At 70.0% G+C, this 51,882-nt stretch carries 76 protein-coding genes, 3 tRNA genes and 2 other RNA genes (1 of these 81 only partly in view); 29 read left to right on the top strand and 52 right to left on the bottom strand.

Annotation, left to right across the window (positions count from 1 at the left end; translation table 11 throughout):
• The 3 genes from N0B34_RS03570 to N0B34_RS03580 all read right to left on the bottom strand — a co-directional run.
• Positions 1 to 231, bottom strand: a 231-nt coding sequence (locus tag N0B34_RS03570) for a 2-oxoglutarate dehydrogenase E1 subunit family protein (RefSeq protein WP_263729909.1), incomplete at its 3' end; no start/stop codon positions are given.
• Positions 232 to 454: 223 nt separating this feature from the next.
• Positions 455 to 1,546, bottom strand: a complete 1,092-nt coding sequence (locus tag N0B34_RS03575) for an ATP-binding protein (protein WP_263729910.1) — start codon at positions 1,544 to 1,546, stop codon at positions 455 to 457.
• 113 nt (positions 1,547 to 1,659) lie between these two features.
• Positions 1,660 to 2,430 carry a response regulator transcription factor gene (locus N0B34_RS03580; RefSeq protein WP_263729912.1) on the bottom strand — a complete coding sequence of 257 codons (771 nt, stop codon included), beginning with the start codon at positions 2,428 to 2,430 and terminating at the stop codon, positions 1,660 to 1,662.
• 321 nt (positions 2,431 to 2,751) lie between these two features.
• Between N0B34_RS03580 and N0B34_RS03585 the strand changes: the two genes are divergently transcribed.
• Complete coding sequence (locus N0B34_RS03585) at positions 2,752 to 3,591, top strand: M15 family metallopeptidase (protein WP_263729913.1); 840 nt, start codon at positions 2,752 to 2,754, stop codon at positions 3,589 to 3,591.
• Between the two features lie 52 nt (positions 3,592 to 3,643).
• On the opposite strand, the gene N0B34_RS03590 is transcribed toward N0B34_RS03585, so the two are convergent.
• Complete coding sequence (locus N0B34_RS03590; protein ID WP_263729914.1) at positions 3,644 to 4,558, bottom strand: aldose 1-epimerase family protein; 915 nt, start codon at positions 4,556 to 4,558, stop codon at positions 3,644 to 3,646.
• A 271-nt stretch (positions 4,559 to 4,829) separates the two neighbouring features.
• Here N0B34_RS03590 and N0B34_RS03595 point away from each other — a divergent pair, with 271 nt between their 5' ends.
• The gene (locus tag N0B34_RS03595) at positions 4,830 to 6,056 is read left to right on the top strand and encodes a CpaF family protein (protein ID WP_263729915.1); all 1,227 of its coding nucleotides are present in this window, start codon (positions 4,830 to 4,832) and stop codon (positions 6,054 to 6,056) included.
• Between the two features lie 4 nt (positions 6,057 to 6,060).
• Positions 6,061 to 6,918 (top strand): type II secretion system F family protein, encoded by an 858-nt coding sequence (locus N0B34_RS03600; protein ID WP_263729916.1) that lies wholly within the window; start codon positions 6,061 to 6,063, stop codon positions 6,916 to 6,918.
• Between the two features lie 660 nt (positions 6,919 to 7,578).
• Here N0B34_RS03600 and N0B34_RS03605 read toward each other — a convergent pair.
• The 21 genes from N0B34_RS03605 to N0B34_RS03705 all read right to left on the bottom strand — a co-directional run bounded on the left by N0B34_RS03605 (position 7,579) and on the right by N0B34_RS03705 (position 17,689).
• A complete protein-coding gene (locus N0B34_RS03605; RefSeq protein ID WP_263729918.1) occupies positions 7,579 to 8,037 on the bottom strand; it encodes a nucleoside triphosphate pyrophosphohydrolase family protein in 459 nt (152 codons plus the stop codon).
• Positions 8,038 to 8,042: 5 nt separating this feature from the next.
• On the bottom strand, positions 8,043 to 8,285 hold the full coding sequence (locus tag N0B34_RS03610; protein ID WP_318529959.1) for a glutaredoxin family protein: 243 nt from the start codon (positions 8,283 to 8,285) through the stop codon (positions 8,043 to 8,045).
• The gene (locus tag N0B34_RS03615; RefSeq protein WP_263729919.1) at positions 8,282 to 8,479 is read right to left on the bottom strand and encodes a hypothetical protein; all 198 of its coding nucleotides are present in this window, start codon (positions 8,477 to 8,479) and stop codon (positions 8,282 to 8,284) included. The genes N0B34_RS03610 and N0B34_RS03615 overlap by 4 nt, the downstream gene beginning before the upstream one ends.
• Positions 8,463 to 9,203: a hypothetical protein gene (locus tag N0B34_RS03620; protein ID WP_263729920.1), complete on the bottom strand. Its 741-nt coding sequence runs from the start codon at positions 9,201 to 9,203 to the stop codon at positions 8,463 to 8,465. Before N0B34_RS03620 ends, N0B34_RS03615 begins: the two co-directional genes overlap by 17 nt.
• 14 nt (positions 9,204 to 9,217) lie before the next feature.
• On the bottom strand, positions 9,218 to 9,484 hold the full coding sequence (locus N0B34_RS03625) for a hypothetical protein (protein ID WP_263729921.1): 267 nt from the start codon (positions 9,482 to 9,484) through the stop codon (positions 9,218 to 9,220).
• A complete protein-coding gene (locus tag N0B34_RS03630) occupies positions 9,481 to 10,731 on the bottom strand; it encodes a hypothetical protein (protein ID WP_263729922.1) in 1,251 nt (416 codons plus the stop codon). The genes N0B34_RS03625 and N0B34_RS03630 overlap by 4 nt, the downstream gene beginning before the upstream one ends.
• Complete coding sequence (locus tag N0B34_RS03635) at positions 10,728 to 10,913, bottom strand: hypothetical protein (protein WP_263729923.1); 186 nt, start codon at positions 10,911 to 10,913, stop codon at positions 10,728 to 10,730. The genes N0B34_RS03630 and N0B34_RS03635 overlap by 4 nt, the downstream gene beginning before the upstream one ends.
• A gap of 17 nt (positions 10,914 to 10,930) precedes the next feature.
• Complete coding sequence (locus N0B34_RS03640; RefSeq protein ID WP_263729925.1) at positions 10,931 to 11,266, bottom strand: hypothetical protein; 336 nt, start codon at positions 11,264 to 11,266, stop codon at positions 10,931 to 10,933.
• Positions 11,267 to 11,303: 37 nt separating this feature from the next.
• Positions 11,304 to 11,723, bottom strand: coding sequence for a toprim domain-containing protein (locus N0B34_RS03645; RefSeq protein WP_263729927.1), 420 nt, complete (start codon positions 11,721 to 11,723; stop codon positions 11,304 to 11,306).
• Between the two features lie 76 nt (positions 11,724 to 11,799).
• The gene (locus tag N0B34_RS03650; RefSeq protein WP_263729929.1) at positions 11,800 to 12,186 is read right to left on the bottom strand and encodes a CHC2 zinc finger domain-containing protein; all 387 of its coding nucleotides are present in this window, start codon (positions 12,184 to 12,186) and stop codon (positions 11,800 to 11,802) included.
• A complete protein-coding gene (locus N0B34_RS03655; RefSeq protein ID WP_263729930.1) occupies positions 12,179 to 12,346 on the bottom strand; it encodes a cytochrome P450 in 168 nt (55 codons plus the stop codon). Before N0B34_RS03655 ends, N0B34_RS03650 begins: the two co-directional genes overlap by 8 nt.
• Entirely contained in the window at positions 12,343 to 12,729 is a 387-nt protein-coding gene (locus tag N0B34_RS03660) for a hypothetical protein (protein ID WP_263729932.1), read from the bottom strand. Before N0B34_RS03660 ends, N0B34_RS03655 begins: the two co-directional genes overlap by 4 nt.
• A complete protein-coding gene (locus N0B34_RS03665) occupies positions 12,726 to 12,917 on the bottom strand; it encodes a calcium-binding protein (protein ID WP_263729933.1) in 192 nt (63 codons plus the stop codon). The genes N0B34_RS03660 and N0B34_RS03665 overlap by 4 nt, the downstream gene beginning before the upstream one ends.
• A 14-nt stretch (positions 12,918 to 12,931) precedes the next feature.
• On the bottom strand, positions 12,932 to 13,750 hold the full coding sequence (locus tag N0B34_RS03670) for an AAA family ATPase (protein ID WP_263729934.1): 819 nt from the start codon (positions 13,748 to 13,750) through the stop codon (positions 12,932 to 12,934).
• A 78-nt stretch (positions 13,751 to 13,828) separates the two neighbouring features.
• Positions 13,829 to 14,263: a hypothetical protein gene (locus N0B34_RS03675; RefSeq protein ID WP_263729936.1), complete on the bottom strand. Its 435-nt coding sequence runs from the start codon at positions 14,261 to 14,263 to the stop codon at positions 13,829 to 13,831.
• A gap of 154 nt (positions 14,264 to 14,417) precedes the next feature.
• Positions 14,418 to 14,696 carry a hypothetical protein gene (locus tag N0B34_RS03680; RefSeq protein ID WP_263729937.1) on the bottom strand — a complete coding sequence of 93 codons (279 nt, stop codon included), beginning with the start codon at positions 14,694 to 14,696 and terminating at the stop codon, positions 14,418 to 14,420.
• A 17-nt stretch (positions 14,697 to 14,713) separates the two neighbouring features.
• Positions 14,714 to 15,010 carry a hypothetical protein gene (locus tag N0B34_RS03685; RefSeq protein WP_263729938.1) on the bottom strand — a complete coding sequence of 99 codons (297 nt, stop codon included), beginning with the start codon at positions 15,008 to 15,010 and terminating at the stop codon, positions 14,714 to 14,716.
• Complete coding sequence (locus N0B34_RS03690) at positions 15,007 to 15,513, bottom strand: hypothetical protein (RefSeq protein WP_263729939.1); 507 nt, start codon at positions 15,511 to 15,513, stop codon at positions 15,007 to 15,009. The genes N0B34_RS03685 and N0B34_RS03690 overlap by 4 nt, the downstream gene beginning before the upstream one ends.
• Before the next feature lie 66 nt (positions 15,514 to 15,579).
• Entirely contained in the window at positions 15,580 to 16,500 is a 921-nt protein-coding gene (locus tag N0B34_RS03695; protein WP_263729940.1) for a RecB family exonuclease, read from the bottom strand.
• Positions 16,497 to 16,820 (bottom strand): hypothetical protein, encoded by a 324-nt coding sequence (locus tag N0B34_RS03700; protein ID WP_263729942.1) that lies wholly within the window; start codon positions 16,818 to 16,820, stop codon positions 16,497 to 16,499. The genes N0B34_RS03695 and N0B34_RS03700 overlap by 4 nt, the downstream gene beginning before the upstream one ends.
• A gap of 416 nt (positions 16,821 to 17,236) precedes the next feature.
• Positions 17,237 to 17,689 carry a hypothetical protein gene (locus N0B34_RS03705; RefSeq protein ID WP_263729944.1) on the bottom strand — a complete coding sequence of 151 codons (453 nt, stop codon included), beginning with the start codon at positions 17,687 to 17,689 and terminating at the stop codon, positions 17,237 to 17,239.
• Between the two features lie 228 nt (positions 17,690 to 17,917).
• Here N0B34_RS03705 and N0B34_RS03710 point away from each other — a divergent pair, with 228 nt between their 5' ends.
• Positions 17,918 to 18,157 (top strand): hypothetical protein, encoded by a 240-nt coding sequence (locus tag N0B34_RS03710; RefSeq protein ID WP_263729945.1) that lies wholly within the window; start codon positions 17,918 to 17,920, stop codon positions 18,155 to 18,157.
• 62 nt (positions 18,158 to 18,219) lie between these two features.
• On the opposite strand, the gene N0B34_RS03715 is transcribed toward N0B34_RS03710, so the two are convergent.
• From N0B34_RS03715 to N0B34_RS03845, 27 genes are all read right to left on the bottom strand, one after another.
• Entirely contained in the window at positions 18,220 to 18,495 is a 276-nt protein-coding gene (locus N0B34_RS03715) for a hypothetical protein (RefSeq protein WP_263729946.1), read from the bottom strand.
• 15 nt (positions 18,496 to 18,510) lie between these two features.
• Positions 18,511 to 19,386: an N-acetylmuramoyl-L-alanine amidase gene (locus N0B34_RS03720; protein ID WP_263729947.1), complete on the bottom strand. Its 876-nt coding sequence runs from the start codon at positions 19,384 to 19,386 to the stop codon at positions 18,511 to 18,513.
• A 78-nt stretch (positions 19,387 to 19,464) separates the two neighbouring features.
• The gene (locus N0B34_RS03725) at positions 19,465 to 19,824 is read right to left on the bottom strand and encodes a hypothetical protein (RefSeq protein ID WP_263729948.1); all 360 of its coding nucleotides are present in this window, start codon (positions 19,822 to 19,824) and stop codon (positions 19,465 to 19,467) included.
• Positions 19,821 to 20,885 (bottom strand): fibronectin type III domain-containing protein, encoded by a 1,065-nt coding sequence (locus N0B34_RS03730; RefSeq protein WP_263729949.1) that lies wholly within the window; start codon positions 20,883 to 20,885, stop codon positions 19,821 to 19,823. The genes N0B34_RS03725 and N0B34_RS03730 overlap by 4 nt, the downstream gene beginning before the upstream one ends.
• A gap of 1 nt (position 20,886) precedes the next feature.
• Complete coding sequence (locus N0B34_RS03735; RefSeq protein WP_263729950.1) at positions 20,887 to 21,579, bottom strand: hypothetical protein; 693 nt, start codon at positions 21,577 to 21,579, stop codon at positions 20,887 to 20,889.
• An 80-nt stretch (positions 21,580 to 21,659) separates the two neighbouring features.
• Entirely contained in the window at positions 21,660 to 21,839 is a 180-nt protein-coding gene (locus N0B34_RS03740) for a hypothetical protein (RefSeq protein ID WP_263729951.1), read from the bottom strand.
• A 6-nt stretch (positions 21,840 to 21,845) separates the two neighbouring features.
• The gene (locus N0B34_RS03745; protein WP_263729952.1) at positions 21,846 to 24,482 is read right to left on the bottom strand and encodes a Gp37-like protein; all 2,637 of its coding nucleotides are present in this window, start codon (positions 24,480 to 24,482) and stop codon (positions 21,846 to 21,848) included.
• Positions 24,483 to 24,497: 15 nt separating this feature from the next.
• Positions 24,498 to 24,899: a phage tail family protein gene (locus N0B34_RS03750; RefSeq protein WP_263729954.1), complete on the bottom strand. Its 402-nt coding sequence runs from the start codon at positions 24,897 to 24,899 to the stop codon at positions 24,498 to 24,500.
• A gap of 1 nt (position 24,900) precedes the next feature.
• Positions 24,901 to 25,350 carry a phage tail family protein gene (locus N0B34_RS03755; RefSeq protein ID WP_263729955.1) on the bottom strand — a complete coding sequence of 150 codons (450 nt, stop codon included), beginning with the start codon at positions 25,348 to 25,350 and terminating at the stop codon, positions 24,901 to 24,903.
• 8 nt (positions 25,351 to 25,358) lie between these two features.
• Entirely contained in the window at positions 25,359 to 28,394 is a 3,036-nt protein-coding gene (locus N0B34_RS03760; RefSeq protein ID WP_263729956.1) for a hypothetical protein, read from the bottom strand.
• A 2-nt stretch (positions 28,395 to 28,396) separates the two neighbouring features.
• Positions 28,397 to 28,648, bottom strand: coding sequence for a hypothetical protein (locus N0B34_RS03765; protein WP_263729958.1), 252 nt, complete (start codon positions 28,646 to 28,648; stop codon positions 28,397 to 28,399).
• A gap of 110 nt (positions 28,649 to 28,758) precedes the next feature.
• Positions 28,759 to 29,097, bottom strand: coding sequence for a phage tail assembly protein (locus N0B34_RS03770; protein ID WP_263729959.1), 339 nt, complete (start codon positions 29,095 to 29,097; stop codon positions 28,759 to 28,761).
• 122 nt (positions 29,098 to 29,219) lie between these two features.
• The gene (locus tag N0B34_RS03775; protein ID WP_263729960.1) at positions 29,220 to 29,774 is read right to left on the bottom strand and encodes a hypothetical protein; all 555 of its coding nucleotides are present in this window, start codon (positions 29,772 to 29,774) and stop codon (positions 29,220 to 29,222) included.
• Positions 29,775 to 29,858: 84 nt separating this feature from the next.
• Entirely contained in the window at positions 29,859 to 30,341 is a 483-nt protein-coding gene (locus N0B34_RS03780; protein ID WP_263729962.1) for a hypothetical protein, read from the bottom strand.
• A gap of 2 nt (positions 30,342 to 30,343) precedes the next feature.
• A complete protein-coding gene (locus N0B34_RS03785) occupies positions 30,344 to 30,673 on the bottom strand; it encodes a DUF5403 family protein (protein ID WP_263729964.1) in 330 nt (109 codons plus the stop codon).
• A 2-nt stretch (positions 30,674 to 30,675) separates the two neighbouring features.
• On the bottom strand, positions 30,676 to 31,032 hold the full coding sequence (locus tag N0B34_RS03790; RefSeq protein WP_263729965.1) for a hypothetical protein: 357 nt from the start codon (positions 31,030 to 31,032) through the stop codon (positions 30,676 to 30,678).
• Positions 31,029 to 31,481 carry a hypothetical protein gene (locus tag N0B34_RS03795; RefSeq protein ID WP_263729966.1) on the bottom strand — a complete coding sequence of 151 codons (453 nt, stop codon included), beginning with the start codon at positions 31,479 to 31,481 and terminating at the stop codon, positions 31,029 to 31,031. Before N0B34_RS03795 ends, N0B34_RS03790 begins: the two co-directional genes overlap by 4 nt.
• A 64-nt stretch (positions 31,482 to 31,545) precedes the next feature.
• Positions 31,546 to 32,622, bottom strand: coding sequence for a hypothetical protein (locus tag N0B34_RS03800; protein WP_263729967.1), 1,077 nt, complete (start codon positions 32,620 to 32,622; stop codon positions 31,546 to 31,548).
• A 74-nt stretch (positions 32,623 to 32,696) separates the two neighbouring features.
• Positions 32,697 to 33,263: a hypothetical protein gene (locus N0B34_RS03805; protein ID WP_263729968.1), complete on the bottom strand. Its 567-nt coding sequence runs from the start codon at positions 33,261 to 33,263 to the stop codon at positions 32,697 to 32,699.
• Positions 33,260 to 34,282, bottom strand: coding sequence for a hypothetical protein (locus N0B34_RS03810; RefSeq protein ID WP_263729969.1), 1,023 nt, complete (start codon positions 34,280 to 34,282; stop codon positions 33,260 to 33,262). The genes N0B34_RS03805 and N0B34_RS03810 overlap by 4 nt, the downstream gene beginning before the upstream one ends.
• Complete coding sequence (locus tag N0B34_RS03815) at positions 34,279 to 35,688, bottom strand: phage portal protein (protein WP_263729970.1); 1,410 nt, start codon at positions 35,686 to 35,688, stop codon at positions 34,279 to 34,281. Before N0B34_RS03815 ends, N0B34_RS03810 begins: the two co-directional genes overlap by 4 nt.
• Positions 35,689 to 35,697: 9 nt before the next feature.
• A complete protein-coding gene (locus N0B34_RS03820; RefSeq protein ID WP_263729971.1) occupies positions 35,698 to 37,392 on the bottom strand; it encodes a phage terminase family protein in 1,695 nt (564 codons plus the stop codon).
• Positions 37,389 to 37,811, bottom strand: coding sequence for a hypothetical protein (locus N0B34_RS03825; RefSeq protein WP_263729972.1), 423 nt, complete (start codon positions 37,809 to 37,811; stop codon positions 37,389 to 37,391). The genes N0B34_RS03820 and N0B34_RS03825 overlap by 4 nt, the downstream gene beginning before the upstream one ends.
• A gap of 171 nt (positions 37,812 to 37,982) precedes the next feature.
• Positions 37,983 to 38,055, bottom strand: a tRNA-Met gene (locus N0B34_RS03830).
• 38 nt (positions 38,056 to 38,093) lie between these two features.
• Positions 38,094 to 38,168: transfer RNA gene (locus tag N0B34_RS03835), tRNA-Lys, on the bottom strand.
• Between the two features lie 4 nt (positions 38,169 to 38,172).
• Positions 38,173 to 38,248 (bottom strand) — tRNA-Asn (locus tag N0B34_RS03840).
• Between the two features lie 78 nt (positions 38,249 to 38,326).
• Positions 38,327 to 38,674, bottom strand: coding sequence for an HNH endonuclease (locus tag N0B34_RS03845; protein WP_263729974.1), 348 nt, complete (start codon positions 38,672 to 38,674; stop codon positions 38,327 to 38,329).
• 1,862 nt (positions 38,675 to 40,536) lie between these two features.
• Here N0B34_RS03845 and N0B34_RS03850 point away from each other — a divergent pair.
• The 25 genes from N0B34_RS03850 to N0B34_RS03970 all read left to right on the top strand — a co-directional run.
• Positions 40,537 to 40,878, top strand: a complete 342-nt coding sequence (locus N0B34_RS03850; RefSeq protein WP_263729975.1) for a hypothetical protein — start codon at positions 40,537 to 40,539, stop codon at positions 40,876 to 40,878.
• 14 nt (positions 40,879 to 40,892) lie between these two features.
• Positions 40,893 to 40,955, top strand: an RNA gene (locus N0B34_RS03855) — hammerhead ribozyme type II.
• Between the two features lie 117 nt (positions 40,956 to 41,072).
• Positions 41,073 to 41,237, top strand: a complete 165-nt coding sequence (locus N0B34_RS03860) for a hypothetical protein (protein ID WP_263729976.1) — start codon at positions 41,073 to 41,075, stop codon at positions 41,235 to 41,237.
• Positions 41,236 to 41,300, top strand: an RNA gene (locus tag N0B34_RS03865) — hammerhead ribozyme type II. Before N0B34_RS03860 ends, N0B34_RS03865 begins: the two co-directional genes overlap by 2 nt.
• Before the next feature lie 17 nt (positions 41,301 to 41,317).
• Positions 41,318 to 41,671, top strand: a complete 354-nt coding sequence (locus N0B34_RS03870; RefSeq protein ID WP_263729978.1) for a hypothetical protein — start codon at positions 41,318 to 41,320, stop codon at positions 41,669 to 41,671.
• A 31-nt stretch (positions 41,672 to 41,702) separates the two neighbouring features.
• A complete protein-coding gene (locus N0B34_RS03875) occupies positions 41,703 to 42,092 on the top strand; it encodes a hypothetical protein (protein ID WP_263729979.1) in 390 nt (129 codons plus the stop codon).
• Positions 42,093 to 42,202: 110 nt separating this feature from the next.
• A complete protein-coding gene (locus tag N0B34_RS03880) occupies positions 42,203 to 42,562 on the top strand; it encodes a hypothetical protein (protein ID WP_263729981.1) in 360 nt (119 codons plus the stop codon).
• 83 nt (positions 42,563 to 42,645) lie between these two features.
• Complete coding sequence (locus N0B34_RS03885) at positions 42,646 to 42,960, top strand: hypothetical protein (RefSeq protein ID WP_263729982.1); 315 nt, start codon at positions 42,646 to 42,648, stop codon at positions 42,958 to 42,960.
• 89 nt (positions 42,961 to 43,049) lie between these two features.
• Entirely contained in the window at positions 43,050 to 44,069 is a 1,020-nt protein-coding gene (locus N0B34_RS03890; RefSeq protein WP_263729983.1) for a DUF932 domain-containing protein, read from the top strand.
• Positions 44,070 to 44,158: 89 nt separating this feature from the next.
• Entirely contained in the window at positions 44,159 to 44,671 is a 513-nt protein-coding gene (locus N0B34_RS03895; protein WP_263729984.1) for a hypothetical protein, read from the top strand.
• Positions 44,672 to 44,752: 81 nt separating this feature from the next.
• Complete coding sequence (locus N0B34_RS03900; protein ID WP_263729985.1) at positions 44,753 to 45,388, top strand: hypothetical protein; 636 nt, start codon at positions 44,753 to 44,755, stop codon at positions 45,386 to 45,388.
• A 219-nt stretch (positions 45,389 to 45,607) separates the two neighbouring features.
• Complete coding sequence (locus N0B34_RS03905; protein WP_263729986.1) at positions 45,608 to 45,895, top strand: hypothetical protein; 288 nt, start codon at positions 45,608 to 45,610, stop codon at positions 45,893 to 45,895.
• The gene (locus N0B34_RS03910) at positions 45,892 to 46,068 is read left to right on the top strand and encodes a hypothetical protein (protein ID WP_263729987.1); all 177 of its coding nucleotides are present in this window, start codon (positions 45,892 to 45,894) and stop codon (positions 46,066 to 46,068) included. Before N0B34_RS03905 ends, N0B34_RS03910 begins: the two co-directional genes overlap by 4 nt.
• Positions 46,069 to 46,088: 20 nt before the next feature.
• Positions 46,089 to 46,715, top strand: coding sequence for a hypothetical protein (locus tag N0B34_RS03915; protein ID WP_263729988.1), 627 nt, complete (start codon positions 46,089 to 46,091; stop codon positions 46,713 to 46,715).
• A gap of 15 nt (positions 46,716 to 46,730) precedes the next feature.
• Positions 46,731 to 47,222, top strand: a complete 492-nt coding sequence (locus N0B34_RS03920; RefSeq protein ID WP_263729989.1) for a hypothetical protein — start codon at positions 46,731 to 46,733, stop codon at positions 47,220 to 47,222.
• Between the two features lie 14 nt (positions 47,223 to 47,236).
• Positions 47,237 to 47,476 carry a hypothetical protein gene (locus N0B34_RS03925; RefSeq protein WP_263729990.1) on the top strand — a complete coding sequence of 80 codons (240 nt, stop codon included), beginning with the start codon at positions 47,237 to 47,239 and terminating at the stop codon, positions 47,474 to 47,476.
• A complete protein-coding gene (locus tag N0B34_RS03930) occupies positions 47,473 to 47,781 on the top strand; it encodes a hypothetical protein (protein WP_263729991.1) in 309 nt (102 codons plus the stop codon). Before N0B34_RS03925 ends, N0B34_RS03930 begins: the two co-directional genes overlap by 4 nt.
• A complete protein-coding gene (locus tag N0B34_RS03935; RefSeq protein WP_263729992.1) occupies positions 47,778 to 47,903 on the top strand; it encodes a hypothetical protein in 126 nt (41 codons plus the stop codon). Before N0B34_RS03930 ends, N0B34_RS03935 begins: the two co-directional genes overlap by 4 nt.
• Before the next feature lie 15 nt (positions 47,904 to 47,918).
• Positions 47,919 to 48,152, top strand: coding sequence for a hypothetical protein (locus tag N0B34_RS03940; protein ID WP_263729993.1), 234 nt, complete (start codon positions 47,919 to 47,921; stop codon positions 48,150 to 48,152).
• Positions 48,149 to 48,865 (top strand): RNA ligase family protein, encoded by a 717-nt coding sequence (locus tag N0B34_RS03945; protein ID WP_263729994.1) that lies wholly within the window; start codon positions 48,149 to 48,151, stop codon positions 48,863 to 48,865. The genes N0B34_RS03940 and N0B34_RS03945 overlap by 4 nt, the downstream gene beginning before the upstream one ends.
• Positions 48,862 to 49,332 carry a hypothetical protein gene (locus N0B34_RS03950; protein ID WP_263729996.1) on the top strand — a complete coding sequence of 157 codons (471 nt, stop codon included), beginning with the start codon at positions 48,862 to 48,864 and terminating at the stop codon, positions 49,330 to 49,332. Before N0B34_RS03945 ends, N0B34_RS03950 begins: the two co-directional genes overlap by 4 nt.
• An 87-nt stretch (positions 49,333 to 49,419) precedes the next feature.
• Positions 49,420 to 50,355, top strand: a complete 936-nt coding sequence (locus tag N0B34_RS03955; RefSeq protein ID WP_263729997.1) for an SPFH domain-containing protein — start codon at positions 49,420 to 49,422, stop codon at positions 50,353 to 50,355.
• A complete protein-coding gene (locus N0B34_RS03960) occupies positions 50,352 to 50,591 on the top strand; it encodes a hypothetical protein (RefSeq protein ID WP_263729998.1) in 240 nt (79 codons plus the stop codon). The genes N0B34_RS03955 and N0B34_RS03960 overlap by 4 nt, the downstream gene beginning before the upstream one ends.
• A gap of 84 nt (positions 50,592 to 50,675) precedes the next feature.
• Positions 50,676 to 50,876: a hypothetical protein gene (locus tag N0B34_RS03965; RefSeq protein ID WP_263729999.1), complete on the top strand. Its 201-nt coding sequence runs from the start codon at positions 50,676 to 50,678 to the stop codon at positions 50,874 to 50,876.
• Positions 50,877 to 50,881: 5 nt separating this feature from the next.
• Positions 50,882 to 51,882 carry the 5' portion of an RtcB family protein gene (locus N0B34_RS03970; RefSeq protein ID WP_263730483.1) on the top strand. It continues 196 nt past the right edge of the window, so only the first 1,001 of its 1,197 coding nucleotides appear in the window; its start codon is at positions 50,882 to 50,884; its stop codon lies off the right edge, out of view.

Raw genomic sequence — 51,882 nt, forward strand, 5'->3', positions numbered from 1 at the left:
CGGCGCGGTGGCCAGGGGCGCGCCGTCCGGCGCGGGTGCGGGGGCGGCCGGCTCGGCGCCGCCCGTGGCCTCGGACCCCGGGGCGAGCGGCCGGTACCCCTCGAAGAAGTCCCACCAGGCGGGGTCGACCGTGCTGGGGTCGCGGAGGTACTGCTCGTACAGCTCGTCCACGAGCCATTCGTTGGCGCCGAAGTCGGCGCGCCTCGAATCGATCTCGGCCTTCTGCGCCACGCGAAACTCGCCCACTTCCGCTGCGGCCAGTCGACCGCGTCGTTGACTGATCTGTTGATGACAACACTACGGCCTGAGGGTCTTAGGTCCCGCCTCAGGGGCAGGTCCAGGCGCCGATCCGCACACCGTCTTCACCCGCTCCGACCGACGTGCTGCCCGAACGTGAATGAGCAGGTCAAGACCGGGCAAGCGGTCGGTTCGCAGCCCCTCAACGGCCGGTGCGCTACGGCTCCGGGACGCGCGGCACGGCACCGGTGCCCGGGGCCGGGCGTCCCGGCAGGGTGACGCGCATCGTGCAGCCCGAGGGCGTGTCCGCCACCTCGATCGCGCCGCCGTGCAGCTGCACCGCCCACCGCACGATCGCCAGCCCGAGGCCGGTCCCTCCCGTCGAGCCCTGGCCGGTGACGGCGGGGGAGTTGCCGCGCACGAACCGCTCGAACACGTGGGCCCGCTGGTCGATCGCGATCCCGGGACCGTTGTCCACCACGTCGATCTGGACGTCGCGCCCGGACCTCCGTCCCACCAGCCGCACCACGTCGCCGGTGGGGGACGCCCGCACCGCGTTGTGCAGCAGGTTGGCGACCACCTGGTGCAGTCGCTCCGGGTCGGCGGGGACGGTGAGCCCCGCAGGTGTCACGGAGACCTCGAACCGGACCTGGCGCGCGGCGGCGACGAGGGCGGACCCGTCGGCGGCCTCCTGGAGGAAGTCCGCGAGCCGCACCTCCTCGAGGTCGAGGGCCGCGTCCCCGGCCTCGAGGCGAGACAGGTCGAGCAGGTAGGTGACCAGCCTGCCGAGGCGTTCGGTCTGGGACAGCGCGGCGGCCAGCGTCGCCTCGTCCGGCTCGCTGATCCCGTCCACCATGTTCTCCAGCTGCGCACGCAGCGCCGCCACCGGTGTGCGCAGCTCGTGCGAGACGTTGGCCACCAGCTCCCTGCGGAAGGTGTCCGACTGCTCGAGGTCGTCCGCCATCGTGTTGAAGGCCGCGGCGAGCTGACCGACCTCGTCGTGGCTCGAGGCGTGCACGCGCTGCGTGTAGTCGCCGGCCGCCATCGCCTGCGCCGCCGCGGTCATCTCGCGCAGCGGAGACGTCATCCCGCGCGCCAGGAGCTGGGTCAGCACCAGGGACAGCACGATCGCCAGCGGCAGCGTGCGGGTCGGTCCCAGGTGCCGGTACAGCCCGATCCAGGTGATGAACGCGGCCAGCGTGACGGTCGCCGCCACCAGCACGCCCAGCTTGATCTTGATCGAGGTGACCCGGTCCAGCGGGCGGATGTCGGGCAGCCGGTCACCGATGGGCCGCCGGTGCCGCGCCACCGGACCTGCGTCCCGGACGTCGCTCGGGTCCCCGGCGTGGACGGAGTCCCACCACGGCGCGCGCGTCGGCTGCCCACCCGGGGCGGGGCCCGGGCCGGTGGTGCGGTCCGCCGTCACGTGCCTGCCGGCGCGGCGTGCTCGGCCGGGGGCGTGGGCTCGGCGGGCTCGAAGGCGTAGCCGACGCCGTGCACGGTGCGGACCAGGTCGGGGCCGAGCTTGCGGCGCAGCGCCTTGATGTGGGAGTCGACGGTGCGCGTCCCGCTGGCGTCCACCCAGTCCCACACCTCGGCGAGCAGACGCTCGCGGCTCAGCACGGTGCGCGGCCGGGTGGCCAGCGCGACGAGCAGGTCGAACTCGGTCGGTGTCAGGTGCACCTCCTCGGCGCCCCGCAGCACGCGGCGCTGCGCGCGGTCGACCGTCACGTCGCCCACGACCAGCGGCGGCTCCGGCTGGTGCACGCTGCTCAGCTCGGCCGCCTGCGACGCCCGCTGCTGCCGGCGCAGCAGCGCCTTGGTCCGTGCGACCAGCTCGCGCATCGAGAAGGGCTTGGTCATGTAGTCGTCCGCCCCGACGCCGAGCCCGACGAGCATGTCGGTCTCGTCGTCGCGCGCCGTCAGCATCAGCACCGGGACGGGCCGCTCCGCCTGAATCCGCCGGCACACCTCCAGACCGTCGATGCCCGGCAGCATCACGTCCAGCAGCACCACGTCCGGGTGCAGGCGCGCGGCGGTGTCGACCGCGAGGAGCCCGTCGCCGACGGCATGCACCTGCCATCCCTCGGCCGAGAGCCGGTGCACGATCGCCTGCGCGATGGCCGGTTCGTCCTCCACGACGAGGACGGTCGTCGACCCGCCCGACCCGGCGAGTCCTTGCGAGAGCGCCATGGGGTCAGCGTGGCACAGGCGCCTGTCGACGGCCGGTGCACGCGCAGGGACCTCGCATGGGCACGCCGCGGCGAGCGCGCGGCGTGGACGGGCGGCCCGCACCCGCGCGGCCTGGGCCGCCCGGGTGTGACCTTCGTCCCACCGCACGTGCGTGCCGTGCTGGCCGACGGTGGTTCGCGCACCCTCTCGACGTCGGACGTCCGTCCAGGGGGCTTGGAACCGTGGGGGCCACCCCGTTATGGTTTCGTGACCGCGACGCCCGGGCCGGAAGGCCGGACCCTCCGCGGTCTCGTCCCGGGTCGTGCCAGAGCAGGAGGTGTCGTGGGTTCGCACCGTGCAGCGCCGGCGACCCGGACGCTGCCTCGTGCCGCACGTGTGCACCACGGTGCGACCGGTCGCGACCACGCCGTCCCGGCAGCGGTGAGCGGCGGCGGCGCCTCCGGACGACGGCGCCGTGGAGCGACCCGAGCCTTCGGGCGCGTCGGCGTGCTCGGCGCCCTCGTCGCTGTGACCGTCGTCGTGCCCGTCACCCAGGGCGCGCTCGCCGATGCCGGCTCGGGCTACGCGACCGTGTCCGACGCCGCTCTGCCGTCGACCGTGCAGGCACTGACCTCGACGCCCGCCACGCAGCTGCCGCCCGCTTCCCTGGTCACGGCCGATGCCGCCCTCTCGCTGCGTTCGGCCGCAGCGGTGTCCCGGTCCGCCGACCGCAGCCCGCTGCCGAACTGCGACGGCCAGCCGCATCCGGGAGGCCAGAACGGCGCCATCCCCGACGCCTGGCTGTGCACGTTGTTCGACGGGCACACCCGGCTGCGTGCCGACGCGGCAGTCGCCCTGGCCCAGATGAACGAGGCGTTCGTCCAGCGGTTCGGCGCCGACCTGTGCCTGGCGTCGGGCTACCGGTCCTTGGCGGAGCAGCGGGCCGTGAAGGCCACCCGCGGCAGCCTGGCCGCGGACCCGGGACGCAGCAACCACGGCTGGGGCCTCGCGGTCGACTTCTGCTCCGAGGAGACCTCCGGGGCACGCTGGACCTGGCTGCAGAAGAACGCCGCCATCTACGGCTTCGGCAACCCGGCGTGGGCCCAGCCCGGCGGCAGCGGACCGTACGAGCGGTGGCACTGGGAGCTGACCAAGGCGGTCGCGGAGTCGGGCTTCAACTGACGGGACCACGGCCTGGTCCGGCGCCGGTGAGGGCGCCGGACCGCCTCCGTCGTCAGCGCAGCTGGAGTCCCCAGCGCAGCACGTGCTCCTGGCCCGCCTCGAGCCGGACCAGGTCGTCGCCGGTCCGGAACGCGTCCGCGACGCAGCTCATCGGCTCGACGGCGACGGCGGTGCGCCCGATCCTCTCCACCTGGTCGCCGGTGCACACCTGCCACGCGGTCGTCGCCGCGTCGCCCCACATGGCGACGGTGCTGCCGTCGGGCCGGCCCAGGGTGGCCCACGTCCGCTCGTCCTCGTCGCGCAGCACGTCCACCCACGCGTCGTCGAGCGCCAGCCCGGCGAGCGACCGCGACTGGCGCAGGTCGAACTGGTTGGCCACCGGCTCGGTGCCCGTCGGGAGGAGGCGGTTGTCGACGGTGACGTGCCGGGCGGCGCCCACGCTCAGCGAGCAGTCGTCGACGGCCGCTCCGCCGGTCGACAGCCACGGGTGCACCCCGACCCCGTAGGGGGCTGTGCTCGAACCCTGGTTGAGCGCGGTGACGGTGCACTCGAGGCCGGCGTCGGAGAGGGTGAACGTCACGGTGATCAGCAGGGGCCACGGGTAGCCACCGGTGGGGACGAGGTCGTGCTGCAGCGTGACCGAGGTCTCGTCGTCCCGCGGGCCGGCCGCCGTGAAGCGCTCGTGGCCGACGAGCCCGTGCAGCGCGGTCATCCGGTCGACCTCGGTGACCGGCACCTGGTAGACGGAGCCCTCGAAGCCGTAGCGCCCGTCCGCCAGGCGGTTGGGCCACGGCGCCAGCAGCGCGCCCGAGAACGCCGGCGTGAGGACGTCCTCGTCGTAGGGCCGGACGACGTCGCGGCCGCCGACGCGGTACAGCCGCAGGCTCGCGCCGACCTCGGCGACCACCGCCTCCTGGTCGCCGTGGTGCAGGTGGTGCTGGGTGCCGGAGGGCAGCGGTGTGATCACCCGCACACGCTAGCGGGCGTCGCCCGAGGCCCGCCGCGCGGAGCCGCGGAGCGGGCAGCTGCCCGAGCGGCGTCTCGTCCGTCGACGACGTGCAGCGGATGGGCGGCCTGGGACCGAAGGCCCACCCATGGCCGGCGGACGCTGTCACGGCGGGCACGCGACGCAGTGCGGGACACCGTGACTTGTGCGGAACCGCCTCCGGCCCGCCGCCGGGTGCCCTAGCGTCGCGCTGCCGAAGATCCGGACACTTCGGGCAGAACGGAGAAATGCCGTGGACGGCGTCGCGATCGTCGAGCGCGAGGTGCGCGAGCTGATCCGGCGCCGTGGCGTCGACCCCGTGCGGGACCGAGCCGGGGTGGACGCCCTCGTGGCGGCGGCCATCGCCGACTACGACGAGCGCTCGGTGCTCGGCGCGCTGCCTCCGCTGGCGGATCCCGGTGCCGTCCACAAGCAGGTGGTCGACTCGGTGGCCGGGCTCGGGCCCCTGCAGCGGTACCTCGACGACGACGCCGTGGAGGAGATCTGGATCAACTCCCCGCACCAGGTGTTCGTCGCGCGCGGCGGGGAGCCCGAGCTGACCACCACGATCCTCACCGACAGCCAGGTGCGGGACCTCGTCGAGCAGATGCTCAAGGTCTCCGGCCGGCGGCTCGACCTCAGCAGCCCCTTCGTCGACGCGTCGCTGCCCGGTGGTGAGCGGCTCCATGCGGTGATCCCGGACGTCACGCGTCGCCACTGGTCCGTGAACATCCGCAAGTACGTCGTGCGTGCCGCCGGTCTGGACGACCTCGTGACCCTGGGCAGCGTCCCACCGACCGTCGCCACGTTCCTGCACGCCGCGGTCCGCGTGGGTCTCAACGTGGTCGTGTCGGGCTCCACCCAGAGCGGGAAGACGACCATGCTGAACGCCCTCTGCGGGTCGATCCCGCCACGGGAACGGGTGATCAGCTGCGAGGAGGTGTTCGAGCTGCGCCTGGCGGTGCGCGACTGGGTGGCGATGCAGTGCCGGCAGCCCAACCTCGAGGGTGCAGGCGAGATCCCGCTGCGGCGGCTGGTCAAGGAGGCGCTGCGGATGCGTCCGAGCCGCCTGGTGGTCGGTGAGGTGCGCGAGGCCGAGGCGCTCGACCTGCTGATCGCTCTCAACGCCGGCGTGCCGGCGATGTGCACCCTCCACGCCAACTCGGCGAGGGAGGCGCTGACCAAGCTGTGCACGCTGCCTCTGCTGGCCGGTGAGAACGTCTCCGACCGGTTCGTCGTGCCGACCGTCGCCTCCGCCGTCGACCTGGTCGTCCACCTCGACCTGGACCCGTCGGGCCGGCGGTCGGTGCGCGAGGTGCTGGCCGTCCCCGGCCGCGTGGAGGCCGGCGTGGTGGAGACGGCGGAGCTGTTCGTCACGCGTGACCGGCGGCTCGTCCGCGCGGACGGCTTCCCGCCGCACACCGAGCGGTTCTCGCGTGCGGGCGTCGACCTCGCGGCCCTGCTGCGTGGGCGGGACTGACGCCGTGGGCGTTCTGCTCGGGCTGCTGCTGGGTGGCGGGTTCGCCTGCATCTGGTGGTCGTGCTGGCCTTCCTCGACCGTTCCGCGGCGGCGTTCCCGGTGGACCGAGACCATGCGGGACACCCTGGTCCAGGCCGGTGTCAGCGGTGTGGAGCCCGCGGCCGTGGTGGGCGTGAGCGCCCTGGCCGGTCTCGTGGTGGCGGTCGTCGCGTGCGCCGCGGTGCCGGTCGCGCCGATCGTCGTGGCGTTCACCTGCTTCGGCGCCGGCGCGCCCTGGCTGCTCCTCCGTGGCCGGGCACGGCGGCGCGTCGGTCGCCTGCGGCAGCTGTGGCCCGACGTGGTGGACCACCTCGCCTCGGGCGTCCGTGCGGGTCTGTCCCTGCCGGAGGCGCTCTCGCAGCTCGCCGACCGCGGCCCTGCGGAGCTTCGGGAGCCGTTCGCGGCGTTCGCTGCGGACTACCGGGCGTCCGGTCGGTTCGGCGAGAGCCTGGACGCGCTGAAGGACCGTCTGGCTGACCCCGTGGCGGACCGGATCGTCGAGGCGCTCCGGCTGACGCGGGACGTGGGTGGGACGGATCTCGGCCGTCTGCTGCGCACGCTGTCCGCCTTCCTCCGTGACGACCTGCGGACCCGAGGAGAGCTCGAGGCCCGCCAGAGCTGGACCGTCAACTCGGCACGCCTCGCCGCCGCGGCGCCGTGGATCGTGCTGGCGACCCTGGCCTCGCGTCACGAGGCGGTGCAGGCCTTCGGCACGCCGGCCGGCGCGCTGGTCCTGCTGCTCGGCGCCGGGTGCACGGTCGGTGCGTACCTGCTGATGCTGCGAGCGGCGCGCCTGCCCGACGACCCCCGGGTGCTGCGATGACCGCGGTGACGCTCGGCGGCGCCGTCGGCCTCCTCGGCGGCGTGGGGCTGCTCCTCGTCACGCTCCGGTGGCCCACGCGCCGGCCGTCCCTCGACTCGCGGCTCGCGCCGTACCTGCGCGGGCGTCGCACCGAGTCCGCACTGCTCCGCACGCCCGTGGCGACGTCGCCCTTCGGCGTGGCGGAGCGGCTGGCGGCACCGTTCATGGCGGACGCGACACGTCTGGTCGCCCGGCTCGGCTCACCGGCTCGCGAGCTGCGGCGCAGGCTCGCCCGCGCCGGCCGGACGGAGTCGGTGGAGCAGTTCCGCGCCGGCACGCAGGGACACTTAAGTCGACGGAAGGTCGCACCGTCCACGTGCGTTTGTGCAGGTCAGCGACCTAGCGGTCGTTCACCAGCATCACGGTCATTTCGTCGACCAGCTCCAGCCGCATCCCGGGGCGGCGCAGGCCGTGGGCCACGGCGATAGCCACCGGGTGCACGCGCATCGTGGTCACCGGCTCGACGCGCTTGCCAGCGTCGTCGCTCTGCCTAGCTCCAGCTGGCCGGCTCTCGCCTCGTGCATCCGTCACCCTCACCCGGGATCTCCTCTCAGCTCGAACACAGAAAAGCCCCCGCCCCAGTCCATCACAGGACCGGAGCGGGGGCTTCGTGTGTTGCGGCTACGCGGCGGCGTAGTCCGACCAGAGCTTGCGCTCTGCGGGGTGGGGCTCGTCGGGCAGGACGATCGGGCGCAGGTTCGGCCGGCTGTAGCCGGGGCCCTTCAGCACCTTGCCGTCCTCGCGGTAGATCGGCTTGCCGTCCGCCCCGAGCTTGCTCATGTTCGAGCGGTGGATCTCGGCGACGACGGCCTCCAGGTCGATGCCGAACGCGAGGGCCGCGCCGATCACGACGTAGGTGATGTCGCCCAGGGCGTCGGCCATCTCGACGAGATCGGGCTCGGTCACCGTGGCGCTGTCGCAGGCGCACGCACCCGCGTCGCCCAGCGCCTCAAAGAGCTCGTCCAGCTCCTCGGAGATCAGGTCGAAGCGCAGCTCGCGCAGCGCCTTGTCGCCCACGGTCGGGGCGCTGGCGACCGGGTGGCCGAACGTCTCGTGGAACTGCCGGACCTGCTCGATCATCGTGTTCACTGCTGGGCCTCCCGGGCGTACTCGCGGATGCGATCCGGGCGGTAGCCGGACCAGTGGTTGTCGGTGTCGATGAAGACGACGGGCGTCTCCTGGTAGCCGAGTGCCAGGGCGAAGTCGCGGGCTGCTGGGTCCTCGCTGACGTCGATCACGACGTGCTCGATGTCGAGCTTGTCGAGCAGGCGCTTGGTGGCGTTGCAGGGCTGGCAGTGGGGCGCGGAGTAGACGGTCACCACGCTCACGCCGGCAGCTCCGTCAGCAGCTCGTCGAGCATCGCCGCGGTGTCCCGGAGGAAGTTGGCGCCCTCGATCAGCTCGTCGAGCCGCCGCTGCGTGCGGGCCCGGAGGGCCACCTCCTCCTGGGCCTCGGCGATGTTGGTCAGGTCCGCGACGCGGGCCGTGGCTCGCTCGCGCAGGGTGTCAGTGCTCGGTGCCACTGAGGGGCACCTCCCTTCCGTTGAGGTGGGCCGTGAGCTTCTCCAGCCCACGGATCAGGCGGTGCGAGATCGCCTGCTGGGTGCAGCCCTCGTGGCTGCCGATCTCCTGCTCCGTCAGCCCGATCGAGAGCTTCAGGAACAGGGCCCGGCGCTCGGCCAGGGCCAGGGGCGCATCGCGCCACGCGCGCCGCAGGTCGGCGACGTGGGCCATGTGCGTGCCGCTGTGCGACGGGTCGCTGGACGCCTTCGGCATGTCCGGGGACGGGCCCCGCTCGCCCTGCACTCCGGCGAGCATCGACTCGTCCCAGATGGCCGGCAGCGCCGTCTCCACCACGGCCGGCGTGTAGGCCATGCCCTCGAAGCCCGGGGGAGTGGGGCGGTTGCTCCACCGCGTCAGGTCGACGCGCTCCTCCTGCTTCACCGCGGCGTCCAGCTCCCGAGCTCGGGTGTCGATCTGGGTCTGGGCCCAGGCGCGCATCCGCAGCGTCAGCAGGTAGGCCACGGCCTTGCGGGCGCCGGTCTCGCCGCCCCGGATCCCGGGGAGCGAGTTGCCGTAGTCCGCCTGCTTGGTCATCTCCTCCACGTGCGTGGCGAGGTAGATGACCGCCTCCTGGAACACGTCGTCCTCCTCCACGCTGGAGTAGCCCGACGCCACCGCCTTGGCCGCGCGCTCGGCAGCCCAGAAGCCCCGCTCGCCGATCGAGTCCCAGTCGACCCGCGTCACTTGCACGTCCTGCGTCACTCGATCACCCGCTTCCATCTCGGCTGCGCCCCCGACGTCCAGGCGACGACTTCCAACATCCGGTCGATCTCGCCGGCATCGACGCGGCGGTCGAAGCTCGGCAGGTGCACCACGAGGTCGTCCGGCGAGAACCTCACGCCCTGCAGCGTGCGGGTCGAGGCGACGAAGACCGTGCCCTTGCCGTTGACCCGCACGCCGTTCTCCCGGCACCACTCGCGCGCTGCGTCCTCGTTGCCGGCGAGGATGAACGTGCGCTCGCTCAACGGATCACCTCCACCGGTCCGGTCCGGCCGTCCTTGGTGACCGCGATGACGATGCCGGGCACGCCGCGCACGCCCTTGCGGTGCCGGTACCACGTGCTCTCCGACTCCAGCGCCGGCACCTGAATGAAGGTGCGCGGGCGCAGCCGCTTGCGGATCCCCAGCCGCTCGCCGATCTTGCGGGCCAGCGTCTTCAGGACGCCCTGCTCCTCGTGCAGGAAGTGGTGCAGGTGCCCGGCCAGGAGCAGCTCGGCGTCGGTCAGCGGGGAGCCGCCGAACGCCTGCCCCTCCCACCAGCTGAAGTGCTTGCCGGGCGTGAACTGCTGCCCGTGCACGTGGCCCGTGACCGTGCCAGCCAGGTCCAGCGTCACCGTCATCTCGTCGAGCTCGGGCGTGTAGAACTCGACGTGCCCGTAGCGCGCCGGGTCCATCGCAGCCGCCTCGCTGACGGCGATCAGGGCCTCGGTGTCGTGGCTGTCGTCGTAGCGCGTCACGCCCTTGCCGGCGAACCGCTGGGGGTCGCCGTGGTTGCCCGGGACGGCAACCATCGTCACCCGCTCGGCCAGCGGCGCGAACGTCACCAGCGCGTGCATCATGACCCGGCGCACGAGGCGCGTCTGCTCGCTGAGGGTCAGCGGCGTGCGCCACGTGTTCGCCCCGCCCTGGGACACGAAGCCCTCGATGTGGTCCCCGAGCCAGGCGATGTGGATGTGCCCGATGTCGAACCGCTTGCGGTACCACGCCAGGGCGTCCGCGGCCTTGTTGATGTACTCGATCGCCCGGCGCAGCGTGCCCTCCACGCCGTCGCCGTCGATCTTGCCGAACTGCATGTCGCCCAGGGCCACGATGAAGGCGTGCTCGCCGGTCTGGCGCACCGTGATCGGGCTGGCGCGGTGCAGCTCGATCAGCGCGAACAGCTCGTCCAGGTCCGGTGCCGCGGGCGCGGCCTCGGTCCCGACCCGGCCGTAGCTGAAGCGGGCGGAGACGCCCTCCTCGCCGTTCGCCATCGTCCAGCGCGAGGTGCGGAAGCCGGTGACCTCCCACTCGGACGGGGCGAGCCCGTACTGCTCCAGCAGCTCGCGGGCCTGACCCTCCAGCTCGGCGCGCGGGGCCACCGCGGTGTTGATCGTCGCCTCGGCGACGTTGCCCCGTACGTCCAGCGAGCGGGTCATGGCGCCGCCCGCGCGGCTGGGGATCGGCGGGGCTGCCGGCAGCGCGAGCAGGCTGTCGGCGAGGCTGGTCTTCGTCACTCGGTCTTGTCTCCGTTCGGGCGCATGAGGCGCCGGTAGGTGCGAATCGTTGAGGGGGAGATCGCGAAGCCGTAGTCCCACAGCACCTGCGCCACGGCCTCGGCCGGCGCGGAGCCCAGGAGCTTGCGCTTGACCTCGGCCCGCTGTTCGAGCGGGACTGTGGACAGGACGTTCTCGATCACCCGGAAGCGCTGCCCGGTCACATCGGACCGGACCAGGCCCGCAGCCCGTAGGTGTAGGGCCAGGCGTCGAAGTCGAGGTCGTCGTGGCGCTCGACCGGGATCGGCTGGGGCCTTGTGCGCTCCGCTACCAGCTCGTCGTGGATCGGCGTGCCGGCCCCGGTCGTGTCCAGCTCCACCAGGGGGCTCATGACCGTGCGGTGCCGGGTCAGCGGGCCGGTGCCAGGGCCGGTCGCGATCGTGGTCACGACCAGCTCCATCTCGGCGCCGTGGATCGTCTCGATCCGGTCGGACGCCGGCACGCCGTACAGCCCCATGACCCACTCGATGTCAGCGAGCAGCGAGCGGGCCCTCATCCGCGGACCCCGGCGATGTGCTCCTGCGTCACTTGCATCACTCCCCACGCTTGCGGGCGCGCAGCGCTGCCACGCCGCCCTTCAGGTACAGCTCCGTCACGTCCCCGTCCGCCTTCAGCAGCCGGACGCCGACCGCGTTGCGCACGGCGCGCGTGACCTTGCCGATGAACTCCGACCCCGCCTCGTCCGGGTCGCCCCAGACGTAGACCTTCGAGAAGCCGGCGACCATGCGCCGATGGTGCGAGGACCAGCCCTGGGCGCCCGGGATCGCGATGGCCGGCATCCCCACCTTGTTGAGGATCATCGAGTCGAACTCGCCCTCGGCGATGTGCAGCTCGTCGTCGGCTCGGTGGATCGCGCCGATGTTGAAGACCCGCGCCGGCTCGTCCTTCAGGCTCATGTACTTGCCGTGGCCGAAGTCGCGGTGCACGTGCTCCTGCAGGCACCGGAACCGCATCGACAGCGGGTGGCCGGTGTGGTCCAGGTAGGGGATCGAGAGGAAGCCCCGGAACTTCTCGTGACCCGGGAAGGGGTCAGCGACGACGCCAAGACGGAACCCAGTCGCTTCCGCTCGCTCGATCCCCCGAGCCTTCAGAATCGCTACCGCCTCCGGCGTAACGGCTGCCTGATACGCGACGGTTGCCGCCTCCAGCTCGGCCATTCGCGAGGCCGAGACCGGCTGCAAAGGTTCGCGCTCCGACAAAGTTGATGTCCTCCTTCTGCATGATGAGCGAGTAGCTGTCGCCGGCCCGGCCGCAGGACTTGCAGTTCCACAGCCCGCGGTCGAGCCGGATCGACAGGGATGGCGTGCGGTCTTCGTGGAACGGGCACGAGACCATCTCGATCTGCCGGCTGGAGCTGTGGCGCACGCCGTAGTGGTCGAGCACCGCGGCCAGGTCCGGCTTGGGGTCGTCAGACATCGAGACCCGCCTCGATCACCGCCAGCGTCACGATGTCGTCGTTGGTCAGCTCGGGGTCCGAGAGGAAGTCCTCCAGGGCGTCGAACTCCTCGTCGTCGTAGACCCCGGCCTCGTCCTGCGTCTCCGCGAACATGCGGTCCATCGCCTCGTCGAGCGTCATGCCGCGATGTCCGGGAACCGCTGGGAGAAGCGCTCGATGACGTAGGCGTCCTCGATGCCCTTGCCCCGGGCCTTCACGACGGCGATGCGCTGGACGTCCGTGCGCTCCACGCCTGGCCGGTGGTCGGCGAAGTTGTCGCCCTCCACCTGGGCCTCGCGCAGGTAGCCCGGGATGTCGATGCGGGCCTCGTTCTTGGCCTCGATCACGATGTACTTCCCGCCGCCGAGCCGAACCACGAGGTCGCCCTCGTCCTCCTTGCCGGACAGCTCCAGGATCTCGACGTCGTAGCGGCCGGCGCGCAGCGCGTTGCGGATGTCGGACTGCCAGCTGGCGCCCTTGCGCTTGTTCGCTCGGGCCCGCTTGGTCGCCTCGGGAGTCGTCACTCGCCCACCACCTCGTACTTGGCCGTCAGGCCGGAGGCGCTGATGTGGTAGGTCCGCTTGGTGGCTTCGTTCTCCACGAGGTACCACTTCTCGCCGCGGAACTCGGGGTCGATGCCCAGGACACGGACCGTGCGCACCTTGCCGCGCGCGTTCTTGGTCACGAGCCGGGTGCCCAGCTTGATCTCCATGCTGATGTCGCTCCTCAGATGGCCGTGAGGCCGTGTTCGTAGGGCAGGAACCGGGTCCGCGCGGGGTCGGCGCGCAGCGTGGCGAAGGTCTGGGCGGAGGGGTCCGATGGCCCCATGCGCTGCTTCAGGCACGCGATCCGGTAGATGTAGCTGGTCGGGTCCAGCGCGACGGACAGGGACAGCTCGGGCTTCTCGCTCATGCCGCCCTTGACCTGATCCCGGCTCGGCGGCTTCCACGGATCCGACTTGGCTTCCCAGCTCTTGTCGCTCGCGTGGTGCAGGACGAGCACCGTCGAGCCGGTAGCCCGGCTCAGGTCGGCGATGTTCTGCATCGCCTCCATCTGGGCCGTGTAGTCGGCGCTGGCGCCCTCGATGTCCATGAGGTTGTCGATGACGATGACCGCCGGGTAGGCGTTCCAGAGCTCGACGAACGCCGTCAGCTCGTCGTCGACCGCGTGCCAGGTGATCGGCGAGCCGAAGCTGAACGTGATCGGCACGCTGTCGACGGCGTGACGGATGGCCGGCGCGATCGCCTCATCCGCCATGCCGAGCTCGACCTGCTCGGTGGTCTTGTTCGTCGCCGAGCAGGCGATGCGGACCGACGCCTGGAACGGCGTCATGTCGGCGCTGAAGTAGAGCGTGGGCAGGCCCATGTTGAGCACCCACCACAGGGCGAAGCCCGACTTCTGCGTGCCCGAGCGGCCGGCGATCATGATGATCTCGCCCTGCCTCGGACGGACGCCCATGCGGTACAGGTCGTCCAGCGCCGCGACCCTCGGCAGCTCGGGGCTGGACTGCGAGCTCAGCGAGAGCGCGCGCGATGCGGTCAGCACCCTGACCACCTCCTCTCAACGAGAGGGCCGGCGCCCCGCGTCACTTGCACGCAGGGCGCCAGCCAAGCGGTCGGGGTGTCAGGCGGCGAAGTCGGGCATCTCCTCGATCGCCGCCGCAGCCGCCGCCTCCCGGCGCTCGGCGAAGGCGATGACCTTGCCGCGCACGTCCGCGTCGACCGCACGCCACACCCAGGCGCCGTTGGGCAGCTGGGACGACGGGGGCAGCTTCACCACGGTCACGACCGTCGCCGAGCCGACGAGGTGGGCCAGCTTCTTCACGAGGTCGATCTGCTGGATCTTGATGCCGGTGGTCAGCGTGCCGCCGTCCGCGTCGATCTCCGCCACGGTGCCGAACGCGGTGATGTCCGCCGTCAGGGTGTCCTTGGGGCCGAACTTCGTCGGGACCTGCGGGTCGATGTGCTTGGGCTCGATCAGCAGCGCGACGGCCGAGGCGAAGTCGTCGCCCTTGAAGTAGGAACCACCGGAGGCGATGTCACCGAACTTGAGTGCCATTGGTTTGTTGTGCTCCTTCGATACTGCGGATGGGAAAGGGGTCGTGCTCAGAAGCTGCGGAGGAAGTGGCGGGCGACCATCGCCCACGTGATGAGGACTGCCAGCCCGAACAGCACGAGCGCCCCCGCGGCGATCGCGATGCCGGCGCCGAGCGTCACGCGAACAGGCCGCGGATCTTGTCGGCCTTGGCGCGGTTGCCGTCCGCCGCGTCCTGCAGCTCCACGGCGGTGTGCTCCAGCGTCGTGGCGAAGGACCGGCTCAGCTCGGCCGCGTCGAGCGCCTCCGCGCTGAGCTTGTCCTGCACCTGGGCGGCGCCGTCGAGCAGGTCAGCGGCCTGGTCGAACAGGGCGGTCGCGGCCTTGGCGTTGGCGGACGCGAGGTCGGCCTCGTCGACCTTGCCCAGGGACTGCTTGATCTTGTCGATGATCGACATGCGGTGTGTGTGCTCCCTCAGTGCTCGTGGTTGTGGTTGGTGATGTCGCCGAGCAGGATCTGCACCAGCAGCTCGGCCGGCAGCGGGCTCTTGACCCGGACGCCCTCGCAGGTGACGAAGACCCCGGAGCCGTCCAGGTCCATCTCCACCGCGGCGGCGTGCGCCAGGCTGAAAAAGAAGCCCCGGGTCGGCACGAACAGGAACCCGTCGACCAGCTGGTGCTCGGGCGTCGAGCCGCGCAGGTCAGCGACCAGCGCCTCGAACACCGACTCGTCGAAGTCGTCGCCGGGACGCTCCGGCATGTCGACGCTCACGCGGCGAGCCGCTTCTGGGCGATCGCTGCCTCGGCCTTGATCTCCGGCTCGGCGAAGCGCGCGGTGTTCGCCTTCCACAGCAGGGCGAACTCGGCCTTGGTCGCCACGGTGCGGATCCGCGAGATCAGCGGGTCGACGTTCGGCTCGAACGGCGGGTCGTCCTTGCCGGCGCCAGCGCTCTCGGCCGCGTCCCAGGCAGCCTCGCCCGTGGGGGAGGTGGCCGTCATCGGGTTGGTCGCGGGGATCGGCTGGCGGTTGTCCTCGATGCCGATGATCTGACCGCCGAGCTTCGAGCTGGCCGTCCAGAGGTTGCGAGCCACGCGGGACGCCTCGACGATGACCTCCGCCGTCGTCAGCCCTGCGTCACTTGCACCGTCGAGCCCGAAGGCATCGATCAGCTCGGCCTTGATCTCCTCCGGGCTGCCGTACGCGACATACCACGGGGCGTCGTAGCCCTTGTCGAACTTGATGGTCGCGGTGCTCGCGACCTGCTTCTCACTCACTAGAGGTGGTGCTCCCTTCTCCGGTACCCCGTACGTTACACGTGCTGCGTCACTTGCACAAGTCGATCAGGCTGCAGCGGGCGTGTCCTGCGTCACATTCACCCGCTGTGGGTCCTGCAAGGGCGCGGTGCGCGGGCGCAGCACGTCCTTGACGGGGATCGACAGCGACTTCGAGCCGGCGAACGCCCGGCAGTAGTCGCGCACCCCGCAGCCCTTGCACATGTTCGTGATGTTCGGCAGGAAGACCCCCGCCTCGATCCCACGCCAGGCCATCTCGAACTGGTGGTCGACGTACTCCTCGGAGAACGCCGTCAGGTCGAAGGGGCCCACGATCTCGCCCGTGCCGGCCATCCAGTACATGCCCAGGTCGGCCACGATCCCGTAGAGCCGCTCCAGGGCGATGGCGTACACCGCCAGCTGCAGGCGCCCGGAGGGCTCCTTGCCGCTCTTGATGTCGACGATCGCGATGCGGCCGTCCGGCAGGATGAACACCCGGTCGATGAACCCGAGCTGGTCCCTGCCGCCGAACGGGACCTCGATGCGGACCTCGATGCCGACCGTGCCGTCAGGCAGAGCGGGGATCGTCCACTTGGTCAGCTTGCGCCAGTCGACGTAGCTCTGGAAGTAGATCGGGCCCCAGTGCGACCACCACTCGCGGTCCTTCTTGTTCGGCCCGCCGTCCTTGGTGATCGACTGCCGCTTGTAGCCGGACGCCTTGATCTCCCGGCCCTTGCTGCGCTCGACCGCGACGGCGATGTCCAGCGCCGTCTCGAAGTCGGGCACCTGCACGTCCTCGCCGAGCTGCTGGCGGTCCCACGCCTCGGTCATCGAGTGCAGCGCGGTGCCGGCGACCGTGGCCCACCACGTGCTCTTGTCGAGGTGGTAGCCGCGCTCCAGGCGCCAGCGCTCACCGCACTCGGCGTAGGAGGACAGGGCCGAGTAGGACAGCCGGCCCGGCAGGGTGATGACGCCCTGAGCCGCCGTCACGCGAACATCACCGTCACGACCGGGGTCAGGTACCACGTGGCCGAGCCGTCCGCGCCGTAGACGGGCGGGCACTCGTCGTCGTCCATGAGCTCGAAGCCCAGCGACTCGGCGATGCGCAGCAGGGCGGTCAGCTCGTCGGTGTCCGCGGACTCGTAGTCCTCGACGCGCAGGTGGAAGTCGAACGCAGTCTGGTTCAGCTGGAGGCTCGCGCGGCCAGAGGCGGAGGTGAAGGCGCCGAGGCTGACGCCGGGGGGAAGGCCGTCCTGGGCCTCGACGTCGGTGGTGACGTCGGCCTGGTCGAGCAGGTCGTGAAGGTTCACGGTGTGGAGTGCTCCCATCGTCCGAACAGCAGTGATGGGCATTCCTACCATGAAAGCGGCGCGACGTGCAAGTGACGCGAGGGACCGGTAGTTGACGACGACGTGGGCGAGAAGGTGCAGGCCAGGGTGGCTCATGGGTCTTTGGTCCCTACGTGGTAGCGCCTGTGTCGGGCCCTACCAGCCGGACATCGCGAGCGACCGCGGACACCCCCTGGGCTCGCGGCACATGCACGCTAACTGACACATGGGTAACTCCCAGGGTCGGATAGGCGAACCTTAGAGATCGTTACCAATCCGTTACAGGTCTGCCCGTATCTGAACAAGCGTCCAAGACGATGCAGGTGTATACGCGGACACAAGAAGGCCCCCACCGGACGAGCCTGCTCGGTGGGGGCCTTCAGCTTGTGGAGGGTACGTCAGTCCGCAGCTCGCCGCTGCGTGGTCTTGCGCTCGGGCTCGCGTATGACGTCGAGATCCACGCCCTTGCGGCGAGGGACATAGAAGAAGCCCTCCTCGGTGTCGGGGTCGTAGTGGAGCACGAGGTCGCCCTCGGCGAGGCGCTGGTGCCACAGCTCCAGCCGGCGCTCGTCGTCCGGAGACAGCGTGGCGCCGGCCCGCTTCCGGGCCTCCATGCGCAGCACGGCCAGGTCGTAGGACCAGCGGTGCTTCTCCAGCACGTGCCACGGGATCAGGTTGTCGTCCCGCACGATCCGGCGAGTGAGTCCCTTGCGGCGCCGGAAGTTGCCCCACATCGAGGGCACGGTCTGGATGTTGTACTTGCGCTCGTACTCCTGGCTCATCCAGGCATACGTTCGCCCCTCGTTGAACCAGCGAATGACCTCGCCCTCGTCAACGATCTTGCTAGTCATGGCCCCTCCCTTCCCGATTGCGCCGTGCGTCGAACGCCCCCTGCGCGGTCTTGCATCTGAGTGCTGCTTGTCAACGTGTGCCCAACACTAGCGGCAACACGTTGCCCGCGTGCAAGTTTCAGCGCCACATTCACTCGGATGGCTCGGCTCTTAGCGAACTCCTGGCGCCGCCACTTACACCTCGCTACAGTCGGGGCATCCACAACCGCATAGAGAAGGGAGAGGAGCATGGCGAAGCTTCAGGTAGTGGTCTGTGACGAGTGCAAGTCGCTCGACAGGCCGACCAAGCGCTACACGCTGACAGGACCGCAGGGGCGGGCCGTCGTTGACCTGTGCGACCAGCATGCTCGCGCGCTAGAGGCGATCCTCGACAAGTACGCGACCAAGGTCAGCCGCACGCCGTTCGAGGCGAAGGTCACGACGGTCGAGGAGATCGAGCAGCGCAAGAAGAAGCCGGCGACGAACTAGCGCCGGCACGACGAAAAGGCCCCCCACCCAGAACATCGGGTAGGGGGCCTTCGTCATGTGCATCACGCCGCGGCGGGTGCGTCCTCGCTCGCCGTGATGGCCGGCGTCACCTTCATGCGGACGAGGTAGCTCGCCACCGAGGTGATGGCCGAGCGGGCTACCAGGAGCCCGAGGCCAGTCCACGCGGCGGGGCTGGACAGGTCGGCGTCCACGATCCACGTGGACAGGACCACGCCCACGGCGACGGCGAGGTCGACACCGAGGGAGGTCCACAGGGTGCGCAGCGCGCGCTCACGCGCGTCGGCACGGACGGTCGAGCTGGTGGTCGTGCTGGTCATGACGTGGGACATCCGTCAGAACCGCCCTTCGTTCAGGCGCCCCTGCAGAGCGCGGATCATCGTGGAGGGCCGGGAGATGAAGCCGTCCACGGGGGTGCCGAGGTACTTCTGCAGCGCCCGGATGGTGTCGGCGCCCATCACGCCGTCCGCGCCGAAGCGGCCCACGCCGATGCCGCAGGCGATGAGCTTGTTCTGCACCGCCCGGATCAGCGTCGAGCTCGGGCTGGAGATCACGCCGTCGACCGGCGTGCCCATGACCTGCTGCCAGCGGCTGATGGTCTTCGGGCCGAGGTAGCCGTCCACGTCCAGCGCCGCGGGAGCGGCCGGAGCTGCAGGGGCCACCGGGTTGGACGCCGGCACGACAGAGCCACCAGCGATCGCGGCCACGCGCGCCAGGAAGGCGTCCCACGGGAAGGAGGCGCCCGGGTCGGTGTGCGAGCTCTGGCGGTAGGCCAGCGTCACGTCGTAGTGGCCGACGATGCCCTTGGCGCCGGCCTTCAGCTCGGCGACGGACAGGTGCCGGATCGGGATGTCGTACGCCTGGCACCACTGGGCCACCCGCTGCGCAGCGCGCTCCAGGATCGCTTGGGAGGCGGCGTCCTGCCAGTCGCCCGAGGTCTGCCCGGCGCGGCCGGCGAGCTCGATCTGCAGGCCGTCAGCGTTGGCGCCCGGGGCAGCCCAGGCGGTGTCGGCGTCCGGGACGTAGCGGCACTCGGAGTCGGTGTCGACGCCCACGTGCGCGGACGCCTGGCGGGCCGGGTTAGCGAAGGCGTTGCCCACGGCCTCGGCGACGTTGGCGTCGTTCTCGTCGACCTCCATCGTGTGCACCACCACGACGCGGATCGGCTTGATGCGGCCGGCGTACTTGTTCGGGGACAGGATCTCGCTCATAGGGCTTTCGCCCTCCCTTCTTGGCGCACGAGAAAGGGCCCCCGGCTCAGTGCCGAGGGCCCTTCTGCGTGCGGTGGATCAGTCGTGCGGCCGGGCCGCTATGAAGTCGTCGAGACGCTTGCCGAGCAGGATTCGCTCCTGCCGCTCGAAGCGGGCGTCGTCTCGGATGCCGCCGAGGGAGAGGGAGTGCTGGCGCAGGATCTCGTCCGTGCGCTTCTGCCCCTCGACGAGCTGGTCGATCCCCGCGATGGCGCGGTCAACGTCGTCGCGCAGGTTCGTGGTGTGGTCGTTCGCCACGTGGTACTTGGTGGCTGCCATGTCCTTGCGCAGCGCCTTGGTGTCAGAGCGCATTCGCTGGAACCAGTAGCCGAGGAGGGTGACGATTCCCGTCACGATGGCGACCTGAACGGTCGGGTGCAGCGTGGTGAAGACGCTCACAGCTTCCACGCTCCGTTCGCCTTCTTGTAGACCTTGCCGGGCACCCAGGCGCCGTTCACCTTGATCCACACCTTCGCGTTCACCCAGGAGCCGTTGACCTTGACCTTGCCGCCCGAGAGCGTGGTGAAGCTGACGGTCGAGGACCAGGCGCCCCAGCCCATCGCGTTGCCCGCGCGCACGCGCACGTACTGGACGGTGCCGGGGATCAGGCCGCTCAGGGCGCCCGTGGTGAAGGTCTGCACGTTGGTGGTGAAGGCTGCGTCGGTGGCGACCTGGACGTTGTAGTTGGTCAGGGTGGAGCCGCCGTCATACGGGGCCGTCCAGCTGACCAGGGCGGTGTCCGGCTGGATCGAGCCGACGCTCACGTTGGTCGGGGCATCGGGGACGGTCGCCAGGGTGGTGAACACCCCCATCGCGGCCCAGCCGGACCAGCCGGCCGCGTTGTGCGCGTGCGCCGTGTAGTAGTACGTCGTGGCCCGCTGCAGCCCGTAGGCGTTGAAGGACCCGCCAGCTGCCGAGGCGACGACGTTGCCGCCCTGGCCGGGCCAGGCGTTGTTCGTCATCACGTACGCCTCGTAGGCGTCGACCCCGGCGCCGTGGACGTCGCCCGGCTGGTAGACGTAGATCGACGCGCTGTTCGAGCTCACGTTGCCGTGGCCGATGCCGGGCGGGTCGGGCGGCGACGGGGGGCGCGCCGGCAGCGTGAAGCCCACCGACACGCTCGGGCGGGCACCGTCGTACAGCGGGCCGGTGCTGGCCGCGAAGGTCCAGCTGGGGCCACCGCTGTAGCTGGTGCCCTGGACGCCGATGTCGTACGTGCCGATGAACGTCGTGACCGAGCCGCCGCTCGGGGAGTAGAAGTGGTACCCCCACGAGCCGCCGAGCGATCCGCCGAAGCTCAGCGTGTAGTCGCCGTTGTAGCCCCAGCCGTTCGTGCCGTAGTAGAAGTCGGCGTAGACGTGGGACTGGGTGGTGCCAGCCCCGATGTCCTCCCAGCGGACGTTGACGCCGATCCGGGCCTTGGAGCTCCATCCGCCCCACTGGATTCCGGTCTCGGCCATGTCAGATCCCGAACCAGAGGTCGCCGTTGGCGCCGTCAGCCGCGGTCGGAGCGGAAGCGCTCACGAAGATCGTGCGGCCGTCGATGGTGCTCTTGGTCGGGCGCCCGCTGATCGAGCCCCACGACAGGAGCGGCGTCCAGGCGCTGCCGGTCCAGAACTCCCAGAGCCCGGCCTCCTCGTTGTAGCCCAGCTGCCACTTGCGCGGGCTCGCCGGCCGAGTGGCGTTGGTCCAGGGGCGCAGGCGCATCCCGGAGCGGGGCCGGCGCAGCGTCACGGCGCTGGCCGGGATGGTGACGGCGTTGGCTGCGACGGCGACGTCGGCCAGCGGCAGGTCGTACTTGTCGGTGTCGGTCTGCGTCAGGGCCGGCGCCGCGGGGGATGTGGCGGCGGTGCCCCTCAGCACGAGCAGCGCGATGGTGTTTGCCACCGGGTCCAGCCGCACGACCACGGTGTCGATGCGCGGGTTGGACTCGCCCGTGGCGATCGCGAGGGTCTCGACCGCGGTGCTGCGGTAGGCGAAGCCGCGGACGAACGCCTGGCCCGCGGCCACCTTGACGTTCAGGCCGGAGCCGTCAGCGGTGACCGTCAGGTCACTGTCGCCCACGACGCCGGTGTCCTGCAGCTCGCGGAACATGTAGGAGAAGTCGGACTCGGAGGTGTCCAGTCCGTCGAACGGGTAGCCGATCTGCGCCATGCGCTACGGCCTCCTTTCTGGGCGCGCCGAGAAGGCCCCCGCGCTATGCACGAGGGCCTTCCGGCGAGGCGGGGGCTAGGTCAGACGGTCGGGTTCGGGATGTCGGCGACGATGGCGCCGGGGATCGACACGACCAGCGCCTTGGCCGGGAAGCCCCTGATGGGGTCGGGGCTCGACTCGGTGAGGCTGATGAACGTCAGCGAGACGTTGCCGGTCGCCTCGTCGTACTCGACCGAGCTCGGGCTGTTCGAGAAGATCATTAGGGGTTACCCCTCCGCGAATCCGTAGATGTTGTTCAGCGACCACCAGACGTTCACTCCCGCAATGGGACCGAGAGCGGTGGCACCGAAGTCGGTGCGCCCGACCCTTTCCTGTGCGTTCATTGTGTGAACCGTGGTCCCGGCCATAGAGCCCCGGTAGTTGGTCGGCACTGCGCAGATGTCTGGCTGCCCGCCGCCAACGCCGCCATTCCTGATGAGGCCGCGCCAGTGCACGATGCCGTCCGCCGCGACGTAGCACGACGCGCCCGGGAACGTTGCCGGGTCGTAGTTGACCCAGGAGCCCCCAAGAGGAACGCCGTACCACGAGGAGTCCGGCGCGAGCGCGCTCGGCACGAGGCACGTGTTGCTCACGGAGAAATAGACGAAGGAGCCGTTGAGGCCCCCGCCGTACTTCCACACGTACTGCGAGGCGTTGTTGATGTGCTGGGAGCAGAAGGCTCCTGCGTTGCCCATTCCGTTCACGTGGATCTGCTGCCGTGGCGCGGCAGCGCCAGGGAGCTGGGCGAAGGGTGTATCCGCGCCGGGGCTGCTCGCGCGGCCGACAAGGCCACGGAACCAATAGCGCCCGAGGGAGTCGACCCAATACCCAGCCGTGACGTTGTTCCAGTTGTACTGCGTGAAGCCGTTCAGGTAGGTGAACGGCGTCCATGCCGAGTCGGGCGCCACGTCCGAGGCGGGGAACACGATGTCCGAGAGGTTGACCCACTCGCACCAGTTGCCCGACGCTCCTCCGACGAAGTAGACCGAGCCGTCCGGGTAGACGTCCACGCGGGCTGCCTGCGTGACCAGGGCCGAGTCCGAGGACGTCGAGCCGAAGATCGTGTGCGAGGTCGGGCGGTACCCCACGGGCAGCGTCATGATGAGGCTGCTCGCCTCGTTGGCGCCGGGCTTCCTCACGAGCCCCTGGAGCATGACGATTCCGGCGCTGGTCTTGATGTACCGGGCAGAGGCGAAGCCCCCCGTGTAGTTCTGCCAGCCGTTGACGAGGGTCGCGTTCTGCCAGCTCGGGCTGCCGGCGAAGGTGCCCGTCGCGGGGATGTACCAGGACACGCCATCGGTGGTGGCGCGCTGCAGCGGGGGCCGGTACTGCGCCAGCGTCACCGTCAGCGGGGTGGCGGGCGTCGGCTTCATCTTGGACGCGACGTCGAGCCACATGGCTGTGCTGTCGACCGTCACGTCGCCCTCGGCGTGCCACGGGCCCCACGCCTTCGAGGCCACGACACCGCGGCGGTGGTACGTCTCGACGACGGCCAGGCCGTTGACGGCACGGGCGCTGGTGAAGCTCTGGATCGCGACCGTCCCGCTCTCGGCAGCGGCCACCGAGAAGTTGCCGTACTTGGTGGGCGGGAGGTTGGCGATGCTCGTCGCGTTGGCCGTGGGGACCGTGTAGTCCCCGGGCGTGATGTAGTCGTTCATGTTCGCGCCGCTGGGCACGACGACCGGGGGCTTGTCGAGCGGGATCTCGACGTTGCGCTCCAGGTAGTCCACGCGCTGATCGATCCGCGAGGGCTGGGTGGCGGTGAAGTCGGTCGCCATGCCCGTCTGGGACAGGCCGACCTGCAGCCGCAGGCCCTGGTCGTCGACCACGATCACGACGGCCTGGGCGATGGCGGTGATCTCCCGCCCCTCGATGACCGCGGTGACGCGATCGCCGAGGTACCAGTCCTTGCCGTAGGCCATCGTGGAGTCGTCCATCGGGACGAACTTGACGACCTTCTGGGCGACGCCCTCCTGGGCCAGCACCTCGTCGCCGGCCTGCTGCAGCTCGGTGACGACCCCGGTGTTGCGGCGGTCGAGGAACTTCTCGATGCGCCGCCCCCAGAGAGCTTCCTGGGCCAGGGACTCGGTGGTGGTGCGCTCCAGGAACTGCCGGTCGGTGCCCTCGTCCTGACCGGCCACGATCGCGCGGGTGGTGATCGGGCCCGACTCGCGCACGTCGTAGGACGCGAGCGTGTTGTTCCAGATGTCCATGCGGATCTCGCGACTGCGGTCGACGACCTTGAACGTCTCGAAGACCAGCTGGGAGCCGCGCTGCACGACGCGGAAGCCGAGGTCCGTCGTGGCCGCGATCTCGTTGAGCCACGAGCCCAGGACGGGGAAGCGGGCGTTCTTGGTGATGGTCGGCCCGCGGCCCTGGTTGGTGCCCATGACGAGCTTCGCCACGCGACGCGACGCGGGGGCGCCCGGGCCGATGTTGGCGTTGACGTAGGCGTGCAGCAGCGTCTCGACTGGACCCGTGCGGGTGTCGTGCGCCGAGGCTGCCTGGCCGGCCATCGTGTCCGAGGTCGGCACCGGCCACGCCAGCGCGTCGGACAGGCGCACGTCGTCGGTGACGCCCGAGACCGTGACCATGCCCTCCGGAGCACTGGAGGATGCGGTCGAGGCCGACTCGTCGGCGAGACCGGAGAGCAGGAGCATCCCGCCAGGGCCCGTGACGATGAGGCCGGCGCCGGGCTTGCGCAGCTCGGCCGTCATCGGGTGTTCGAGCGGGAGCGTGATGCTCCACTCGCCGACGTTGCAGTAGACGACCTTCAGCGTGAACGTCGCATCGGTGGGCAGGATGACGCCCACGCGCCCGAGGTTCTTGTTGCGCACCTCCAGGGTGATGTCGCTGATGTCCATGCGGGATCACCCCTCTCAGATGGCGAGCCAGCGCCGCGGGCGCCACGAGACGGCGATGCGGGACTTGCCGGCAGTGGTGTCGAGGAACTGGACGGCGGCGCGCGTCACGCCCGGGGGGATGGCCCACATCCGGGGGGCGGTCGCCAGCTCGCTGTAGCGGTTGGCGCCGGTCTGGTCGACGCAGGTGCCCAGCTCGGTGTTGATCGTGATGGTCTGGCCCTCCAGCAGAGAGCCGGTCCACTCCAGGGTGTCGCCGGAGGGCGCCACGGCCTTGAAGTGGTTGCCCGGCCCTCGCACCTCCCAGACCGGGTAGGCGTCGGCGTCGCCGCTGTTCTCCAGGTCCAGCGAGCCGACCATCTGGGAGGCGGAGACCTTCAGGCGGGACAGGTCGGGCAGAAGTCCGCGGTTGGTTGCCAAGTCAGCCGATCACCTTCTGCTGCGCCTGCTCGGCCACCCAGAACGGGTTCGGAGCTCGCAGCGTGATAACAGTTCGGATCTCCCGCTCGCCGTCCGTGTCGGCGCCGTAGGTGTAGGTGCCGCCGCCCACTCGGTAGACGTTGCACCACCACGACGAGCCGTCGTCCTCGATCATGCGCAACTTGCACTTGCCGTCGAGCATGAGGGCCAGGCGCGACCACAGGGACCGGAGATCCTTGCGGTCGCGCCCGAGGATGAGCAGGGGAAGGTCGATGTCGCGGGGCAGCACTCGCCGGCCGCGGAATGTGGCGCCGTCGCCGGCACCTTCGAGCCATCGCACCTCGACGGGGGGCAGGCCCAGCCCGGTCACACCGGACAGAACCTGCACCCCCCGTCCGTACTTCAGCACGTAGTCGAGGTCGAGGGAGTCGTTGTCGGATTCCAGCGCCATGCTCGGCATTAGAAGCCCACCATCCTTCCTCGGTCTGCAGCTGCAAACAGGTCCTCCTCGGCAGAGAGGGAGTTGTTCTGCGCCGCGTAGTAGGTGAGGTTGTTCTGACGAATGAGCAGCGAGGAGCTCTCGGCGCCGCTAAGCGCCGCGTGCGTTTCCTCGGCCATCTGGCGAGCGGCCTGCACCGCGTTGTTCGCGCGGGCCTGAATGCCGTCTGCCATCGCGTCCGCGATCGACATTCCCGAGTACAGGACCCAGCCCTTGCCCGAGAACGGGCCCTCCTTGGCGGGGCTGAACGGGAACAGCTTCCGGATGTCCGACAGGACGCCGGAGACCATCGCCTTGGCAGAAGCCGCGCGGTCGCGGATGCCCTGTGTGAAGCCGTCGATCAGCGAGCGACCGGAGTTGGTCAGCCAGCTGCCGACGTCGCGGAAGATGACATCGACGACGTTCCGGAAGCCTTCGAGCACGTTCGAGGCGCTGGAGATCGCGCCGCCGATGTCCTCGCCGAAGCGACGGAAGCCGGCGCCGGCCTCCTGAGCCTTCTGGTAGACGTTCTCGATCACCTTGGCGCCAGCTGCCAGCATCGGGATGAGCTGGGAGTTGAGCGCCTGCGACACGAAGACGATCACCGGGAGCATCACGCTCATCGCCTGGGTCAGGAGCGGCACGAGCTTCATCGCCAGGGGCGTGAGCTGCGTCGCGAGCTCCAGGCCCGCCTTGGCGTTCTCCAGCAGGAGCGGGATCTGCGGGGTCAGCTGGTCGATCAGGTCCGAGAACTGCTGCGTCAGCTGCGGCAGGATCGGGTACAGGCTCTCCAGGAACATCGTCGCCAGGTCGGCGACCATCGGCAGAACCTGGACCAGTACGCCGGCCCACAGCCCGAGCGCGTCGGCCAGCATCGGCGCGAGCGACTGAGCCACGGGGGCCAGCGCCACGGCGATGTCAGCGATCGCGGTCGCGAGCACCGGCAGGATCTGGGCGATGGGCCCGGCGATCGCTGCCAGGAGCGTCGTGGTCGCGTCGACCAGCGGCCCAAGCGCGGGCGCCAGGGCGGCGATCGCGTTGGTCAGGCCAACGGACAGGATGTCCACGACGGGCATGAGGCCGTTGAGCAGCCCCACCAGTGCCGGCGAGACGGCCTGCAGCAGGGTCGTGACCAGCGGGGCGAACGCCTCAGCGAGGTGCCCCACGACGACGGCGACCGCGCCGATGATGTCGGCCAGCGGCTGCCACGCCGGGGTGAGCAGGTCGACCGCCGTCAGCAGGGAGTCGAACAGGCTCACGAGCCCGTCCTGCAGCGCGGCGGACGCCAGGGCGTTCGCGATGTCGCGCAGCAGCGTGCCGATCGCCGGACCGGCGCTGTTCATGATCTTGTCGAAGGTGTCCGTCAGGGCGACGAACAGCTTCTCGATCGCAGGGCCGGAGATGTGCCCGATGGCGTACATCGCCTCGTGCGCGGCCTGCAGCGCCTTGGTCATCCCGGTCTGGAAGGCCGGGGTGTCGACCGCCGCGTGGATCCGCTCCAGCGTGTCGGCGACCATCGAGATCGTGGAGCCGCCTGCGGCCTCCGCTGCCCGGCCGAGGCCGGCGAGGATGCCACCCGCCTGGCCGATGAGCCGGCCGAGCTCGGTGAAGTTGAAGATCGCGACGTCGAGCCAGCTCTGCAGCCGGCCGTCCTCCTGCGCCTTCGTCAGGAAGGCGTCGAAGCGGTCGGTGATCGAGACGAACCACGTCGCCAGGCGCGGCAGGTAGCCGGCGCCGACCTTGCCGAGGGTCGCGATGATGCCGGTGAGGCTCGCGGTGCCCTTCTCGGCGATGACGATGGAGTCGCTGAGGTCCTTGAACATGCCGGCGAGCTCGCCGTTGAGCGCGCCCTTCAGTCCCTTGGCGAGACCGCCGAACCACGTGCCGAGGCTCGTGGAGATGTCCTTCATGCCCGCGGCCACCTGCGGGAACAGGGAGTTGATGAGCTCCTTGATCGGAGCTGCGGCCTTGGCCCAGAAGTTCGCGGACATCGAGTCCTGCAGCTGCTTCCAGGCTGCCCCGGCCTTGGTCGCGCGGCCCAGGCCGATCGCGAAGTCGGGGACGTACTTGTTGAAGTCCTTCAGGGCGACGGCCGAGGCGATGACGCCGATAGCCATTCCGCCGAAAATGCCGGGGAGGGCGAGGGCTGCCGGTCCGATCTGCGCCAGCGAGGACGACAGGGCGAACAGGTTGCTCGACGCGGAAAGGCCCCAGCCGGCGACGCCGGCAATGCCCAGCGCCACGGCGCCGAGCTTGGGGACGGCCTTGTCCAGGTTCGACAGCCAGTCGCCCCAGTCCTTCACCATGTCGCCGATCATTCGGCTGCCGGAGAGAGCGGCCAGCGCGGTGGCGACCTTGGCGGCGGACTTCTTGTTCAGGTTGACGACGATCTCGGTGTAGCGGCGCCGGTTCAGCAGCGCGAGCTCGGCGCGAGCCTTGGCTGCGTCGACCGCGGCCTGGAACTCCAGCTTCTTGCCGTCGTAGTCATCGACGATGTTGTCGAGCTCGTGCTTCATCCGCTCCATGTCGAAGCGGTTCATCTTCACGGGCACGTCGACTGCGGCGAGATCCGCCAGCTCCTTGCCCAGGCGCTTGGACGCCGCGCGCACGGACTCGATGTCGTTGAAGTCGACCTTCAGGTCCATCGTGGTGTTCTTGCGCAGCTCCTCCAGCTGCGCCTTCGTCGCCTGCAGGTCGGCCTTGTTGAGGGCGACGTGAACGTCCACCTCGTCGATCTTCTGCAGCTGACGGTCGATGTCGGCGATCGCGTTCTGCACCGAGGCGAAGGAGTCCTGGTTCACCTTGATGGTGATGGACTTGGCGGTGCGCTCGGCCTCGTCGATCGCGGCGTTCAGCTTCGTGCGAAGGCCCGTGTCGTCGAGGTCGAGACCGACCCGAATGCGCTGGACCGACTTCTCGATCTTGCGCAGGTCGTTGCGCAGGTCGCTGGCAAAGTCCGCGGTGTCGGGGACCACCTTGACGGAGACCTTGCCGACGACGACGCTGTTCTTTGCCATGCCTACCTCCGGTGCATCTTTGCGAACAGACCGGCAACGGTCTGAGGAGTCTTCTTCTCGGCCTTGTCAGCCGGCCGGGGGAATGGCTTGAACTTGGGCGCCTTGCCCTTTTCCCACATTCCCGTGGCCTTGGTGTTCGTGTTGATCGCGTCGTAGACGCTGGCAAGCAGGTGGCGGTCGATGCCCCACCCGAGGTTCTCGGCGCCGCCCTGCGCCAAGGCGGTGGTCATGCTGTCGTCGGGCAGCCTCTGCACGAGCGAGACGAGAAGGCGCGGGGCCGGTCCGCGACCGTCGATCACTTCTGCTAGGTCGATGCCGTAGTAGAAGCGGAGGTCGGCGTAGAGCCCCGCGCCGTACTTGTCGATCAGCTCGCAGAGGCCGAGGCTTCCCCCACCTGGACCTGCTGGGAGTAGCCCTCGAACAGGACCGCCAGCATCGCCAGGTCGCCGCCGATGGACTTCACGAGGGCCTTGCCGGCGCTCGGGTTCTCCGCCACGGCGACGATCAGCTCACCCAGGAGCTCCTCCTGGTCGCTGCCCTCGTCGTTGAGCTTGCTCTGCAGGTCGAGGACGGCCTTGCGCTTGGCCTTGGTCATGCGCAGCGGGTTGACGAGGCGGACGGTCGAGCCGTCCAGCTCCACGTCGAAGGAGCCGTACTTGGCCTCAGCGGCGGCGCGGATGTCGTCGAGCGTCATGGTGGACATGGGGTTGCGGACCTCCAGGTGTGGGTGAACAGGGGGAGCGGACCTACGTGCTCGCCAGGGGTGGCGACTCCCCCCGCGCCGGGTCCGCATCACAGCGCGGGGGGAGTGGTGCTAGGCGCCCGTCAGGGCGCGATCGTGCCGAGCGGGGTGACCGCGTAGGCGAAGGAGTTGGTGCCGTGCACCAGCGGGGTGATCGAGAGCGGCAGGCCGGCCAGCGACTCCGTGTCGGAGAACGCGATGGTGTCCGAGCCGAGGATCTCCGCCTTCGGGACGTAGATCGCGAAGACGTTGGTGCCGTCCACGAACACGGCCAGGAACGCCTTGACGGTCGGGACCGGGTTCTGCGGCACGCCGAGGGTGCCGTCCGCGTTCTCCACGGCGTTCGAGCCGTAGTAGAGCTTCAGGGTCGGCTTGTCGAACTGCTGGACGGTGACCGTGAAGGTGTCGACCTTCGTGGTGCGCGAGGTGCGCAGCGTCTTGTTCTGCAGCGTGCCGAGCACCGTCACGTCGCCACCGGAGGTGTCCTGGGAGAACACGTCCTGCAGCGAGGTGTGGCCGATGCTCTCCCACGTGCCGGTCGGGATCGCCGTCAGGTCGGTCGGGAGCACGGTGCCGGGCTCCGCGGTGAAGTAGTTGCCGGTGTTGATGACCAGCGTCGCGTTGTCGTTCAGCGCCATCGCCGGGGCCTCCTAGGTTCGTCGGGGCATGAAGAAGCCCCGCGGCGCAGGGAGCGCGGCGGGGCTGCGGGTGGGGGCTGGAGCTCAGCGCTCCTTGCGGATCGAGACGAGGTAGTGCGTCTCGTAGCGCCAGACGCCGGACGGCAGGTCGGCGAACTGGACGGGGCCCGAGGACGTGGCCCAGTCGGTGACGCGGCTGGGCTCCTCGGTCATCGTGATCTCGATGACGGAACCGCGGCCGGGGATGACCCGGTGCGAGAGCCAGGCGTCACGCAGAGCGACGCGGACGGCCTCGGAGATCAGGGCTGCGGCCTCGTCGCCGTCAGGGTCCTGGGCGAACACCTGCAGCTCCACCAGGGCTGCGTCGGTGAAGCGGGGGTCGCCGTTCCAGCCGCCCATGCGGTGACCGCGGCGCACCACGATGAACGGGAACGTCGGGGTCTTGGGGATCAGCGAGTAGATCGGGATGTCGGGGAAGTCCTCGCGCAGGAGCGCGAGCATGAAGTCCTCGATCGGGCTGAGCTCTAGCCGGCTCAGGACGGATGCGGGCAGGTTCGGGGTCGCCATCGTCAGCCCTCCGCCCATCCGAATGCCTTGCCGAGTGCACGCACCGGCTTGGAGTGGCGGATGTTGCCGTGCTTGTCGATGTAGTCGGCGCCGAACTCGATCGAGCGCGCGGCGCCGTAGCCGCGGTCGTCGCTGAGGATGACGTAGCGGTCGATCGTGCCCTTCTCGACCAGGATCTCGGAGTGGCCCTGGTCGACGTGGGCAGCCAGCACGGAGCGCGCGATCGCGGCCCGCTCATTCGCCACTCGGGTGAGCTCGCTCTGCACGACGTCGAGACGGGCGATCAGCCGCTCGATCTTCTGGCCGTTGACGACCTTGTAGACGAGAGCCACCGTCACACCCCCTCGCCGGCCGCGTTCGGCCGCTCTCGGATGTCGACGGACTGGTGCCGCGTGCGGCGCGTGCCGTAGCGGATCGCGGGCGGCGCCACGACGTCCCACTCCCGGCCGTTCCACAGCACCCGGTTCCAGACGTAGACGTCGGGGATGTTGGGGTCGACGAGCATCCGGTAGACGTCGATGGTCTGCTGGCCGGGCACCTCCGCCTTCGAGGAGCGCTGCGGGATGAACGCCGCGCGCACCTCGATGGGGCGAGTCTCGTCGACCTTCAGCACCACGTTGCCGCGGTTGTCGGTGATCTTGGCGAGGGCGTAGACGATGGCCTTCTGCCCCCGCCGCCGCTGCAGGCTCACCAGGGGCCCACCGGATCAGCGAAGTACGGGAAGGGCGTCGCGTCCGTAGGGACCATGCCCACGGTCGGCAGCGTCTTGGTCGGGCCGTACGCCACGACGACGGCGGACGTGAGCGCGTTGGGCCGGACCAGCCGCGTGAGCAGCTTGATCTCGGCGGCGGTCAGGTAGACGGTGCCGGCGTTCTCGCCCTGCTGGTCCCAGGCCAGCGTCTCGTCGCCAGCTCGCGACTGGGTGTAGCCGTCCGGGTTCGCCATGTAGCGCTTGGCCGCGGACAGGGTGATGGTCTTGGCGATGTGCGGCGCCTCGGCCGCGGTGGGCCAGCTCTTGCCGTGGGCTCGCACCAGCATCGAGGCGTCGTCGAGCGCGCCCTCGGCCTGGTCCAGCTCCTCGGGGGAGAGCTCCCAATCGAGGCGCTTGGCGAGCTCTGCGACGGTCGCGAAGGGCTCCATGCGGTCCTCCTCTCATGGGGCGAGCCGGGGGCCAGGCTCAGTGCCCAGCCCCCGGCTCATGGGGTCACGCGGTCGGCGCGTCCGGGATCGTCGGGGCCTTGACCCCGGTGATCGTCGCGAGCTCGGTGGCCCGCTTCTCCGCCTCGGTGGTGCCGGCCGTCACCTTCGGGACGACCGTCGCTGCCGTCGCGGACGCCTTGTCGGGCGTCAGCTCCAGCTTGATCGCGCGCACGAAGTGGTCGAAGTCGCCCACGAACGCCTGCTTCGTGTTCGGGTCGCGGCCGACCAGGACGTCCCGCACGTTGCGGAAGCCGCGGTAGGTGTTGAACACCGACCGGTCGCGCATCTTCTCGGTCTCGTAGTCGCGCAGCCACCGCAGCGCCACGCCCTCGTAGGACGAGGTGGCGCCGAAGGGCACGGACTGCGGGACGCTCGGGGCGCCGTTGGCGAAGATGAACGCCGAGTCGACCAGCGCGAAGGCGTCGGTCGGGTCGATCTCCTGGGCCACCACGATGTCGAAGCCGTAGCGCCGACCCAGGCTCGCGTCGCGCAGGGCACTGACGGCCTCGGACTCACCGACGTTCTGGGCGAGGTTGAGCTTCTCGTCCTCCAGGAGCGTGGACTCCCAGTCGGTGCCGACCAGCAGGGTCCGGCGCGTGCCCGGCGCCTGCAGGCGGTTGAGCATGGCGCGGGCGCGGATCAGGGCCCAGCGCATCGCGTACTCCGGCACGCCGAGCACGACGTCGTACTGCGCCTTGGACAGGTAGTCCGCCGCCTCGAAGTTCAGGCCCTTGGCGAGCGCCTCGGTCTGCTTGCGCGCGAGCTTCGTCCAGCCCTTCAGGTCGAAGTCGTTCTGCTCGTCGGTCAGGCGGACGGCGTTGTAGGCGTCGCCACCGAAGGTGACGGGCACCTTCCGCTCCTTGTACTCGTCGAAGACGATCGAGCTGGAGCGGTCGTTGCGCCACCCGTAGGTCCGGAAGGGCAGGACGCCCTCGACGGTGACGTTGATGGTGTCGTCCTCGGCACCCTTGTACTGGTCGATGCCCTCGCGCTGGAACACGGCCGGGACCGTGAGGGACTGCTCCAGGAGCACCGCGGCGGTGGCGGCGATCTTCTCGGGCTTGACGATCTGGTGGACCATGCTTCATGCCTCCAGGGGCTAGTGGCGCGACTGCCGCGTCACTTGCACGCAGCCGCATGGGGGAAAGGTGTGGATCAGTACCGCGAGGTGCGCGCCTTGCGCGCTGTCGCCACCGGGTCGAAGGCGTCGTCGTCGTCGCTCGGGTCCAGCCCGCCGCGGAGCTTGGCCGGGTCGGTCTCGACGGCCGGCGCGGCGATGAGCTTGGCGAGCGCCTTGGCGTCCGCGACCAGCTCCTCCTCGGTCGTGCCGACCAGGCGAGCGGCGAGCTCGGCGGGCAGCTTGTGTGCCGTCGCGACGCGCTCCCTCACGAGGGCCGTCTCGCTGGCGGCGAGCTTGTCGGACAGCTCCTTGACCGCGGCCTCGTACTCCTCGGGGCTCTTGGCCTTCGAGAGGGCGTCCTGCGCGGCGCGGAGCTGGGTGCGGTAGTTGGCGCTCTCGCGCCGCACGCGGTTCAGCTCGGTGGTGAGCCAGGCGGCGTCCTTGCCGCTCTCCTCGCCCTCGGCCGGCTCCTGCTCGGTGCCGGTCTCCTCGGCGGACGTCTCGGTCGCCTCAGCGGCCGGCGCCTCCTCGGTCGAGCCGCCGCCTTCACCGTCGTCGGTGGCGATGAAGCGGAGTCGGGGGTTGGCGAGTGTGCGGATCATGCGGACGCCTCCTGGGCGGTCTTGGTGTCACCGCTCCTGGCGGTGCGCTTGGTCAGTGCGAGGTAACGGCGCCACTGGGAGTAGATGTCTCCATTTCCCAGGTCGCCGTCGTACTTCTGGAAGTCCTTCCACACCTGCGCGTAGTGGCGGTTCTCGGCGAATGCCTCACCGTTGTCGTCGCCCTTGTTGAAGATCGGGACGACGGTGCAGCCGCAGTTGTTGTGGTACTTGTCCCCGTCGCCGTAGATGGCGAACTTGGCGGACTTCTCGGACTTGTAGACCGCGCCGCGCGAAATGAGCATCGCGCAGAAGTGGCACGGGTTTCCGTCGCTCACGCGCGCCCAGCCGATCGCCTTGGGGTCCTTGGCGATCGCCTCGAAGACGGCGTTGCGTCCGCCGTCCCGCACGATGCGGTCGGCGGTGGCAGCCACCTCGGCCCCGGTGACGTCGCGCGCATCCTGGCGCGCCTTGTCCACGGTGTCCGCGGGCTGTGTGGTGTCGAGCTCGTCGAGCTTCTTGGTCAGCCGGTCAGGGCCGGTCGCCGCCAGGGTGACCGCCGCTTCCCGCTGTGCCTGGCGCTCGATCGCGTCGGTCAGCTCCAGCAGCTGCGTGAGCTTCTGGTCGATCCGCACCACGGCCTTGTCCAGGCCGGGCGCTTGCTTGCCGGGTGCCGGCGCGCCAGTCGCTTCGACCAGCAGCCGGAACTCGCGGCGCAGCTCGTCGAACGTCGCCTCTGCGGCGCCGGCCGCGCCGGGCTTGGGCACCGTCTCGTCCAGGCGCAGGGCCCGCGCCAGCCGGTAGTAGGCGACGGCGAGGTCGTGCGTGGCCGAGCGTCGCGCCATGACGAGGTTGACCACCTGGGCCAGCCACGCCGTGCGCTCTCGGGCCTGGGCGTTGGACGCCAGCGACTGCCACAGCACGAGCACCTTGATGGCGGTCTGCGTGCCGGTCTTGGCGAGCGCGGCCTGGAAGCTCAGTGCGGCAGCGTCGGCCTCAGCCGCCCGCGCCGCGGTGGTCACGCCGCCGCCAGCGTCGGGCCGGTGTCAGCGCCGAGCCCCCCGAAGCCGGCCTTGGAGATCGCTGCAGCGAGCGAGCCCTGCGAGTCGTCCTCGGTGTGCATCGCGTTCCAGTCGTCGAGCTCGACCTGGGTGACGCCCGGCACGCGCGGCCACAGGCCGCGCTTGGGGATGCCGAGCTGGTCGGCGAGCTTGCCCAGGGCGTCCGCGGACTGAGCGAGCGAACGCTGCTCCATGTCGCGCCAGACGACCTCGCCGGAGAAGTTCTCGGCGTTGGTCTCGTCGCCGTTCAGGCGCGCCGCGAGGCGGAAGACCCGCTCCCACGACTCGCCGAAGCCCTTGCGGAACTCCTCCACCTTGCGGCTGAGCGCGGTCTCGGCTGCGGCCAGTGCCTCAGCGGAGATGTTCGCGATCTGCCCGAGCAGGTGGTGCGGCGGGGTCTGGGAGACCGAGGCCAGGTGTCGGATGCTCATGTCGATCGAGGCGATGTAGCCGTCGAGCGGCGTCTCGTCGAGGGAGCCGAACTTGACGCCCTCGTCCTCGGCGAACAGGAACCGGCGCGCGTTGTGGTCGATCGGCAGCGGCTTGGGGTTGCCGGCCGCGTCGAGCACCGGGTCGCCGTTCTCGTCGCGCTCGATCGGGGGCGCCATGCCCGTGACGTAGCGGACCTTGAAGGAGCCGTACGTCTGGGCCACCAGCAGGTCGAAGACCGTCTGGTTGATCCGGTCCTGCAGCGGGATCATCGGCTCGATGACGCCGACCGTGCGACCCTCCAGGTCCACCGAGGCGGAGAAGCGGGTCACGGGGCAGGTGTCAGCGCCGTGCCGGACGCCGGCCTTGACCTTGGGGCCAGCTGGCGTCAGGGCCACCGCGTACTTGTAGGTGTCGTCCCACAGGTAGGCCAGGCCCTCGGTCTCGCCGACGAGCGGGAACTCCACCGTCAGCGCGGCGTACGGGTCCTCGTCGTTGGCCGGGTCCACGAACAGGGCCGCGGTGCGCAGGGCGCTCAGGCCGCGGAAGTTGACGTGGCCGTTGCGCTTCTCGGTCAGCACGAAGGAGTGCCCGTAGCTGATCGCACCGCGGTAGACCGCGGCCTGGCGGGCGTCCATGCGCGAGCGCTGCCAGTAGCCCCACTCGGGGGAGTCGCCGGACTGACGGGAGTCGCCACCGGCCGCGTGGCCTCGGCGGAACCCGTCCACGTACATCGCCTGTGCCGGCGTGGCGACCAGGAGCGGCATCCAGTTGGACACGGCCCGGCGCGCCAGGAGCCGGTACTCGGCGTCGGCGTTGAGCGGGATGTAGGGGTCCGCGTGCTTGCCGTGCAGGTAGTCGTCGATGCGCTTCAGACGCGCTTCGTCGCGATCGAGGATCGCGAGCAGGCGCTCTGCCAGCTTCTGCGGGCTCGCCATTCACACCCCCTAGAGGAAGTAGCCACGGCCCGTCTTCTTCTTGACGGTCTTGCCGCGGGCGTTGAGGTCGTGGAGGCACTCGAAGGCGAGGAGCATCGCGGCGTAGGCGTCGACCTTGCGGGGCGACTCGCGCGATTCCTTGCCGAAGGAGATGCCGTAGTTGTTCGACCGGCGCCGCGCATTGAGCACGTGCCGGCGAAGGGTCTTGTTCCCGTTGTGGGAGAGCTTCTGGTCGAAGATCGTCCGCATGAGCCGCTCGTGGGCGAAGGTGATCTTCTTCAGCGACTGACGCATGTCCCAGCCGATTGCGGAGAAGCCCGCGGACTTGACGGCCAGGCCGTCGCCGTACGCCTTCTCCCATTCGGAGATGTAGGACTCCCACAGCGCGACGTCGGCGTAGAAGCCCTTGACGTCGTAGAGGCGGAACGTCTCGTGGACCACCGAGTCGACCATCTCGCGGTCGATCTCCCAGCCGTCGCCCTGGGGGCCGTCCGGCTTCTCCCAGATCCCGAGCGGGAACACGCAGGTGTCGCGCACGCGGATGGCGACCAGCGCCGTGGCGTCGTCGCTCTTGCCACCGTCGAAGCCGAGGACGATCTCGTCGCCAGCGGCGAGCTCCGACTCGGGCTGCTCCAGCGGATCCCACTGGGCCTGCGAGTAGAGCGCGTCCTCCTCGGCGACGATCTGGTTCAGCCACATGCGCCGGGAGCGCGAAACGGCGATCGTCGCGTTGAGGATCGACTTCATGATCGACTCGATCTTCAGCCACTTCGAGTCGCCTCGAACCATGTCGAGAATGACGGGAAGGACCTTCGGATCCATCGGCGCGTGAGCCGGTGCTTCGAGCGAGTCGTACATCATGCCGACGTCGACCAGCTTGCCCTCGACGGTCTTGTCGTACGCCTCACGCCAACGCTCTGCGACGGAATCCTCGCCGGGCAGGTAGGCGTTCGTGATCGCCAGGTAGCGGCCGTCCATCTTGGTCGCGTTGTTGACGATCGTGTCGTACATCTGGGTGCCGTTGTTGCCGGCGACCCAGTGGTGCGTCTCGTTGAGGAGGATGAAGCTGGACCGGCCACCTTCGAGCGCGCGGAAGGAGCTGGTGACCGCTTCGAGGCGGACACGCGAGCCCATCGCGTAGGTGATCTCGGCGCCGGACCGCACGTCGTACGTGGCCTTGAAGTGGTCCGACATGATCGAGGGGAACAGGGTCGCGGTGTTCCGCGTCTGGCTCTGGTTGACGGCTGCGATCTGGACCCAGGCAGCGGGGTTCCGCTTGCCGACCGGGCGCTTGGCGCCGGTCTTCTTGTCCAGCTCCCAGTGGTCGAAGCGGCTCGGGCCCACCAGCTCGACGAGGCACAGCACCGCGGCGAGCGGGTCCTTGCCGTGCCCCTTCAGGCGCTGCATGACGCCGGAGCTGTAGATGAACTCGCCTCGCTCGTTGAGGGCGTACCACCACAGGACGAACCGCAGCTGCTCGGGCGTGAACTGCCAGCGCCCCTGTCCGTCAGGGCCGTGGAGGAACTCGGCGCACCAGCCGGCGATCTCCCACCCGAGGGTGTACTCGGGCAGATCCCACGAGCCGTCCGGCTTCTTGCGCCACGTCGGCCCGATGCACACCGGGGCGTACTTCTGGCGCAGCTGCTCCTCGGAGAGCTCGTCGTCGGGGATGTCGTAGAAGGGGATCGCGCTGGGCGCGCTCACGCCACCCCGAGGGCAGCGCGGTACTGGTCGATCGCGACGACCGCGGCGGAGGTCTCCTCCTGCGGCGGCGTGACCAGCTCGATGCGGGCCTTGCGCCGGTCGGACTCGGTGAGCATGAGCCGGCCGAGGCCGTCGAGGATCGTCTGCAGCATCTGCGAGGACCGGCGCGTGTTGCTCGCGTAGGCGGTCACCTCGTCCATGAGGAAGACCGCGAAGGCCCAGTCGCTGTCCTGGAAGAAGTCGGCCTGGCCGGAGGTCTTCAGCGCGTTGAAGATCCGCTTGGCGCGCGGGTGCCAGCCCGGGTCGACGCGGGGGATGGTCACCTCGCGCAGCACGCCCTTGGTCACGGGCGCCACCTCGCCACCACGCCGATCGCGGGGACGCTGCAGCTCGGACTCTCGCTTGCGGGGAGTGGGCACGGCGCTCACCTCCGGATGGGCGGGGCGCGCGGAGCGCGCCTTGGGCGGGTTGGGGTTGTTCTCGCTGAACGTCGCCGTTGCGTGTCGAGCCGTTCGCGGATTTTTCGGGAAAGACGAAAACCCCAGCATTTCGGCGCATTCATTTGCGTGAAAGAGGCTGGGGTGTTTATGTAGCGGGGGTGGGACTCGAACCCACGACTTCCGGCTTATGAGGCCGGCGAGCTACCAGCTGCTCTACCCCGCCGCGATGGGCGCCGCCATCTCCTGTAGCTGCACGCCCCGTGCCCTCCGAGGGACTCGAACCCTCGACCCCCCGATTAAGAGTCGGGTGCTCTAGTCCAGCTGAGCTAGAAGGGCTTGATGGCTGGCCCGGCAGGACTCGAACCTGCGACGCGGTGGTTAACAGCCACCCGCTCTACCAGCTGAGCTACGAGCCATCGACGTTCACGACGCGGGGCGGAGCCGGGAGCACAGCTCGACGCCCCGCGTCGGGGCGGGCGCGTTCGCGCCCTCTCCTAGAGGAGCCCGGGGTGCGGCTCGACTCTGGAGAACTGTCGCTCGTAGCGCCTGCGAGCGAGCGCCCTTGCTCGCCCGCCCTCGCCCGAGGACTTCCTTCGGTGGTGCCAGCCGCACAGCGAACGCAGGTTCGACATGCGGTGATCGTCGCCAGGCCGGATGTGGTCGACGTCCGTTGCCGGCTCGGGGCAGCGCAGCCCTTCGCCGTCGTCGCGGATGGCTGTGCACTGGTACCCGTCACGCCGCAGCACCCGGCGCCTGAGCTCTGCCCAGTCGGCCGGCAGGCGTTCCTTGCGGTCGCTGCCTTCCCAGTTCGGCATCATCGCCCCCTGGGAGGTGTTGCCCACCGCGGGCCGCTACGGAGCTGCTTCAGCATCGCGTGGCCTCCTGCGCCCGGGTGGAAAAGGCCCCGGTGACGTATGCGGCAGTGCCGCGTCAACCCGGGGGAGTCATTGTTCGGCGCCAGCTACAGCGTCTTGGCTCTACTCCTAGGAGCAAGCCGCTGTGCAGCGACGTTGCGCTCTGCGGACCCCCGCAAGGGGGTCTACGCCAGGACCCTTTCGCCCTGCTCTTGCGCTCTACACTTAGTAATACGGAGCCCGAGCAGGTTCCACAAACGACTGCTTGTGTGTCGTGCGTCACATGCACGTGATGGTGCAGCGGCGGCACGATGAGCCGACAGCCCAGGCTCTAGGGCGACGGCGGACGGCTGGCGACCAGGGTCGAGGCGCAGGCTTGGGGGCCCCGGAGGGGCCCAGCTCAGGCGCAGGGGCCCCGCGGCAGCGTGCTGTGGGCCCCGCAGGGGCCCCAGCTCGAAAGGCCCGTTAGCCCCCGATCCAGCGGCAGGGGACTAGGAGCCGGCGCAGGGCGCAGAACAGTGGGCTGAGCTGCACTGACGTCCGCCGCCGCACCCAGCCCAGCGCCCCGCGCGCCGCTGCCTGATCGACCCCTTGATCGTGGCGGCTGCTCGGCTGCTAAGACGCAGCGGGCGCCGTCGCCTCTCGGATCGGGTCATACCCCCAGGGGCAGGGCGTACCTCGCAGCACGGGGCACACGGCGCACAGCGCGCAACGCGCCACACAACGGACACAGCGCCCATCGCGCTGCACAACGGCACGCAACGGCACGAACGGCGGCAACCCTCACGAGCCGCGCGCAACGGACGCGCGCCGAACCCTCGCGGCATGGGCGCGGCTGGCCTGTAGGCAGGCGCACAGCGCGACCCATAGGCAGGCGCACAGCAGGGCCCAGCACGGCCCGCACAGCGCCACACAGCAGGGCCCACGGCAGGGCCCAGCGCGCGGCACAGCAGGGCCCAGGACCAGGCGCACAGCAGGGCCCAGCACAGCGCCACGGCGTGCCGTAGTGGGGGCCCGCTACAGGTGCCAGCAGGGCCCACCTAGGGCCCACCACTGGGCACAGCGCGCGGCAGGAACGGGGGCCCAGCGCTGCAGGACAAGCCGCTGACCAGCGCAAACGCACCGAACGGGTGAAAGTGGCGCGTGCAAGTTGCGCGAGAGTGCCGCGGGCCCGTACTGTCTTCCATGTCGGGCCGAACGGATCGCCTCTAGGGGCGGTTCGGGAGGCCGGGCGGAAAGCCCCCGCGAGGGATGTCGCTACCGCCCGATGGACGTGGGTTGCGCCTAAGCCGCCCGCGAAACCGGCCGCGTGGGAATGCCTCACGCGGAACAGGTCGCGGGGACGGGCTGGGGGTCGCATTGGCCGCGCTACTTCCGATCACCTGCTCACGAGCACGGCGGCGCCTAGCGCGTCGCAAATGTACGGGGGCGGTGCAGCGAACGATCGGCGTCGAGGCGCGAGGGCATTCCTCGTGGGCGTGGACAATCGGACGGGCTGCATCGGTGATCGACGACGAAAAAGCCCAGTCGAAAGCGCGTAGCGCGAACGGCTGGCAGTGAGTCACGGCGCCCGACAAGCGCTGTGCATCGTGATTCTTAGGGTCGCCATACCGGCCCGGTCGCAAGCGCGAAACGGCACTAGGTCACCTACCGGAATGCTCCGGAACAGGCACCGAGTGACTGGGCGCGCGGTCGGACCGGACACAGCGACCCACACGCTTGGTCGGCGCGATAGCCGATCGGTGCGCGTCCACTAACCGACCTTGAATGGTCGGTAACGGGTGGCTACCGGAACGGATCCGGCGCGCACCACGTAACCAACCACCCTCTACCGAATGGCAGGAACCGCAATGATCGCAGTCACGGTAACGCTGGGACGGAACGTCGGAACGGTCCCGATGGCAGCGGAGGAATGGGACGACTTTCAGACGGACGCGGAAGCGATCCTGGAGGGCTGCACGGTCCGCGAGGACGTGTGGTGGTGCGAGCGCCACTACGGCGCCGGGGAATGGGACGGCATCCGGGAGGAGAGCGTGCGGGTGACGCTCCTGGGAGTGGTGGAGGTGCGCGAGGCACAGCTCCGCCTCGAACTGGCCGAACTGGCGGACCAGTACCGGCAGGACGCCGTGGCCCTGTCCTGGGGCGAGTCGGTGTTAGTCGCACGTGCAAGTGGCGCGATGGTGACGTCGTGACCTAGAGTGACACCAGGCGAAACCGGCTCCGGCCGGTCGGGCGGGCTGGCATCCCGCTCCTGACGAGCCTGCCAACCACGAGAACGGATGGACACCATGAGCACGTACGTCACCCGTAAGACGACTGCAGACGCCAAGGCCGAGACGCTGGCACGCCGTGCCGCGCGCCGCGCCAAGTACGCGACGACCTCGCTGTGAACCGCGCACGGATCGCGACGTCCTGGGTCCTGGTGGTGGGCGTGCTGGTCGGACTTCTGGCAGCGCTCACGCCGTCGCCCCGGATCGAGGAGGACGACCCCCGCTGGGACTGCCGCACGATGGGCAACCACGTGTGCGGGCCCGTGCAAGTGACGCCATAGGCGAAACCGGGCATCCGCCCGGTCCGGTGGGCTGGCATCCCACCGCTGACGAGCCTGCCGAACCTGAGAGTGAGACGACGATGGCGACCCTGCGGACGAACCGACGCGGTGCGATCCACGCGGCCCGGATGGGCTGGGCGTTCCTGGCCTCGAACCTGACCGGCCGACACGAGACCTACGCGGGCCCCACGGGGATCCTGCCGGAGCCCTGGCGCACCGAGTACCGGGAGGCGCTGCAGCGGGCCCGCGACACGCACCAGGACTTCTACGTGGTCCGGTCCTACGCGACGCCGATCGCGTGGCGCGTGGGCACCGAGGACGCCGTGATCCCGGACGTGCGCTACAGCTCCTCGACCTCGCGGCACCAGAGCGCCATCCGACTCGCCTACGGCCCGGCCGACGAGCGGCGCGCGCACCTCGCGGCCACGGCCTGACCCGACCACCTCGAACCGGAAGGACACGACGATGACGCGGTACAACGGCGGCGAGTACGTCGGACTGTGGCAGGGGGGCCCTGGCTACTCGCAGGGTGAGTGGGCAACGGACGCGGAGGTCTTCGACAGCCTGCAGCACGCCAAGGCGGTGCTCGCCGGCCGCTACGCCCGGGGGTCGCTGTGGCCGCAGACGGTGCCGCACGTCGCCGAGTGGCGCGAGGCGCCCGGGGGAGAGTCCTACGCCGTCAAGGGCGCCCAGGGCCACAACCTCATGTGCCCGGCCGTCGCCGAGGGGTCGAGCATCCTGCTGGCGCGCCGGGACCGAACCGGCCTGACGGCCCTGGAGGTCGACGGCCCCCACGCCTGCACGTACCTGCTGGAGATCGGCCCCCGCGGCGGCGTCAAGGTGACGCGCCTGTGAGCCCGGACGCCTGGGCCAACGATCCCGACCGCACCACGCGGCGCGAGACCTGGGACGTGCTCAACGACGTCCTGACCAACCTGCACAGCCTCTAGATGGGAGACACACCGATGAGCCGAATCCTGCACGTGGGCGTCAACATCACCAAGCTCCGCGACTTCCTGCGCGACTCGGAGGTCGACTGGGAGATGGATGGCGACGGCTGGGAGGTCTGGGGCGAGCGCGTCGGCGACGACGCCAACGACACCCTGACGCTGCACCTGACCACGGAGGTGGACAGCACCGCCGACGCGGTGGCGCTGATCGCCAGCGCGGAGCGGGCACGCCTGCTGACGCCGATGGTCGGCGGTGGCGCCCTCGGGGCCCTGGCCGTCCTGACCGATCCGAGCGACTGGTCGGAGGACGTCCTGACGCTGCACACGACTCGGGCGATCGAGGTCCGCCTGCAGCGCGCACCCTCTTTCGGGTGACACGTGCTAGTGCCGCTTGCAAGTGACGCGGCGACCACGTAGAACTGACGCAGACGCACCACGACGACGAGAACGGAGACGCCATGCATGACGACGAGGCCCGGCGCTACACGGGCGGCGAGATCGACGCGATCGCCGATGGCTCGGACCCGTGGCTGGAGCGCCCGGACGGGTCCGTCGTGGACCTGGCCGAGCACCTGGACCGGCTCAGCGTCGGGCCCTGCGGCGAGTGCCGCGGAGGGTTCTTCGCCCCGACGACGAACGGCCCGACCGACCAGGGCGTCGAGCGGTGCGACGCCTGCGACATCTACGACGGCGACCTGAGTGCCGCACTGGCCCTGGCCGCGCTGATCGGCCCGGACGTCGAGGTGCGCTACGCGGTCGACGCCGACGACTGACCCACCACCCACACGGCGAAACCCCTACGGGGGTCGCGAGGGCTGGCATCCCTCGCCTGACGAGCCTGCCGAACAGATTGGAGACCACCATGTCCCGCGAGACGCTGGAGCACCTGAACACCAACACCCTGATCGGCTACACCGACAAGCGCGGCAACGCCTGGCACTACCGGGCGGAGAAGCAGGGGGCCGAGTCCAACCACTACGCCGGAGCGATCCCGGTCGACGACGTGGTGCGGCGCCTGTTCGCCTGGCGCGGCGTGGAGGGCGAGATCAGCGCGACGGCGCTCACCGAGACCGGTGTCCTGTCGACGGTCGACCCCGAGCGCAAGGCGATCATGCGCTCGGACACCGGAGCGATCCTCGGGGTCTTCAAGTCCGGCTACCGGATCCACCAGTACAAGGACTGGCTGATCGAGAACGTCGAGATGTTGCTCGACGCCGACCTCGCCATCGGGTCCGCGGGGTTGTTGAAGGGTGGCGCGGTCGCCTGGGTGCAGATCGAGATGGAGGACACCCTGGAGGCCCCTGGCGGCGTGAAGTACCGGCCCTTCCTGACCGCCGCGACGAGCATGGACGGCTCGATCGCCACGACGTACCAGACCGGCGCTCAGGTGGTGGTGTGCGACAACACGCTCAGCACCGCCCTGGCGAGCAAGGACTCCTCCCGGTTCAAGGTGAAGCACTCGCGCTTCAGCCTGAACAAGGTGCAGGACGTGCGTGACGCGCTCGGCATCGTCCACACCGTCGCCTCGGACTTCGAGGCCCAGGTGCAGGCCCTGATCGACGAGCAGGTGAACGCCGACCGCTGGCGGGCGTTCGTGGCCGCGCACACCGAGATCGACAAGGCGCGCGAGGCCAAGTCGAAGCGCGGCATCACCCTCGCCGAGAACAAGTCGGCGGAGCTGAACCGCCTGTGGAACCACGACGAGCGCGTGTCGCCGTGGGCTGGGACGGCCTACGGGGTGCTCGCCGCGGTGAACACCTACACCCACCACGTCGCGACCGTCCGGAACGCGACTCGCGTCGAGCGAAACATGGAGCGGGCGGTGACCGGCGGGATCGACCGCTTGGACGCCGACACGCTGCGCGTGCTCGCCACGGTCTGACCAGCCCTCTCGACCAGCACGCCACGCAGGGGGCGGCGTGCTGGTCGGGGGAGTCGTGCAGACGGCACACCGAGAGAGAGGGGTTCGAGATGACCAAGGACGAGACGATCACCGGAGCACTGGACGCGCTGGCCCGCATGGACAGCGCCTGGGAGCACCTGGCCTGCAGCGAGGCGGACGACCTCGCAGCGTTCATGGCCGCGCACGGCCGGGCCGAGGACGCGGCGGAGATGCTGGCGATCTACCACGTCGACGGCGACGACCACGGCGACCCGCACGCCGCGATCAAGTACCTGAACGCCGACGAGGTGAACGCCGAGACCGGCGAGGGCCCGGCGCCCATCGAGCGCCCCAACACCGACCAGATGGTCGAGGCGGCTCGCGAGTACGTGGCCGGGCTCGGTGTCGACCAGCCGGCCGAGGCGCCGACCAGCGACCCCGAGACGCTCAGCGACGCGGAGGTGCTCACCCTGGCGATCTTCGCCATGAACACGGCCCTCTACCCCGAGTCGTCGAGCGGGGCGGACATCGAGGAGCTGGAGGCCAAGGCCGACAGGGCGATCGAGCGATTGGCGGAGATGCGGGAGGCCGCATCCGCCTGACACGGCGAAACCGGCTCCGGCCGGTCCGATGGGCTGGCATCCCATCGCTGACGAGCCTGCCGATCATGAACGGAGACAGACGTGAAGGACTGGACCTGGGACGAGACCTACACCCGCGGGTGGGCTCGGACGGATGACCCGCGCGTGCTCGCCGTGATCGAGCGCGACAGCAGCCCGAGTCGCCCGGACGGCGACGCCTTCGCCCCGACGCTGGTGGGCTACGGCTGGCGCCACAACGACTACGAGATCGCCCAGGAGGTCGCCAGCGACGACGACGTGCTGCGCGCCTTCCAGCGCGCCTGCGGCTACTTCGGCATCCTCCCGGCGCACACGCCCGAGACGATCGTGACCCGCTACATGCGGATCTTCCACGGCACGGAGCTCACCTTCGTCAGCTCGACGCTCGACCGATACGCGAACGTGGTCATCTTCGACACGCCGACCTGGCGCAACGCGGTCGGGGTGTCCGACGACGCCGAGGACGTGCTGGCCGGCGAGCGGATCACCTGGCAGGCGTACCTCGACGAGGACGTCTACGGCGTCGGCACGGCCGTGCGCGCCACGCAGGTGCTCGACGACAGCGACGTCGACCTGAACGACTGGGACGTCTCCATCGAGTCCTGGGGTCACTACGGCGACGAGTCGGCAGAGGAGGCCGCACTGGAGCACGCGGCCTGGGCGATCGGCCAGCTGCCCGAGCTCCTGCCCATCGCGTGAGGAAGCGCGCCCAGGAGAGCTTCGAGTGGAAGGTCGCGGCCGTCCCGTGCGGATGGTGCCTGACCGGCTACCACGACGACTGCCCCCGCGAGGGGATCGGCTTCACCTGCACGTGCGCCGCAGAAGGACATCCTGCGCGGCGTTGACGTGAAAGTGACGCACCACTAGAGTAGGGACCGTGCGCAAGGAGCACGCCAACAGACGAGGAGACCCACCGACATGCAGCAGCCCCGAGCCCACCGAGCCCACCTGACCGCCGCCAAGTCGCAGCCGCCGAGCGCGGAGTACATGCGCGGCTTCGTCCAGGCGCTCAGTGAGGTGGTCGACGTGATCGGAGAGCTCGACCAGGCCGTCGCCGCGAACCGGCGCCTGCTGGCCGGCCTTCGGGCCGACCTGGAGGACATGCGCACCGACCTGAGCCACGCCGAGGCGCTGGAGCTGAACGAGGCGCTGAAGCAGGCCGAGCTCGCCACGGCCGACGTCGTGACCCTGGCGCAGAGCGCGTGAGCACGGCGACCGGCACCGAGGTGCGCCGCTGGATCGCCGGACGCCTGGGCGTGGACGCCAGGGGTGTCCGCATCACCAAGGCCCTGGCCGACAACTTCAACAGGCACCACCCGGAGCGCCCGTATCAGGGCCGGGTGACCAGCGACTTCCGACTGCTGCACGCAGCGGCCTGACGAGAGGAACTACACCCAGCATGGCTACGAAGATCATCGGCCTGTCCGGCAAGAAGCAGTCGGGCAAGGACACCTTCGCCCAGGCGCTCATCGACAACCTCGGCTACACCCGAGTCGCGTTCGCCGACCCGCTGAAGGAGATGCTGTACGCGCTGGACCCGCTGGTCGTGGTCCGCACGGACGAGACGGGGCTGCTGCGCGAGGCCGGGATGCCCGCCTTCGCCCGCGGGCTGCGCTACGCCCGGATCACGATGCTGGTCGACTCCGTGGGCTGGGACGGCGCCAAGCAGCTGCACGACGTGCGCAGCCTGCTGCAGCGACTGGGCACCGAGGCCGGCCGCAAGGTCATGGGTGAGTCGATCTGGGTCGACACGGCCATGCGCCGAGCTGCGGAGATCGACGGGCCCGTGGTCATCACCGACATGCGCTTCCCGAACGAGAAGCGTGCCGTGGAGTTCGCGGGCGGCTGGTCGGTGCGGATCGAGCGCCCCGGCCTGGCCCAGGATCCCGACGCGCACGCCAGCGAGACGGCGCTCGACGCGGAGGTCTTCGACTTCCAGGTCGTCAACGGCGGCACCGTCGCTGACCTGCAGAGCCAGGCCGGGAGGATCCACAGCTACTTCGACCTGCTCCTCGACGCCGCCTGACGGGCGGACGTGCAAGTGGCGCAGATCAAGTCGATCTTCAAGCTGCCGCGCATCGCCCCCAGGGCCGGCGAGATCAAGGAGCTGGCCGAGGAGATCGACGGCGGCAAGTTCAAGGACGCCGCCGCGATGGCCCGCAAGGCGATGGCTCTCGCGTTCGGGTTCATGGCCGACCGGTCGTGGTTCGTGGTCGCGTCTCGCCTCGACGGCGGGCCGGTGACGCTCTACGGCCTGTTCGCCACCGAGGCGGCAGCCATGAAGGCGCTGGAGGAGAACACGCTCGGCCTGTTCGGTCAGGCCGGCATCTACGAGGTGCGCAGCCTCACCGGCCGCGCGGACTACCTGGACGCCCAGGAGGACGCGCTGTGGAAGGACTGCGCCACGTGCGGCCACGTAGAGGCCGCTCATCACTGGCCCCGGTCGAAGGTCTCGGGGTGCGTCATCGCCGAATGCGGGTGCCACGAGTACGTGCGCCCGCCCCGTCCGATCCAGCGCGTCAGCGCGGCTTAGGGAGGAACTACATCGTGAAGAAGGTCAAGTACGACATCTGCCCGACCGGCAAGCGCGCGTACGCCGAGGAACGCGACGCCGAGCGGGCGATGGGCAGGGCGCGAGCGCGCCGGGAGCGGTTCGGTGCCGCCAGGGGGACGATGCGCGGCCTGAAGGTCGAGAACCGCATCTACTGGTGCTCGATCTGCGAGGGCCACCACCTGACCGAGATGAGCCGGCGCGAGTTCACCCTCATCACCGGGGCAGCCGCGTGAAGCGCCGGACCCTGCACGAGGTCGACGCCGGACGCTTCTGCTGGACCTGCGGGTCGACCAAGGCGTCCCGCGAGTTCGACGAGAGCCCGCTGGGCGCCGACCGCAAGGACGCCGAGTGCCGCTCGTGCGCAGCCGGCCGCAAGCGTGCCGCGGAGCTCGACGGACGCCCGGCCACCCGCGACTACACGATCGCCGGGGACAACGCCAAGCGCGCGCCGCGCAACGCCGGCTTCTACGACTCCCTGGACAACGCGCTGCGCGCCCGGCCGACGTCGGGGCTGCAGTCGCTGGACCAGGCCGCATGAACGCCATCCGCCGCTACCAGCGCTGGGCAGCCCTCCACCAGGAGCCGAGCCTGCTCCAGCTGGTCCTGTTCACCACCTGCCTGATCGTCATGGTGATCGCCGTGATGTCCAACCACATCTGAAGGAGCAACCACCGCATGTCCAACGAGACCTCGCGCGGCGTCACGAGCAGCTTCCCGGTCCTGGGAGTCCTCGGCATCGCGTTCGTCATCATGAAGGTCGGCGGCTGGGGTGCCGTCGCGACCTGGCCCTGGTGGCTGGTGCTGATCCCGTTCTGGGGTGGCCTGGCGCTGTTCTTCGTCCTGCTGGCGATCCTCGTGGTCGTCGCGCTGGCCCTGGGTGCCCGCGGCCGGAAGGTGGTCTTCGCGTGAGCGGGGGCATCGTCTTCACGCCCTGGCCCAAGACGCCTCGGCTGTACCGCGAGGTCACGATCACCGAGAAGATCGACGGCACCAACGCCGCGGTCGGGATCCGGCCGCTGAGCGACCTGATCGACCTCGGTGACCTGGTGCGGGCGTTCGGCGCCAGCGAGGACGGCAACGTCGAGCTGGAGTTCGAGGGCGCCGAGTACGTGCTCGCCGTCGTCGGCGGCGCGGCCGTCTACGCCCAGTCCCGCAAGCGGCTGCTCACGCCGACCTCGGCCGGCGACAACTACGGCTTCGCCGCCTGGGTCCAGCGCAACGCCGAGCACCTGACCGAGATCCTCGGCCCGGGGCTGCACTTCGGCGAGTGGTGGGGCTCGGGGATCCAGCGGGCCTACGGGCTGACGGCCGGTGACAAGCGCTTCAGCCTGTTCGACACCCGCAAGGCCCGGAACATCGACCACGCCAAGGAGGCGCTCGGCATCGAGGTCCCCGGCCTGGACGTCGTGCCGGTGCTCTACGAGGGCCTGCACAGCGACCGGGTGGTCTCCACGGTGCTCGACACGCTGACCGCGTTCGGCTCCAGCGCCGAGCCGGGCTTCGGCCGGCCGGAGGGCGTCGTCGTGCGCCACCACGCCTCGGGGGAGCGGTTCAAGGTGCTCCTGGAGCACGACGACCAGCCCAAGTCGCTCCACGTCGTCGCTGCGCGAGCTGCGGCATGAGGGGCCAGCTCGGCAGGGTCGTCCTGCAGGCGATGCGGGTGCCGCACTTCGTCACGGCCCTCACGCCGGTCACGACGACGGACGGCACGCTGTCCTCCTCGGAGGAGGCTGCCAGCGAGGAGCGCGTCGAGGCGCCGCTGGACGAGGCCCTGCTCTGGTCGGCGCAGCGGCGAGCTCGCGGCTGGGACGGGGAGAGCCGGTACGCGCTCCTGCTCGACCTGGACACCGCGGTGCACGTCGCCAAGTCCTCCAGCGGCAACACGCACCTGTACGTGGACGTGTCCATGACCAAGGAGCAGCACGACGCCGTGATGGACGCGCTGGCGAAGGCCGGCGTCATCGAGGCCGGCTTCGCGCGGTCGGGGATCCGCTCCACGTTCGGCACGACGCTGCGCCTGCCCTGGGTGCGCAAGCACCAGGACAAGACGCTGCACCAGCTCACGGCGATGGAGCGTCCGGGGGCCTGACCTCAGATCGCTGCACTAGCACGTCGCGTGAAAGTGACGCGGCGTGCTAGTGTGGTGCAACACCAACAGAAGGGAGCACACCACAGCATGTTCGTGCTGTTCATCATCCTGGCGGTCCTGGCGCTCATCGTCCTGGCCGTGTCCTTCGCCGTGCCCAAGGCCACCGACGACGACTTCCCGGCCCGCAAGGTCACGCGCGTCGTGGCCGGCGCCCTGACAGCCCTCGCGCTGGTGTTCGGCGGGTTCGCCTCGCTCTACACGCAGAGCGTCGGGCAGGCCAGCGTGCTCATCAACGCGGGCGGCACGATCTCGGGGCAGGACACCTCGCCCGGCTTCTCGGCCAAGGCCCCGTGGGTGAAGCTGTCGACCTGGGACCTGTTCTCCCAGTCGGCCACCTACGCCGGCAACAAGAAGGGCGCCCCGGACTACACCCGCGGCCAGGTCAACGGCCAGGAGGTCACGTCCTCCGTGTCGGGCGGTGCGCAGGTCAACTTCGACCTGTCCGTCACGTACTCGATCGACGGCGCCAAGGTCGAGCAGCTCTACCGCGAGTTCCGCTCGCAGGAGCGCTTCACCAAGCAGGTGATCGAGCCGCAGATCCTGGCCGTCGTCCGTGACGTGCCGACCAGCTACAAGCCGGTGGAGTTCCGCGGCGAGAAGCGCGGCGAGGCCACGACCCGGATGCTCGACGCGCTCAACAAGTCCCTGAACAGCTACGGGGTCACCGTCTCGCTGGTCAACCTGCAGAACATCAGCTTCACCGACGAGGTGGAGACCTCGATCAAGTCGGTCGAGGTGGCTCAGCAGAAGGCTGCCGAGGCCGACGCCAACCTGCGGGCTGCGCAGATCGACGCCCAGCAGAAGGTCGTCGTGGCCCAGGCCGAGGCGGACGCCAACCGCCTGCTGTCCGAGTCCCTCACGCCGCAGGTGCTGGAGCAGCGCCGCATCGAGGCGATGAAGGCCGGCACGGTGTTCGTGGTCCCCGAGGGCTCGACGCCGCTGGTGTCGCTGGCCGGCAAGTGAGCCGCACCAAGCGCGCCGGCCTCGCGCTGGCCGTAGCGGCGGCTGCCGCGCTCGGCCTGGCCGGCTGCGGCTCGGCGGGCGATGGCTCGACGCCAGCCCAGCACGTCGAGGGCCTGGAGGGCGCGGACGTGGCGCCCGTGGTCGTCGAGCTGGCGGGCGGTCACTCGGTCACCTGCGTCGTCTACGACGGCTACAAGTCGGGCGGCATCTCCTGCGACTGGAGCAAGCAGGGCTGAGTCGCAAGGGCGCAGGGGCTGTCGTGGCCCCTGCGCTCACCAAGAAGTACCCATACAGCCACAAGAGAGAAGGAGGGCCCGACAGTGCCCCAGAACGTGAGCTCGACCCTGATCCGTCACCGCGCCGAGGGCCTGGGCAAGTACCCGAGCGCGGAGGGCGTCAACTCCTTCGCCATCGGCAGGACCTACAAGCAGCTGCGCTCCTGGGCAATCTGGGCCGACGCGCTGGCCGGCCAGCACCACAGCGAGGCGGCGCGCATGGCAGCGCGAGGCGGCAAGGCGTGAGCCGCGTGGAGAAGATCACGGACAAGCTGCTGAGCTGGGCGTCGATCCTGGAGCCCAAGACGCGCGAGCAGGCGATCCGCACCGCGGCGATGCCGTTCGTGCAGCCGCACATGGCCCTCATGCCCGACGCCCACCTGGGCAAGGGCGCCACGGTGGGCTCGGTGATCCCGACCGAGGGCGCGATCATGCCCGCGGCGGTCGGCGTCGACATCGGCTGCGGCATGGACGCGGTGCTGACCCAGTGGACGATCGACGACCTCCAGGCGATCGACTACGGCCAGGACGGCTCGCTGCGCCGGCTGCGCGAGGAGATCGAGCGCGCGATCCCGCTGTCGGCCGGCAAGTACAACACCGAGCTGACCGCGACGGCGATCGCGCGTCTGAATCGCCGCGACGGCCTGCACGACCTGGCCGCTCGCGCGGGGTTCGACCCGGCCGTCTACGCCCCGAACTGGGAGCGCCAGCTCGGCTCGCTCGGCTCGGGCAACCACTTCATCGAGATCAGCCTGGACGAACTGGACCGGGTGTGGATCTTCCTGCACAGCGGCTCGCGCGGCGTCGGCAACAAGCTGGCCCAGCACCACATCAAGGTGGCCCAGGAGCAGATGCGGCGCCGGTTCATCGAGCTGGAGGACCCGGACCTGGCCTACCTCATCGAGGGGGAGCCGGCCTTCGCCGCCTACATCGCCGAGCTGCGCTGGGCCCAGGCGTTCGCCCGCGAGAACCGCGCCGAGATGATGGACCGGGTGGTCCTCACGCTCTCCGAGTTCATGCAGGAGGACGTCGAGAGTCAGGAGCACATCTCCTGCCACCACAACTACACGCAGCGCGAGCGGCACTTCGGCCGCGACCTGTGGGTCAGTCGCAAGGGCGCCATCGACGCGCACGAGGGCGTCATGGGCCTCATCCCGGGCTCGATGGGCACGCGGTCCTACGTCGTGCGCGGCCGGGGCAACGTCGCGTCGCTGTCGTCGGCCCCGCACGGCGCCGGCCGCGAGTACAGCCG

This window comes from Cellulomonas sp. SG140 (assembly GCF_025770785.1).
Lineage (GTDB): Bacteria > Actinomycetota > Actinomycetes > Actinomycetales > Cellulomonadaceae > Cellulomonas.

What these genes read in the sequence shown, in the direction of transcription:
- N0B34_RS03580 (WP_263729912.1), bottom strand. Translation starts at nt 2,430, where the DNA reads ATGGCGCTCTCGCAAGGACTCGCCGGGTCGGGCGGGTCGACGACCGTC.
- N0B34_RS03605 (WP_263729918.1), bottom strand. Translation starts at nt 8,037, where the DNA reads ATGATCGAGCAGGTCCGGCAGTTCCACGAGACGTTCGGCCACCCGGTC.
- N0B34_RS03640 (WP_263729925.1), bottom strand. Translation starts at nt 11,266, where the DNA reads ATGAGGGCCCGCTCGCTGCTCGCTGACATCGAGTGGGTCATGGGGCTG.
- N0B34_RS03645 (WP_263729927.1), bottom strand. Translation starts at nt 11,723, where the DNA reads ATGCGGTTCCGGTGCCTGCAGGAGCACGTGCACCGCGACTTCGGCCAC.
- N0B34_RS03650 (WP_263729929.1), bottom strand. Translation starts at nt 12,186, where the DNA reads ATGTCTGACGACCCCAAGCCGGACCTGGCCGCGGTGCTCGACCACTAC.
- N0B34_RS03655 (WP_263729930.1), bottom strand. Translation starts at nt 12,346, where the DNA reads ATGACGCTCGACGAGGCGATGGACCGCATGTTCGCGGAGACGCAGGAC.
- N0B34_RS03665 (WP_263729933.1), bottom strand. Translation starts at nt 12,917, where the DNA reads ATGGAGATCAAGCTGGGCACCCGGCTCGTGACCAAGAACGCGCGCGGC.
- N0B34_RS03675 (WP_263729936.1), bottom strand. Translation starts at nt 14,263, where the DNA reads ATGGCACTCAAGTTCGGTGACATCGCCTCCGGTGGTTCCTACTTCAAG.
- N0B34_RS03680 (WP_263729937.1), bottom strand. Translation starts at nt 14,696, where the DNA reads ATGTCGATCATCGACAAGATCAAGCAGTCCCTGGGCAAGGTCGACGAG.
- N0B34_RS03705 (WP_263729944.1), bottom strand. Translation starts at nt 17,689, where the DNA reads ATGACTAGCAAGATCGTTGACGAGGGCGAGGTCATTCGCTGGTTCAAC.
- N0B34_RS03710 (WP_263729945.1), top strand. Translation starts at nt 17,918, where the DNA reads ATGGCGAAGCTTCAGGTAGTGGTCTGTGACGAGTGCAAGTCGCTCGAC.
- N0B34_RS03715 (WP_263729946.1), bottom strand. Translation starts at nt 18,495, where the DNA reads ATGACCAGCACGACCACCAGCTCGACCGTCCGTGCCGACGCGCGTGAG.
- N0B34_RS03720 (WP_263729947.1), bottom strand. Translation starts at nt 19,386, where the DNA reads ATGAGCGAGATCCTGTCCCCGAACAAGTACGCCGGCCGCATCAAGCCG.
- N0B34_RS03730 (WP_263729949.1), bottom strand. Translation starts at nt 20,885, where the DNA reads ATGGCCGAGACCGGAATCCAGTGGGGCGGATGGAGCTCCAAGGCCCGG.
- N0B34_RS03735 (WP_263729950.1), bottom strand. Translation starts at nt 21,579, where the DNA reads ATGGCGCAGATCGGCTACCCGTTCGACGGACTGGACACCTCCGAGTCC.
- N0B34_RS03740 (WP_263729951.1), bottom strand. Translation starts at nt 21,839, where the DNA reads ATGATCTTCTCGAACAGCCCGAGCTCGGTCGAGTACGACGAGGCGACC.
- N0B34_RS03745 (WP_263729952.1), bottom strand. Translation starts at nt 24,482, where the DNA reads ATGGACATCAGCGACATCACCCTGGAGGTGCGCAACAAGAACCTCGGG.
- N0B34_RS03755 (WP_263729955.1), bottom strand. Translation starts at nt 25,350, where the DNA reads ATGGCGCTGGAATCCGACAACGACTCCCTCGACCTCGACTACGTGCTG.
- N0B34_RS03760 (WP_263729956.1), bottom strand. Translation starts at nt 28,394, where the DNA reads ATGGCAAAGAACAGCGTCGTCGTCGGCAAGGTCTCCGTCAAGGTGGTC.
- N0B34_RS03770 (WP_263729959.1), bottom strand. Translation starts at nt 29,097, where the DNA reads ATGTCCACCATGACGCTCGACGACATCCGCGCCGCCGCTGAGGCCAAG.
- N0B34_RS03775 (WP_263729960.1), bottom strand. Translation starts at nt 29,774, where the DNA reads ATGGCGCTGAACGACAACGCGACGCTGGTCATCAACACCGGCAACTAC.
- N0B34_RS03780 (WP_263729962.1), bottom strand. Translation starts at nt 30,341, where the DNA reads ATGGCGACCCCGAACCTGCCCGCATCCGTCCTGAGCCGGCTAGAGCTC.
- N0B34_RS03795 (WP_263729966.1), bottom strand. Translation starts at nt 31,481, where the DNA reads ATGGAGCCCTTCGCGACCGTCGCAGAGCTCGCCAAGCGCCTCGATTGG.
- N0B34_RS03800 (WP_263729967.1), bottom strand. Translation starts at nt 32,622, where the DNA reads ATGGTCCACCAGATCGTCAAGCCCGAGAAGATCGCCGCCACCGCCGCG.
- N0B34_RS03805 (WP_263729968.1), bottom strand. Translation starts at nt 33,263, where the DNA reads ATGATCCGCACACTCGCCAACCCCCGACTCCGCTTCATCGCCACCGAC.
- N0B34_RS03815 (WP_263729970.1), bottom strand. Translation starts at nt 35,688, where the DNA reads ATGGCGAGCCCGCAGAAGCTGGCAGAGCGCCTGCTCGCGATCCTCGAT.
- N0B34_RS03850 (WP_263729975.1), top strand. Translation starts at nt 40,537, where the DNA reads ATGATCGCAGTCACGGTAACGCTGGGACGGAACGTCGGAACGGTCCCG.
- N0B34_RS03870 (WP_263729978.1), top strand. Translation starts at nt 41,318, where the DNA reads ATGGCGACCCTGCGGACGAACCGACGCGGTGCGATCCACGCGGCCCGG.
- N0B34_RS03875 (WP_263729979.1), top strand. Translation starts at nt 41,703, where the DNA reads ATGACGCGGTACAACGGCGGCGAGTACGTCGGACTGTGGCAGGGGGGC.
- N0B34_RS03880 (WP_263729981.1), top strand. Translation starts at nt 42,203, where the DNA reads ATGAGCCGAATCCTGCACGTGGGCGTCAACATCACCAAGCTCCGCGAC.
- N0B34_RS03885 (WP_263729982.1), top strand. Translation starts at nt 42,646, where the DNA reads ATGCATGACGACGAGGCCCGGCGCTACACGGGCGGCGAGATCGACGCG.
- N0B34_RS03890 (WP_263729983.1), top strand. Translation starts at nt 43,050, where the DNA reads ATGTCCCGCGAGACGCTGGAGCACCTGAACACCAACACCCTGATCGGC.
- N0B34_RS03895 (WP_263729984.1), top strand. Translation starts at nt 44,159, where the DNA reads ATGACCAAGGACGAGACGATCACCGGAGCACTGGACGCGCTGGCCCGC.
- N0B34_RS03905 (WP_263729986.1), top strand. Translation starts at nt 45,608, where the DNA reads ATGCAGCAGCCCCGAGCCCACCGAGCCCACCTGACCGCCGCCAAGTCG.
- N0B34_RS03915 (WP_263729988.1), top strand. Translation starts at nt 46,089, where the DNA reads ATGGCTACGAAGATCATCGGCCTGTCCGGCAAGAAGCAGTCGGGCAAG.
- N0B34_RS03935 (WP_263729992.1), top strand. Translation starts at nt 47,778, where the DNA reads ATGAACGCCATCCGCCGCTACCAGCGCTGGGCAGCCCTCCACCAGGAG.
- N0B34_RS03940 (WP_263729993.1), top strand. Translation starts at nt 47,919, where the DNA reads ATGTCCAACGAGACCTCGCGCGGCGTCACGAGCAGCTTCCCGGTCCTG.
- N0B34_RS03950 (WP_263729996.1), top strand. Translation starts at nt 48,862, where the DNA reads ATGAGGGGCCAGCTCGGCAGGGTCGTCCTGCAGGCGATGCGGGTGCCG.
- N0B34_RS03955 (WP_263729997.1), top strand. Translation starts at nt 49,420, where the DNA reads ATGTTCGTGCTGTTCATCATCCTGGCGGTCCTGGCGCTCATCGTCCTG.